The 55,251-nt window shown below is 61.4% G+C and carries 49 protein-coding genes, 1 tRNA gene and 2 pseudogenes; 20 read left to right on the forward strand and 32 right to left on the reverse strand.

Annotated features, from left to right (window positions below):
- The 3 genes from JWR14_RS08045 to JWR14_RS08055 all read right to left on the reverse strand — a co-directional run.
- Positions 1–502: phosphoadenylyl-sulfate reductase (locus JWR14_RS08045; RefSeq protein WP_299704187.1), on the reverse strand; the 502-nt coding region annotated here is incomplete at its 3' end.
- Complete coding sequence (locus JWR14_RS08050) at positions 499–1,038, reverse strand: DUF934 domain-containing protein (protein WP_299704190.1); 540 nt, start codon at positions 1,036–1,038, stop codon at positions 499–501. The genes JWR14_RS08045 and JWR14_RS08050, both read right to left, overlap by 4 nt.
- 31 nt (positions 1,039–1,069) lie before the next feature.
- The gene (locus JWR14_RS08055; RefSeq protein WP_299704193.1) at positions 1,070–2,749 is read right to left on the reverse strand and encodes a nitrite/sulfite reductase; all 1,680 of its coding nucleotides are present in this window, start codon (positions 2,747–2,749) and stop codon (positions 1,070–1,072) included.
- A gap of 220 nt (positions 2,750–2,969) precedes the next feature.
- Here JWR14_RS08055 and JWR14_RS08060 point away from each other — a divergent pair, with 220 nt between their 5' ends.
- The 4 genes and pseudogenes from JWR14_RS08060 to JWR14_RS08075 all read left to right on the forward strand — a co-directional run.
- The gene (locus JWR14_RS08060) at positions 2,970–3,911 is read left to right on the forward strand and encodes a CysB family HTH-type transcriptional regulator (protein ID WP_031359892.1); all 942 of its coding nucleotides are present in this window, start codon (positions 2,970–2,972) and stop codon (positions 3,909–3,911) included.
- Positions 3,912–4,043: 132 nt separating this feature from the next.
- Positions 4,044–5,186: an ABC transporter substrate-binding protein gene (locus tag JWR14_RS08065; RefSeq protein WP_299704332.1), complete on the forward strand. Its 1,143-nt coding sequence runs from the start codon at positions 4,044–4,046 to the stop codon at positions 5,184–5,186.
- A gap of 134 nt (positions 5,187–5,320) precedes the next feature.
- Positions 5,321–5,405, forward strand: a tRNA-Leu gene (locus JWR14_RS08070).
- 171 nt (positions 5,406–5,576) lie between these two features.
- Positions 5,577–5,921: pseudogene (locus JWR14_RS08075) on the forward strand (Arm DNA-binding domain-containing protein); the annotation flags it as partial.
- A gap of 641 nt (positions 5,922–6,562) precedes the next feature.
- Here JWR14_RS08075 and JWR14_RS08080 read toward each other — a convergent pair.
- From JWR14_RS08080 to urtA, 4 genes are all read right to left on the reverse strand, one after another.
- Positions 6,563–9,742, reverse strand: a complete 3,180-nt coding sequence (locus JWR14_RS08080) for an EAL domain-containing protein (RefSeq protein ID WP_299704200.1) — start codon at positions 9,740–9,742, stop codon at positions 6,563–6,565.
- Positions 9,743–10,036: 294 nt separating this feature from the next.
- Positions 10,037–10,435, reverse strand: coding sequence for a GNAT family N-acetyltransferase (locus tag JWR14_RS08085; RefSeq protein WP_299704203.1), 399 nt, complete (start codon positions 10,433–10,435; stop codon positions 10,037–10,039).
- A 235-nt stretch (positions 10,436–10,670) separates the two neighbouring features.
- Positions 10,671–11,573 carry an urea ABC transporter permease subunit UrtB gene (gene urtB, locus JWR14_RS08090; RefSeq protein WP_299704206.1) on the reverse strand — a complete coding sequence of 301 codons (903 nt, stop codon included), beginning with the start codon at positions 11,571–11,573 and terminating at the stop codon, positions 10,671–10,673.
- Between the two features lie 69 nt (positions 11,574–11,642).
- On the reverse strand, positions 11,643–12,836 hold the full coding sequence (gene urtA, locus JWR14_RS08095; RefSeq protein ID WP_299704209.1) for an urea ABC transporter substrate-binding protein: 1,194 nt from the start codon (positions 12,834–12,836) through the stop codon (positions 11,643–11,645).
- A 420-nt stretch (positions 12,837–13,256) separates the two neighbouring features.
- On the opposite strand from urtA, the gene JWR14_RS08100 reads away from it, so the two are divergent.
- The 7 genes from JWR14_RS08100 (at position 13,257) to JWR14_RS08130 (ending at position 20,336) form a co-directional block, all read left to right on the forward strand.
- Complete coding sequence (locus tag JWR14_RS08100) at positions 13,257–14,438, forward strand: transporter substrate-binding domain-containing protein (protein ID WP_299704212.1); 1,182 nt, start codon at positions 13,257–13,259, stop codon at positions 14,436–14,438.
- Positions 14,438–15,037 (forward strand): ANTAR domain-containing protein, encoded by a 600-nt coding sequence (locus JWR14_RS08105; RefSeq protein WP_299704215.1) that lies wholly within the window; start codon positions 14,438–14,440, stop codon positions 15,035–15,037. The genes JWR14_RS08100 and JWR14_RS08105 overlap by 1 nt, the downstream gene beginning before the upstream one ends.
- Positions 15,038–15,490: 453 nt before the next feature.
- A complete protein-coding gene (locus JWR14_RS08110; protein WP_299704218.1) occupies positions 15,491–15,931 on the forward strand; it encodes a hypothetical protein in 441 nt (146 codons plus the stop codon).
- Between the two features lie 83 nt (positions 15,932–16,014).
- A complete protein-coding gene (locus tag JWR14_RS08115; RefSeq protein ID WP_299704221.1) occupies positions 16,015–18,411 on the forward strand; it encodes a N,N-dimethylformamidase beta subunit family domain-containing protein in 2,397 nt (798 codons plus the stop codon).
- Positions 18,412–18,429: 18 nt separating this feature from the next.
- A complete protein-coding gene (locus tag JWR14_RS08120) occupies positions 18,430–19,338 on the forward strand; it encodes a hypothetical protein (protein WP_299704224.1) in 909 nt (302 codons plus the stop codon).
- The gene (locus JWR14_RS08125; RefSeq protein WP_299704227.1) at positions 19,335–20,018 is read left to right on the forward strand and encodes a tetratricopeptide repeat protein; all 684 of its coding nucleotides are present in this window, start codon (positions 19,335–19,337) and stop codon (positions 20,016–20,018) included. Before JWR14_RS08120 ends, JWR14_RS08125 begins: the two co-directional genes overlap by 4 nt.
- A gap of 15 nt (positions 20,019–20,033) precedes the next feature.
- On the forward strand, positions 20,034–20,336 hold the full coding sequence (locus JWR14_RS08130; protein WP_299704230.1) for a hypothetical protein: 303 nt from the start codon (positions 20,034–20,036) through the stop codon (positions 20,334–20,336).
- On the opposite strand, the gene JWR14_RS08135 is transcribed toward JWR14_RS08130, so the two are convergent.
- The 13 genes from JWR14_RS08135 to JWR14_RS08195 form a co-directional block, all read right to left on the reverse strand.
- On the reverse strand, positions 20,337–22,064 hold the full coding sequence (locus tag JWR14_RS08135) for a hypothetical protein (RefSeq protein ID WP_299704233.1): 1,728 nt from the start codon (positions 22,062–22,064) through the stop codon (positions 20,337–20,339).
- Positions 22,065–22,073: 9 nt separating this feature from the next.
- Complete coding sequence (locus JWR14_RS08140; protein ID WP_299704236.1) at positions 22,074–22,904, reverse strand: CbbQ/NirQ/NorQ/GpvN family protein; 831 nt, start codon at positions 22,902–22,904, stop codon at positions 22,074–22,076.
- A 36-nt stretch (positions 22,905–22,940) separates the two neighbouring features.
- Positions 22,941–23,759: an urease accessory protein UreD gene (locus tag JWR14_RS08145; RefSeq protein WP_299704238.1), complete on the reverse strand. Its 819-nt coding sequence runs from the start codon at positions 23,757–23,759 to the stop codon at positions 22,941–22,943.
- Positions 23,749–24,411 carry an urease accessory protein UreG gene (ureG, locus tag JWR14_RS08150; RefSeq protein WP_366144513.1) on the reverse strand — a complete coding sequence of 221 codons (663 nt, stop codon included), beginning with the start codon at positions 24,409–24,411 and terminating at the stop codon, positions 23,749–23,751. The genes JWR14_RS08145 and ureG overlap by 11 nt, the downstream gene beginning before the upstream one ends.
- 19 nt (positions 24,412–24,430) lie before the next feature.
- The gene (ureC, locus tag JWR14_RS08155) at positions 24,431–26,134 is read right to left on the reverse strand and encodes an urease subunit alpha (RefSeq protein ID WP_366144514.1); all 1,704 of its coding nucleotides are present in this window, start codon (positions 26,132–26,134) and stop codon (positions 24,431–24,433) included.
- Between the two features lie 9 nt (positions 26,135–26,143).
- Complete coding sequence (gene ureB / locus JWR14_RS08160) at positions 26,144–26,842, reverse strand: urease subunit beta (RefSeq protein ID WP_299704243.1); 699 nt, start codon at positions 26,840–26,842, stop codon at positions 26,144–26,146.
- Positions 26,843–26,860: 18 nt separating this feature from the next.
- On the reverse strand, positions 26,861–27,580 hold the full coding sequence (locus tag JWR14_RS08165) for an urease accessory UreF family protein (protein WP_299704247.1): 720 nt from the start codon (positions 27,578–27,580) through the stop codon (positions 26,861–26,863).
- On the reverse strand, positions 27,531–27,983 hold the full coding sequence (gene ureE, locus JWR14_RS08170) for an urease accessory protein UreE (RefSeq protein WP_299704250.1): 453 nt from the start codon (positions 27,981–27,983) through the stop codon (positions 27,531–27,533). Before ureE ends, JWR14_RS08165 begins: the two co-directional genes overlap by 50 nt.
- Before the next feature lie 51 nt (positions 27,984–28,034).
- Positions 28,035–29,075, reverse strand: coding sequence for an aliphatic amidase (locus JWR14_RS08175; protein ID WP_213764196.1), 1,041 nt, complete (start codon positions 29,073–29,075; stop codon positions 28,035–28,037).
- A 59-nt stretch (positions 29,076–29,134) separates the two neighbouring features.
- Positions 29,135–29,824: an urea ABC transporter ATP-binding subunit UrtE gene (urtE, locus tag JWR14_RS08180; RefSeq protein WP_213764197.1), complete on the reverse strand. Its 690-nt coding sequence runs from the start codon at positions 29,822–29,824 to the stop codon at positions 29,135–29,137.
- A 2-nt stretch (positions 29,825–29,826) separates the two neighbouring features.
- Entirely contained in the window at positions 29,827–30,564 is a 738-nt protein-coding gene (urtD, locus tag JWR14_RS08185) for an urea ABC transporter ATP-binding protein UrtD (protein ID WP_299704263.1), read from the reverse strand.
- On the reverse strand, positions 30,561–31,724 hold the full coding sequence (urtC, locus tag JWR14_RS08190) for an urea ABC transporter permease subunit UrtC (RefSeq protein WP_299704266.1): 1,164 nt from the start codon (positions 31,722–31,724) through the stop codon (positions 30,561–30,563). Before urtC ends, urtD begins: the two co-directional genes overlap by 4 nt.
- A gap of 430 nt (positions 31,725–32,154) precedes the next feature.
- Positions 32,155–32,763 carry an ANTAR domain-containing protein gene (locus JWR14_RS08195; protein WP_299704269.1) on the reverse strand — a complete coding sequence of 203 codons (609 nt, stop codon included), beginning with the start codon at positions 32,761–32,763 and terminating at the stop codon, positions 32,155–32,157.
- A 998-nt stretch (positions 32,764–33,761) separates the two neighbouring features.
- Between JWR14_RS08195 and JWR14_RS08200 the strand changes: the two genes are divergently transcribed.
- Entirely contained in the window at positions 33,762–35,399 is a 1,638-nt protein-coding gene (locus JWR14_RS08200; protein WP_277042478.1) for an NYN domain-containing protein, read from the forward strand.
- A 126-nt stretch (positions 35,400–35,525) separates the two neighbouring features.
- Here the strand turns inward: JWR14_RS08200 and JWR14_RS08205 are convergent, their stop codons facing one another.
- Genes JWR14_RS08205 through JWR14_RS08215 form a run of 3 tightly spaced genes read right to left on the reverse strand, consistent with a single transcriptional unit; the run spans position 35,526 to position 38,538 of the window.
- Entirely contained in the window at positions 35,526–35,834 is a 309-nt protein-coding gene (locus tag JWR14_RS08205; RefSeq protein ID WP_299704276.1) for a hypothetical protein, read from the reverse strand.
- Between the two features lies 1 nt (position 35,835).
- Entirely contained in the window at positions 35,836–37,206 is a 1,371-nt protein-coding gene (locus JWR14_RS08210) for an acyclic terpene utilization AtuA family protein (RefSeq protein ID WP_299704279.1), read from the reverse strand.
- 27 nt (positions 37,207–37,233) lie between these two features.
- Positions 37,234–38,538 carry a citrate:proton symporter gene (locus JWR14_RS08215; RefSeq protein ID WP_299704282.1) on the reverse strand — a complete coding sequence of 435 codons (1,305 nt, stop codon included), beginning with the start codon at positions 38,536–38,538 and terminating at the stop codon, positions 37,234–37,236.
- Positions 38,539–38,660: 122 nt separating this feature from the next.
- Here JWR14_RS08215 and JWR14_RS08220 point away from each other — a divergent pair, with 122 nt between their 5' ends.
- Positions 38,661–39,560 (forward strand): LysR family transcriptional regulator, encoded by a 900-nt coding sequence (locus tag JWR14_RS08220; protein ID WP_299704285.1) that lies wholly within the window; start codon positions 38,661–38,663, stop codon positions 39,558–39,560.
- Between the two features lie 2 nt (positions 39,561–39,562).
- Here JWR14_RS08220 and JWR14_RS08225 read toward each other — a convergent pair whose 3' ends face one another.
- The 5 genes from JWR14_RS08225 to JWR14_RS08245 are packed head-to-tail and all read right to left on the reverse strand — an operon-like array spanning position 39,563 to position 45,344.
- Entirely contained in the window at positions 39,563–40,918 is a 1,356-nt protein-coding gene (locus JWR14_RS08225; RefSeq protein WP_299704289.1) for a 2-hydroxycarboxylate transporter family protein, read from the reverse strand.
- 29 nt (positions 40,919–40,947) lie between these two features.
- Positions 40,948–42,318: a TIGR00366 family protein gene (locus tag JWR14_RS08230; RefSeq protein ID WP_299704293.1), complete on the reverse strand. Its 1,371-nt coding sequence runs from the start codon at positions 42,316–42,318 to the stop codon at positions 40,948–40,950.
- Positions 42,319–42,378: 60 nt separating this feature from the next.
- Positions 42,379–43,203 (reverse strand): amidohydrolase family protein, encoded by an 825-nt coding sequence (locus tag JWR14_RS08235; protein ID WP_299704296.1) that lies wholly within the window; start codon positions 43,201–43,203, stop codon positions 42,379–42,381.
- A 33-nt stretch (positions 43,204–43,236) separates the two neighbouring features.
- Positions 43,237–44,439 (reverse strand): CoA transferase, encoded by a 1,203-nt coding sequence (locus JWR14_RS08240; protein WP_299704299.1) that lies wholly within the window; start codon positions 44,437–44,439, stop codon positions 43,237–43,239.
- Positions 44,436–45,344: a CoA ester lyase gene (locus JWR14_RS08245; RefSeq protein ID WP_299704302.1), complete on the reverse strand. Its 909-nt coding sequence runs from the start codon at positions 45,342–45,344 to the stop codon at positions 44,436–44,438. The genes JWR14_RS08240 and JWR14_RS08245 overlap by 4 nt, the downstream gene beginning before the upstream one ends.
- Before the next feature lie 75 nt (positions 45,345–45,419).
- On the opposite strand from JWR14_RS08245, the gene JWR14_RS08250 reads away from it, so the two are divergent.
- Positions 45,420–46,292 (forward strand): LysR substrate-binding domain-containing protein, encoded by an 873-nt coding sequence (locus JWR14_RS08250; protein WP_299704305.1) that lies wholly within the window; start codon positions 45,420–45,422, stop codon positions 46,290–46,292.
- A 125-nt stretch (positions 46,293–46,417) separates the two neighbouring features.
- On the opposite strand, the gene JWR14_RS08255 is transcribed toward JWR14_RS08250, so the two are convergent.
- Together JWR14_RS08255 and poxB are read right to left on the reverse strand one after the other, a co-directional pair.
- On the reverse strand, positions 46,418–46,711 hold the full coding sequence (locus JWR14_RS08255; protein ID WP_299704308.1) for a hypothetical protein: 294 nt from the start codon (positions 46,709–46,711) through the stop codon (positions 46,418–46,420).
- 85 nt (positions 46,712–46,796) lie between these two features.
- Positions 46,797–48,518, reverse strand: a complete 1,722-nt coding sequence (gene poxB, locus JWR14_RS08260) for a ubiquinone-dependent pyruvate dehydrogenase (protein WP_299704311.1) — start codon at positions 48,516–48,518, stop codon at positions 46,797–46,799.
- Positions 48,519–48,886: 368 nt separating this feature from the next.
- Between poxB and JWR14_RS08265 the strand changes: the two genes are divergently transcribed.
- From JWR14_RS08265 to JWR14_RS08275, 3 genes are all read left to right on the forward strand, one after another.
- Positions 48,887–49,600, forward strand: coding sequence for a 16S rRNA pseudouridine(516) synthase (locus JWR14_RS08265; protein WP_299704314.1), 714 nt, complete (start codon positions 48,887–48,889; stop codon positions 49,598–49,600).
- 159 nt (positions 49,601–49,759) lie between these two features.
- On the forward strand, positions 49,760–50,629 hold the full coding sequence (locus tag JWR14_RS08270; protein WP_299704317.1) for an alpha/beta hydrolase: 870 nt from the start codon (positions 49,760–49,762) through the stop codon (positions 50,627–50,629).
- Positions 50,630–50,762: 133 nt separating this feature from the next.
- Entirely contained in the window at positions 50,763–50,939 is a 177-nt protein-coding gene (locus JWR14_RS08275; protein ID WP_031359874.1) for a hypothetical protein, read from the forward strand.
- Here the strand turns inward: JWR14_RS08275 and JWR14_RS08280 are convergent.
- Complete coding sequence (locus tag JWR14_RS08280; RefSeq protein WP_299704322.1) at positions 50,905–52,029, reverse strand: NAD-dependent epimerase/dehydratase family protein; 1,125 nt, start codon at positions 52,027–52,029, stop codon at positions 50,905–50,907. The genes JWR14_RS08275 and JWR14_RS08280 overlap by 35 nt on opposite strands.
- A gap of 59 nt (positions 52,030–52,088) precedes the next feature.
- Here JWR14_RS08280 and JWR14_RS08285 point away from each other — a divergent pair, with 59 nt between their 5' ends.
- The 3 genes from JWR14_RS08285 to JWR14_RS08295 all read left to right on the forward strand — a co-directional run bounded on the left by JWR14_RS08285 (position 52,089) and on the right by JWR14_RS08295 (position 55,032).
- Positions 52,089–53,120 (forward strand): CDP-6-deoxy-delta-3,4-glucoseen reductase, encoded by a 1,032-nt coding sequence (locus JWR14_RS08285; protein WP_299704325.1) that lies wholly within the window; start codon positions 52,089–52,091, stop codon positions 53,118–53,120.
- A gap of 308 nt (positions 53,121–53,428) precedes the next feature.
- Complete coding sequence (locus JWR14_RS08290; RefSeq protein ID WP_299704327.1) at positions 53,429–54,613, forward strand: acetylornithine transaminase; 1,185 nt, start codon at positions 53,429–53,431, stop codon at positions 54,611–54,613.
- Positions 54,610–55,032 carry a GNAT family acetyltransferase gene (locus tag JWR14_RS08295; RefSeq protein ID WP_299704330.1) on the forward strand — a complete coding sequence of 141 codons (423 nt, stop codon included), beginning with the start codon at positions 54,610–54,612 and terminating at the stop codon, positions 55,030–55,032. Before JWR14_RS08290 ends, JWR14_RS08295 begins: the two co-directional genes overlap by 4 nt.
- A 67-nt stretch (positions 55,033–55,099) precedes the next feature.
- On the opposite strand, the pseudogene JWR14_RS08300 reads toward JWR14_RS08295, so the two are convergent.
- A pseudogene (locus JWR14_RS08300) lies at positions 55,100–55,251 on the reverse strand (ABC transporter ATP-binding protein); the annotation flags it as partial.

Consider the following 55,251-nt stretch of genomic DNA (forward strand, 5'->3'; position numbering starts at 1 on the left):
CTTCGGTCCAGTCCGCGAGCGGATTGAACTTCGCAATGCCACGCGGCGCGTCGTGCTCTTCTTCATGCAACTCTACGCGCGTTACGGATTGCTCGCGTCGCTGTCCCGTGACCCACGCGCTCACGTCTTTCAGCGCGCGATTCAGCGGTTCAACTTTACGAATGCCGCAACAGCTTTTACGCAGATCGACGCTCTCATAAAACGCGTTCAGACCGTGATCCCGAACATACTCCTCAACCGCTTGCGGCTGCGGATGAAACTGTTCGATGTCGTAGCCATAACGCTCTTTCACGCGATCAATCATGCCCAGCGTTTCAGCATGCAGACGACCGGTGTTCAGCGAGAAGATGCCGATCTTTACACCGCGCGAAAGAATGGCGTGCGTGAGCAACATGTCTTCGGCGGCGAGACTGCTGGCTAGCTTGACGTTCGCATGACGTTGCGCGATGGAATCGAGCAGAGAGTCAAGACGTTCGACTTTGGCTTGCAGTTCGGCATTCATGCAGACACTCCGGTGGCAGCCGCGCCACGACGGCGAAACAGCGGCTCCGGATTGTCGACTGCACCCTGATACGGGATGCTCAATTCAGCGAACGCATTCAACGCGTCGTGAATGTCTTTATCGGCGCGAACGGCGAACGCGTCGAAACCGCAACGTGCGTGAAAACGCAACTGATCGCGCAGTACGTCGCCGATAGCCCGCAACTCGCCCTTCCACTGATAACGCTCGCGCAGCAGACGGCCGATGCTGAAACCACGGCCATCGCTGAACTTCGGGAAATCGACGGCGATCAGCGCGATCTTGTCGAAGTCCTCGACCAGTTCGGCGGGTTCATCGTCGGGAGCGAGCCACACGCCGATCGGTTCTTTCTTGTGCGCCGATGTCAACGCGTTCTTGTGCTCTTTCCACCACGTGAAAGGCACGATCACCTTGCCGGGCAACAATGCATCGACTGCGGGCAGCGTGCCATCTTCAGCTGCACGCACCACCGTCCAGTCGTCTTCCACCACTTCGCGATTCTTGATAATCAAAGCCATGTGCTGATCCTTTGCGACTCAACCTACAGATTCAAGCATGCGCCGGCTGGCGCGACGCGTACACGCGTTCCTTGAACGGTGCGATGCCGATACGGCCATACGTCTCGATGAACCGCTCGCCTTCAATGCGGTTCTCAACGAACGTATCGATCACTTGCGACACCACGTCGGGCATCTCTTCCGCCGAGAACGACGGGCCGATCACGCGGCCAAGATGCGCGCCCGTCGCGCCCGAGCTTTGCTCGCCGCCGAGCGTGACCTGATACCACTCCGAGCCGTCCTTATCGACACCCAGCACACCGATGTTCCCGATGTGATGATGACCGCACGCGTTGATACAACCCGAGATGTTAAGCGTCAGGTCGCCAAGGTCGTACACGTAGTCGAGGTCGCTGAAACGTTCCTGAATAGCTTGTGCAATCGGGATCGACTTCGCATTCGCGAGCGAGCAGAAATCGCCGCCCGGGCACGCAATGATGTCGGTCAGCAAACCAATATTCGATGTCGCGAAACCCAGCGCCTTCGCGCGTTCCCACACCGTATGCAAATCGCGCTTCTTCACGTTCGCGAGGATCAGGTTCTGCTCGTGCGAGACGCGGATTTCACCGAACGAGAATTCATCGGCGAGATCGGCGACGGCTTCCATCTGCTTGTCCGTTGCATCGCCCGGGGCAATGCCCGTGGGCTTCAGCGACAACGTCACCGACGCATAACCCGGCACCTTGTGCGGACGCACGTTGCGTTCAATCCAGCGCGCGAACGGCTTGCTATCGATGAGATGCTTTTCGTACGACGCATCCGTATCCGGCAGCTTTTCATATGCTGGCGGTGCGAAGAACTGCGACACGCGGTCGAGCTCTTCTTGCGTAAGCGTGGAAGGACCGTCCTTCAAATGCGCCCACTCTTCTTCCACTTGCTGCGCGAACTTCTCGGGGCTCAGCGCCTTCACGAGAATCTTGATCCGCGCCTTATAGATATTGTCGCGACGGCCGTAGCGGTTATAGACACGCAACACGGCTTCGCAATAGGTCAGCAGATGCTGCCAGGGCAGATCTTCCTTGATGATCGCGCCAACAATAGGCGTACGGCCCAAACCGCCGCCCGCGAGGATGCTCGCGACCACTTCGCCGTCAGCGTTCTTCTTCAGATAGACGCCCAGATCGTGCACTTGCACGGCCGCGCGATCTTCCACCGAACCGTTCACCGCGATCTTGAACTTGCGCGGCAGCCATGCGAACTCGGGGTGAAAAGTCGACCATTGACGCAGGATTTCGGCCCACGGACGCGGATCGACGATTTCATCGGGCGCGACGCCAGCGAATTGATCGGCGGTGATATTGCGGATGCAATTGCCTGACGTTTGAATACCGTGCATTTGCACCGATGCCAGCTTGCGCAGGATCTCCGGCGTCTCCTCGAGCTCGATCCAGTTGAACTGAATGTTGGTCCGCGTCGAAAAGTGGCCGTAGCCGCGGTCGTGTTCACGCGCGATGGTGCCGAGCATGCGCATTTGGTCGCTGCGCAAGTTGCCGTACGGAATCGCGATGCGATGCATGTACGCGTGACGCTGCATATAGAGACCGTTCTGCAGGCGCAGCGGCCGGAATTCTTCTTCGCTCAACTCGCCGGACAAACGGCGGCGCACCTGGTCGCTGTATTGAGCGACGCGTTCGTCGACGATTTTCTGGTCGATCTGATCGTATTGATACATTCGGGGGCCCCAGTTTTTAGTAGTTCCATCAGTACGGCGTCCTAGCCACGCCGCACATCGTCATAAGTAGAGTCATTGCCTGGAACGCCGTTCGGACGGTGTGTTCATTTGCTTATGACAAATACAGATATCGATATTGGAAAAATTGGCTCGATGGTAATAAACTTCCTATATATTGCAAACGACTGATAAATTACTTTGATATGCGGATGGGTTATATATGAATCTGCACCAGTTCCGTTTCGTGCGCGAAGCCGTCCGGCAGAACTACAACCTCACCGAAGCCGCTAAAGCGCTGTTTACGTCGCAGCCGGGGGTATCGAAGGCGATCATCGAGCTGGAGGATGAACTCGGGGTCGAGATCTTCACACGTCACGGCAAACGGGTTCGTTCGCTGACGGAGCCGGGGCGAATTATCCTGGCATCGGTGGAAAAAATCTTGCAGGAAGTGGAAAGCCTGAAGCGCGTCGGTAAAGATTACGCCGCGCAGGATCAGGGCAATCTCGTGATTGCGGCCACCCATACGCAGGCGCGGTATTCGCTGCCGAACGCCATTGCGGAATTCAAGAAGCGCTTTCCGAAGGTGCACCTTTCAATTCTGCAAGGCAGCCCGACGCAGGTCGCGGAAATGGTCATACATGATCAGGCGGATATTGCCATCGCCACGGAAGCGATCGCCAACTATAAGGAACTGGTCTCGCTGCCTTGTTTCCAGTGGCACCACGTGGCCGTGGTGCAGCCGGACCATCCGCTGCTCGAGCGCAAGCTGCTGACGCTCGACGACCTCGCGCAATACCCGATCATCACCTACGACAACGCGTTCGCTGGCCGCTCGAAAATCAACCAGGCGTTCGCGCTGCGTCACCTGACGCCGGACATTGTGCTGGAAGCCATTGATGCCGACGTGATCAAGACCTACGTCGAGCTGGGTCTCGGCGTGGGCATCCTGGCCGATATCGCGTTTAACCCCGAGCGCGATAAACACCTTCGCGCGATGCCCGTCGGGCATCTGTTCGGCACGAATGTCACGCGGCTGGCTTTGAAACAAGGCGCATATTTGCGCAGCTATGTGTACACGCTGGTCGAACTGCTCTCGCCTTCCATGAATCGGAAGCTGATCGAGCAGGCGCTGTCGGGCGAGCACGAAACTTACGAGCTTTAGTTGACTGCTTTGATCACGACGCGGGCAACGCTCGCGTCGAAACTCGCGCCGCGCGATTTTTGTCATCCCACACTTCAGCATTTTTAAACCACACCTCTTCGCGGAGACTTTCCAATGAAGTTGTCGAAGTTCATGCGCCCGGCGTTGATGTTCAGCGCACTCGCATTTTTCTGCGCAGCGGCCAGCGCGCAACTGAAAGTCGGTATCGATTTGTCGAGTACGGGTCCGGCGGCCGCTATCGGCATCACGAGCAAGAACGCCATGCTGATGTGGCCGAAGACTATTGCGGGTCAACAAGCGGAATACATCATTCTCGACGATGGCTCCGACCCGGGCGCGGCCGTGCGCAATATCCGCAAGCTGATTACAGAAGACAAGGTCGATGTGATCGTCGGACCGAACATCACGCCGGCAGCGCTCGCGGCACTTGATCCGGTGGCCGAATACCAGACGCCGATGATTACGCTGATCGGCTCGGCATCGGTTGTCGAACCGCAGGAAGGCAAGAAGGTGTGGGCGTTCAAGATGGCCCAGACCGACCGCGCCATGGCCGACGTGATGACGCGCACGATGGTCAGCCGGAACGTGAAGACGGTCGGTTTTATCGGTTTCGCCGATAGTTATGGCGATAGCTGGTTCAACGAATTCTCGAAGTTCGCCGAATTGCGCCATATCAAGGTGGTCGCGAGCGAGCGCTTTAATCGCACCGACGCAAGCGTGACCGGGCAGATTCTCAAGCTGATGGCCGCGAAGCCGGACGCGGTGCTGATTGCGGGCGCGGGAACGCCGACGGTGTTGCCGGAACGCACGTTGATCGAGCGCGGTTATAAAGGCGCGATTTATCAGACGCACGGCATTGCGACGCCGGAGTTCATCAAGCTCGGCGGCAAGGACGTGGAAGGCACGCTGTTCCCGACCCAGCCGGTGGTGGTCGCGCGGACGTTGCCTGCGGATCATCCCTCGAAGAAAGCGGCGCTGGTTTTTGTTGATGCTTACGAAGCCAAGTATGGCAAGGGTACGGTCACGCAATTTGCCGGCGATGCGGCCGGGGTCTATCCGCGGCTGCAGGATGCGGTGGGACGTGCGCTGAAGGCCGGGCAGCCGGGGACGGTGGCGTTTCGGGTGGCCTTGCGCTCGGAGCTGGAACACGCGCATGAACTGGTTGTGCCTAACGGCGTGGTCAACACCAGCGCGACAGATCACGTCGGGTTGGATCAGCGCGCCAGCGTGATGGGCATCATCAAGAACGGCCAGTTCACGTATTTGAGCCAGTGAATGGACCGATGAACGCGGTTGTCTGCTGCGGGTGTACAAGGGCTTGCCCGCGGAAACGATTTTCGGCATAATCGCTGACTTGCCGGTTGGCGTCGTATTTTTCCGCCTCCAGTCGGCTGGTTCAAATGCTGTTTGCCCGGGTGGTGAAATTGGTAGACGCAGGGGACTCAAAATCCCCCGCCGCAAGGCGTGCCGGTTCGATTCCGGCCCCGGGCACCACAAAATATTCCGGTAAGTTCCAGAGAAGTATAGAAACCCGCGCCAGCTCAAGGCTTCGCGGGTTTTTTGTCTTAGCTGAGCGGAGATGTTCCGTGGACATCTGTTGGTATCGGGTGGCACTTTTGTTGGTATCGACCTCGCAAACGCACTTCTCCGCTTCGAGATACCAACATGCCGCTCACCGACATCCAGATTAGGAACGCACGCTACAACTTCGACGGAACCGGTAACCGCCTGTCAGATGGTGGCGGCATGTACCTTCAGCTCGATAAGTCCGGCGGGAAGTTCTGGCGGATGAACTATCGGTTCGTCGGCAAACAAAAAACGCTCGCGCTCGGCGCGTATCCAGCTGTGTCGCTAGCGGCAGCTAGCAAGAAACGCGAAAACGCGCGCGAAAAGCTTGCGGTGGGAATAGACCCTGGCGAGGCGAAGAAAGCAGAAAAACGCGCTGTGCGTATCGCGGCAGCCAATTCATTTGAAGTCGTCGCCAATGGCTGGATGGAAGAACGCAAGACGGTGCGGAATCCGACAGTCAACCTCGCAAACTAAGTGGATCAACTTCGCGAAAAACGCACAAGTTCTAAGCCGAAATACGACATTGAAAAAGCGATGGCAGGATAGGCTGCCGCCGGGTTTGGGCGCCATTGTCACGGTTGCCACTTTGCGTGCGCTAGTCTGTATCCGCGATGGCGTACCAGAGACGGCAGCAGATCATGGATACGATAGCGAACAACGAAAGACGTTGATCGGCCGGATGTCCCGGTTCGACCTCATATTGGACGTCCGACCCAATGGGCATGTTGTTCGGGTCAACTACTGCCCACCGCGTGGGACGACATTCTGCCATTTGAGACGTTCAACGCCGACACGCAGAGTGTTGTCAATCTCTATCGCCAGACTTCAATGCGCAAACAGCCACTTTCCCAGCAGTCAATACGAACGTTGCGATCATTGAATGGCCCTCGGTGCTAGGCTCTCGATCACTTCATTCAAAAGCCGACTTCGCTCGAATTACTGGGACGATTGATACATGGCGTTGCCAAATATGTCCATCAGATTCCGTTACGTATCGTTCATCGACTCTCCAACCGCTACCCGCGGATCGTAACCGCGATTCTCGCGAGTCAGTACGGCGGCCGCGACGCGGGGCGAGCCGTTCACGCCACCTTGCGCGCGTTTGTCCAGGACCACAAATCGGCAGGCGACAATGCCTTCGAGAACAGGAAGCCTTGCAGCTCGTCGCAACCGATCGTACGTAAGATGCGGGCCTGATGCTCGTTCTCGACACCCTCGGCGACCACGCGCAGACCCAGTTCGTGACCGAGTTCGATGATCGCGCGGATGATTGCGAGGTCCGCCGGGGCATCAAGCATGTCGAGCACGAACGCACGATCGATCTTGAGCCGGTCAAGCGGAAAGCGGTTCAGATAGCTGAGGCTTGAGTAACCGGTGCCGAAATCGTCGAGCGATAGCTTGACCCCGAGCGCGCGGATCGCGTTGATCGTGGCGAGATAGTTCTCCGCGTTGTCCATCAGGACGGTCTCGGTGATCTCGAGTTCGAGACGCCACGGGTCGACGCGATGCCGCGCGAGACTGTCAGCGAGCGTCCCGATCAAGTCCCGCCCACTCAGCTGGATCGCTGACAGGTTGATCGAGACGCGCACTGGCATCAGTCCTTCTGCATCCCACGCGGCGATCTGCTGGCATGCTTCGTCTATCACCCACGCGCCGATCGGAATGATGAGCCGCGTATCTTCCGCGACCGGAATGAACTGCGCGGGTGACACTATGCCGATCTGCGGGCTGTTCCAGCGAAGCAACCCTTCGACGGCCACCAGTGTGCCCGTGTGCGCATCGACGCACGGCTGGTACTCGAGCCGGAACTCCTGCGTTCCGATTGCAGTGCGCAGGCACGCTTCGAGCGTCAACCGGTAGCGCGCGCGCTCGGCCATGTCGGGCGCAAAGAACTTGACAAGATTGCGTCCCGCCCCCTTCGCTTGGTACATCGCGGTGTCGGCGTTCTGCATCAGCGTCTCGATGTCCTCGCCGTCGTCGGGGAAAAGCGCCACGCCGACACTGCACGACACTTGTAGAGTGTGGCCGCCGAGTTCGTGCGGCTGGCGCACCAGCGGCAGCAAACGCTCATCGATTGTGCGCATGACGTCAGCCGCGTTGCTGACGCCGTTCAGGATCACGGTGAATTCGTCGCCTCCGAGGCGGCTAACCGTGTCTCGGCTGCGCACGGCCTGCAACAGGCGGCGCGAGACTGAGCGCAGAAGGTTGTCGCCGATGTGATGGCCCAGCGAATCGTTGACGTTCTTGAAGCGGTCGAGATCAATGAACAGCACCGCGATGCGCCGCCCCGTGCGGCGCGCGTTGCCGAGCGCGACGTCAAGGCGCTTCACGAACAGCCCGCGGTTCGGCAGCTCCGTCAGCACGTCGTGCTCGGCAAGGAACTGGATGCGCGCCTCGCTCTTCTTGCGGTCCGTGATGTCGATCAGCGTACAGATGTAGTGGGACACGTTCGCGCGTCGATCGCGCACCGCGCTCAGCATCAGCCACGCCGGATAGTCGCTGCCCGCGCGCCGACGCACGTGCGCTTCGCCATGCCATGCGCTCAAGCGATCGACCGAATCAATAACGGTCGGGAAAATGTCGTCATGCTCCTGCGCGCCGAAGAGAAAAGCGGGTTCCCGGCCCGCCACTTCGTCGGGACGATACCCCGTCGCACGATAGAACGACGCGTTGGCAGTCACGAGCCGTCGCTGCGCATCGAGAATCAGGATCGCTTCGGATGACGCCTCGAAGACCTTGCCCCACAGCTCGAGGCGTTGCTCCATCAGTTTAATCTGGTTGATCGGCGTGAATGCGGTCAACACGGCGTCACGCCCCTGGAAGTTGAAGCGCCGCGCTGACAACATGGCCCAAGTGGGTTCGCTGGCGGCTTTCCAGTGCACCTCGAATTCGTCGACTGCCTCGCGGTCGGAGAGTTGCTGGAAGAAACGCGCGCGAACCTCCGAGTCGAGACCGAAGGCCCACGGGTCGACCGTGCAGCCATTCAGCCAGTAAAGTGCGGGCTTGTTCACGTGCAGCACCTCGTGCCCCGGGATCGCTGTGACGACCATCGGCACTGGGGTCGCCTCGACGAGCGCATGCTGCGCGGCCGACGCGCGCGCTGTCGCCGCGAGTTCCTTCTGCACATCGCGCTCGCGGTCGAGCTGAGCGAGCATGTCGTTGAAGCCTCGCACGAGCTGGCCGATCTCGTCCTGGCTATGCCAACTGGCACGCAGCGAATGGTCGCCCGTGCGCCGCACCGTGTCCATCACGCGCGCGAGCTGGCGCAGTGGCCGCGAGATCTGCTGTGCGACGAAGTACACCATGCTCAGGATCGCGCACAGCAGAAATAGCGCTGTGCCGAGATGCAGCCACATCCGCTCAAAGAGGCCGCGCACACGCTCACTCAGCAGTCTTTCGAGCTGATTGCCGGTCACACTCCACGCGTCGCTCACGCTCGCCACCACGCGCTGCTGCGCGCCATCGAGCGCGGTAAGCGTGTCCACAGTCGAGCCGGCATCGACCGCGGCGCCGGCCACACGGCGATACGCGTCGATCGCGGCGAGCATGCGCCCGACCGGTGGACCGATCGTACCTGCCAGCGGGGCGTTCGCGGCTGAAGCTTCCGCGTAGTCGGAACGCAGCCCCTGCAATACTGCGTCGAGCTGCCCTTCCAGCACGAGGTAGCGGGTGCGCATCTCGTCACGACTCATCGGTGTGGCGCGACGACTCGTGCCGGCATCGTGCAGGTGGCGGCCGATCCGGTTGACGTCATCGAGCAGCTCTGGATAGCGCAGGATCGACAGCGACATCGAATAGTAGCTGTCGAGGTCTGGATCCAGAATCAGATTCGACTGGTTGCCGACCCGCGTCACCAGTTCGCGTGTCGCCTTGAGTCCACCGTCCACTGTCGCGGCGCTGGCTTGCGGCATTGCACTGGCCGCGAGCACGGCGAGCACGCGCGCATTGATTTCAGCACTCTGCATGTTCGCGCCATAGCGGCCCTCTGCGTCGACGAGCCGGTTCGCCGTGCGCTGCAATTGGGCCGCTGTCCGCGGCTGCCCAGCCCCCGCGAGTGCAAAGTCGATGAGCGCGTCATGCGCGGCGGCGACGTAGGCATTGCCGATCAGCTCCTTGTCAGAGAAGTCAATCGCGATGTACTTCTCGTGGATCAGGATGCCGCTGATGTACAGCACCGCGCTCAGGTCGAGCAGATAGATCAGCAACAGCTTGCGGCCGACACGAAGGCGCGCGAGAAATCGGAATAACAGGTTGCGTTTCATGGGCGCTGCCGCTCGACTGCGAAGCGTTCGCCCCGCGCGCCGTAAACCAGACGTTTCACTGCGTTTCTCCGTGCGGGAACCTCGGACCCAGGTCAGGTTTGAAGTCGGCCCCCAATCATGCTATCGACCAGTTGAAGAAGTTCTTTAGCCAACGCTTAAAACTCCCCAACACGGTGCCGGAAACGCGGCATTATGGTGCGTAACATACCTGTCACGGATTTGCGTAGGGTCGTTCGCGTAACGGTATGACCACAGTCAACTGAGCCGGCGAGCGGTCATTACACAGATTTCGCATCAGGATTGAGCGGCCTCTGTCAACGAGCCACGCTTGCCGACAACGCGCTGAACCGATGGACGCCCGCTGATTGTCGAGACGGCGGCGAAGAATCCGACCGCTGTTTCGTCCTCGCGCCTGATGTGAAACCCCAGTTCCCTATGGAAAACCATCGATAGGTGCTTTGTCTTATAAACGTTGCTTCGCAGTTCAACTATCCCTTTTCGGCCGGCAAGCTCGGCAAGTTTGGAAAGCAGTTCAGACATTACTGCCGGCGTTCGAGATAGCGGATGCGTGCTTAATCCGCTCACGAACCAGCAGGTTTCCGATTCCTGGTGGAGCATTGCGTATGCAACCAGTTCACCCGCGTTGCGCACCGAACAAACTGCGCAGACCTCCAGCGACGCTTGCAAGCGCACGCGATGCTGATCGGCATCGAGGATGTCGCCGGCGCGCTAGGTATGTTCGCGCAGCGTGAGCAAATCAAGCGCAAGGATTTCGTTGATCGTTGCCATCTTGCTGAATACTTTACTTGGCAATCCCAAGCTCGATACGATAGCGGAAAGCCTCGGCGAATCCATACCCGGCCGGTTTAGCCGCCCGGTCCGGCCCAGGTCGTCGCGTTACCCTTCTCCCTTCGCGCACCGCGACCCGTCATCGTCGCAACTTCAGCGCGAATAGCCCTTGCGGCCTGAAATACAGCGCGACAATCACGAGGAGCAGGATGCTCGCCTTGGCCATCGAGCCGCTCAGGAGGAGTTCGAACATCGACTGAAGCTGGCCAATCGCGAATGCTGAAAGGAAGGTTCCCAGCAAGCTTTCGATCCCGCCGAATACGACCACGATGAACGTGTCCACAATGTACTGCTGCCCTGTCGCGGGACCCGTCGATGCCAGCATGGTCAGCGCACTGCCGGCGATCCCGGCAAGCCCGCAGCCCACTGCGAACGTCACGGCGTCGACCCGTTCGGTATCGATGCCGGCCGCGCCCGCCATCGCGCGATTTTGCATCACCGAACGAATGCGCAGCCCCCATCGGCTACGGAAAAGGAAGAGGTAAACCACGAGCGCCACCGCGAACGTCAGGAACAAAATGAAGATGCGGCTGAGCGGCAGCGCAATGTTCGGCGTCACGTTCCAGGCACCCTGCAGCCAGCTCACCGTAGGGACGCTGACATCGATCGGCCCGAATGTCTGGCGATACACCTGCTGGAGCACCAGTGAGAGCCCCCAGGTTGCCAGCATGGTGTCGAGGGGACGATGATAGAGACGGCGGATCATGACCCGTTCGAGCACGAAACCCACAGCCGCGGTCACGGTGAAGGCAATCACGATTCCCACCAGGAAATAGGCGCCCATCAGCGAGGGAAGCCAGCGCTGGAATATCACCGCGGTCATATAGGTCATATACGCGCCCAGCGCCATGAGTTCGCCGTGCGCCATGTTGATCACGCCCATCAACCCGAAGACGATGGCAAGGCCCACCGCCATCAAGGCAAGGACCGTGAATAGCGATAAGCCGTTGAATACCTGGACGAGAAAGGTGTCAAGAGACATGGGGCGACCCTGTAAGCGAACATCGGGAGCGCCAGGAAACAGGGCTCTCGATGTTCTTCATCAAGCGACTTAACCGAGCTTCGGGAAGGGGTTCGGTTCGATCAGCGGCGATTCGTAAATGATGTCGACCTGGCCGTCGGGTTTGAACATCCCGATGAGGGAATGCTTCCATAAGTGATGGTTGCTGACATGAAAATGCACGTCCCCTTCGGGCGCGCTCCAGCCGAGTCCGGATGACGCGGCCACCACCTTGGCGACGTCGGTGCTCTGCGCTTTCTCGACGCCCAGCTTCCACAAATAGACCGCCGTATAGGCCGCTTCGAGCGTGTCGCCAAGCACACGGTCCTGTCCATATTTCGCCTTGAAGGCCTTCACGAATTTTTCGTTCTGAGGGTTCTTCTCGCTCTGGAAATAGCCCATGCACGAATAGACTCCCACCAGATTGTCCGTGCCGATACCGATCGCTTCTTCCTCGGTCACGGCGAGCGCCATGATTGCCTGGTTCTTGCCCGTGATGCCTACCGAGTTGAGCTGCTTGTAGAAAGCAACGTTCGAACCACCAACAATCGTCGAGAGAATCACGTCCGGCTTGGCCGCCTTGATCTTGCTGATGACCGACGAGAACTCGGTTGCGCCCAGCGGGAAATAGTCTTCTCCAAGCACCGTGCCGCCGGCCTTGGCAATTGCCGCCTTGGCAATGCGGTTGGTCGTCCGCGGCCAGATGTAGTCGGAGCCGATCAGGTAGAACTTCTTGCCCTTGTTCTTCGCCAGCCAGTTGACCGCGGGAATGGTTTGCTGCGTGGCTTCCTGCCCGGTGTACATGATGTTCTTCGACATCTCCAGCCCTTCGTAATACGTCGGGTAATAGAGCAGGCCGTTATAGCGTTCGAACACCGGCAGCACCGCCTTGCGCGAGGCTGAGGTATAGCAGCCGAACACGGCCGCCACCTTGTCGCTCTCGACGAGCTTCTGCGCCTTTTCCGCGAAGGTCGGCCAGTCGCTGGCTCCGTCTTCGACAATCGGCGAAATCGGCCGGCCCATGACACCGCCGGCGGCGTTGATCTCGTCGATAGCGAGTTTTTCGGCATCCACCACATGGGCTTCGGCGATCGCGATCGTGCCGGTCAGCGAATGCAGGATGCCCACCTTGATCGGGTCCGCGGCGTTTGCCGCGCGTGCGCCCAGCATGAGCGCTCCCGGGATCGCACTGGCGGCAGTCGCGGCGGCGGCGGTCTTCAAAAAGTCGCGGCGAGAATTCTTCATGGTGCCTTCATCGAGAAAAGGTAAACGAAAAAAAGCCCGCAACTAAGGATGACTTAGTTGTCGGGCTTTTTGGCCATTGCCGCAAATGACACCTTTGTCACATGCGGCGGAATTCACTATGATCGGTCTGCAGGACTGGCGTGCTGCTCCAGATCACGAACGTTAGTCAGCAAGGTTCATGCCAAAAATGGCCGCATCCGGATTCGATTCGGCCACCCGCTTGGCACCGCCTTATACATTGAATGAACGACGACGCGGCAAGCTCATGAAGTCTCTTTTTTTGTCTGGCCGTGCCTGCATTCGGCACGCCAATTTGTGGCAGACGCGCACTTCAACTGTGCGCATCACGGTCCCTGCGCACAAGTTTGGGCGAATCGAGGCAATAACGAAAAGGCGCGTCGGCGCAACAGGAAGCTCACTATGTCTTCGCCCATGTATGAACCCGTGAAAATCGGTGTGGTGTATTCGACCACGGGGGTAACCGGTCTTATCGAATCCACGCAGCAGAGCGCCACCCTCTTCGCGGCCGACGAGATCAACCAGGCCGGCGGTATCAACGGTCGGCAGATCCAGTTGTATCTGCGCGATCCGGGTTCCATTGCCGCGAACTATGCTTCCATGCTGGAACAACTGATCGTGGAGGACGGCGTGCGGCTCTTCATGGGCTGCTATATGTCCAGTGGCCGCAAGGCCGTGATTCCGGTGGTCGAGCGGCACAATGCGCTGCTCTTCTACCCCACGCTTTACGAAGGCTTCGAATACAGCCGCAATGTCTTTTGCACGGGCACGCTGCCCAACCAGACCTGCGTGCCGCTCGCGGACTACATGCTGGAGAACTTCGGTTCGCGCGTGTTCATGCTCGGCTCGGATTACATTTACCCGTACGAGACGAATCGCATCATGAAGGACTTCGTGTTCGAGCGCGGCGGCGAAACGGTCGATGAAATCTACGTGCCGCTCGACGCGAGCGAGGACAGTTACCGGACCATCACCGACCGCATTGCCGCGCTTTCGCCGGACTTCGTTTTCTCGACGGTGGTCGGCGTAGGTGTCGAGCGCCTGTACCGCAGCTTCGCAAAAAGCGGCCTCGACCCGAACGCAATTCCCATTGCCAGCGTGACGACATCGGAAGCGGAAATCGCCGCAATGGGCGCGCACCTCGGCGAAGGCCATTTCACCTCGGCCTCCTACTTCCAGTCTGTCGATACCCCTACCAACCGCGCCTGCATCGACAATTACCGTCGCTTCATGGGCGGCGACGCCGTCACCAACATGTGCTGGGAGGCGGCTTACTTCCAGATGCACGTGCTCGCTAATGCCATGCGCAGCATGGGGTCATCCGGCAGCGACAACCCGGTGTCGCTGTTGCGCGTTTTACCGGGCATGGAGTTCGATGCGCCGCAAGGACGCATCCGCATGGACGAGGAAAACCACCACGCCTATCTGCATACGCGTATTGGCCGATGCAACGCTTCAGGCCAATTCGACATCGTCGCCGCGATGCCCGCTCGCGTGCGCGCCGATCCCTTCGTGATCGCGCACAAGCCGGCCGAGGGCGGTCAATTCGAAGGCCTCGCCCCCACGGTCGCCGGGAGCCGCTGATGACGCGCAGCCAGCCCACGCTGCAGTCCTTGCAGGACATACGTTCGCTGCGCATAGCGGTCGTGCACCCGCCCGACCAGGACCGGGATGAACTGCTCGGGCACCTGAAGCGGATCGGCTGCAAGGTCCAGGTGTGCTGGCCAAACCTGGACGCGGAACTCCACGATGTCGACCTGGTGATCATGGCGGTGAATCCGCAGACTGCGGCATGTCATTTCGAGTGGCTCGGCCAGGAAGGCGCGCCGCCCATCATTCCGGTGGTCACCTATGAGAACCCCGTGGTGATCCAGGCGGTCATGCAACTGAATGCGTTCAGCGTAATTCCGTCGCCGGTGCGTTCGTTTGGCATACTGACCGCGATTGCGGTGACGCTCGCGCAGCACAAGACGCAAAAAACACTTGAGAAAAACATCAGGCGGGTGGAAGAAAAATCCGCCAAGCAACGGACGATCGAACTCGCGAAGTCGATTCTCATGAAGACCCAACAGATCTCCGATAAAGACGCATACCTTCTCCTTCAAACGCAGGCGCGCGTGAATCACTTGCACATAGAATCGGTAGCCGACGAAATCGTGAGAGCGGCAGCTGTCAGGACTTAAGACTTCACGCATGCAGTGCGATGCGCACCAAACCAATCCGAAGACGCACCTCGATTGCGCATATGATCCAGGCGCGAATTTGATGCACAAGAGACCGCACTACACGCAGCATCAGTCAGCACAAGCGCCAGAAGTGAAATCGCCATGACCCGAAAATGTGGGCATGCTTGTTGCATTAAGATCGACGCACCACGTATTCGTTTCTGTTGATCGAAGCGGAACGGAAGCAACAAAGCGCACCCTCTTGATGCCGGACGAGACAAAGACGTCTCGGGCGGTAACGGCCAAAAAGCCCGATTTGCCAGTGTTCCTGGCGATCGGGCTTTTTGCGTTTTGACGCGTGTCACATGTCGGTTCGGTCTGGTAAAGCGGATGCCGGACCGATCGACTTGCATTGGCGCTCCGACATTAATAATTCGTAATCCTTCCAAATTTCCTGAAGAGGATGAACCCATGATACCGATTCCGAAGAAAGGAACGCCGGAACGCGATCGGCTGATCGCGCTTCACAAGGAATGCACCGAGTCCATGCATGGCGTGGCGGGCTTTTCGGTCCTCAGGTGCGGCACGCCCGGCGACACCACCGTCGTCACCGGCGGCACGCACGAACACGCCGATCTCAGGCGCGTGCTGCTGCGCATGCGCGGGGCATCGCCGAAAAACAAACTGGTGATCATCTGCACGAAGGTCGATGCCGAATGGCGCATCGGCCGCCTGTCAGGCATTCGCGGCGTCCCGCCCGTGTTCGCCACAGACGAAATATACGCAAGCGAACAGGACATCCAGCACACGATCTTCCTGATGCGTCTGGACGAGATGCCCGAGACCGACGGCATGCCGGAACACTATACGCAGGGCTACAAGCGTCGGGACGACAACTGGCCGGTGACCTGATTCGCGCGTAGCAACGTCTCTTTCGATGCTGTATCCCTACGACCACCGCTCGATGAGCGGCATGAAGGCAGGAGCCAATTACCATGTGTGCGATGCGACTCACCGGCTACGCGGACAAATTCAGCGTGCATCCGGGCGACACGATCAAGTTCTATGTCAACTGTGACGGCCCGGCGCAGTATCGCGCGTCGATCGTTCAAATGATCAACGGCGACACCAACCCGCGAGGCCCGGGCTTTGTTGAAAAAGCCGTCATGGCGGACTGCGAAGCCACCTACGATGGCCGTGCGCAAGCGGTCTACGGCGGCTCTTACGCCTATGTGGAAGACGCGCCGCAACTACGGGTCGAGAGCTTTACGCTGCAATGCTGGATCTGGCCGACAACACCTTGCACCGACGCGCGCTACTGGAAGCACGGCGCGCAAGGGCTCATCACCAAATGGTCCGACGATGCGGGCTACGGCCTGTTCATCAACGAACAAGGCTGCGCGGAGTTGCGCATCAACGGCAGGACCTTCACGACGGGTGCGCGCCTGCGCGATCACGCCTGGCACTTCCTCGCCGCCACATTCGACGCAAATACCGGCGCGGTCATGCTGTATCACGAACCGCAGATCGTCTATGCGCTTGATCCGGTGATTGCGCCGGTCGAAGCACAATTTGCCGATGCCATTGCGCATGCCGACTACCCGCTCGTCATTGCGGGCTATGTCAAAGGCCTGGAAAGCGGCCCGATCGGCCGCTCGTCGCTACCGCAAGGCGTGTTGATCGGCGGCCATTACAACGGCAAGATCGACAGCCCGCGCCTGTGCAATCGCGCGCTCACGCGTGCCGAGATAGAGACCATGAAGGCAGGCGTTCAGCCGGGTCTCACCGAGCGCCGGAATTCCGGCCCGACCGGACCGCTTTCGGAATGCATTGTCGCTGCGTGGGATTTCTCGGATGGCATCGATACGATCGTTTGCCGCGATCAGGGTCCCTACAAGTTCAATGCATCCCTGGTGAATTGTCCGACCCGCGCGCTCACCGGCTACAACTGGGCCGGTCGCAACTTCGACTGGAAGCATGCGCAAAAGGAGTATGGCGCGATCCACTTTCACGACGACGATCTCGACAACGCGCGCTGGGATGTCAGCTTCGAATGGACCGTGCCGGAGGACATCAAAAGCCGCTTCTACGCGGCGAAACTGACCACGTCCGAAGGCGACGAGGATTACATCCCCTTCTGGATCGTGCCGAAGCTCGGCGCGAAGAAGTCGAAGATCGCGGTGATGGTGCCGACCATCAGCTACATGGCGTACGCGAATGAACACGTGGCCTGCAACGCGGGCGGGGCGGAACTGTTCGTGTACCGCGTGCCGATCATGCAGCAGCAGAACATGTTCCTGTCCGAGCATCGCGAATATGGCGGATCGATCTACGATACCCACACCGACGGCAGCGGCATCTGCCTCTCCACGCGGCTGCGTCCGATCCTCAGCATCCGGCCGAAGTACGACCACTTCCTCGCCCAGGCGCCCTGGCAATATCCGGCGGACCTGCATCTGGTGTACTGGCTCGAGACGCTCGGTTACGAGTACGACGTCTTCACCGACGAAGACCTGACCTACGACGGACTCGCGCGGCTCGAGGACTACAACGTCATCATCACGGGCTCCCACCCCGAGCACAATTCCGGCGCGCAACTCGACGCGTTGCACGACTACACGCAGCGCGGCGGCCGGATCATGTACATGGGCGCGGACGGCTGGTATTGGGTCCATTCGTATCACCCCGCCTACGAGGACGTCGGTCGCGGCGTCGTGACGGAAATGCGCCGCTGCGAGTCGGGCATCCGCACATGGCGCGCGGATCCGGGCGAGTACTACCATCAGGGCACGGGCGAGCTCGGCGGGATGTGGCGCTATCGGGGACGCTATCTCCATTCGGTTGCGGGCACCGGCATGTCATCGGAAGGGTTCGATATCTCCAGCTATTTTTCGCGCACGCCGGAGAGTCTGGACGATCGCGTCGGCTGGGCGTTCGAAGGCATCGAATATGACGAAAAGCTCGGCAACTTCGGTCTGGTCGGTGGCGGCGCGGCGGGACTGGAACTGGATATTGTCGATACCATGCTCGGCTCGCCGCCGCATATCCTGACGGTTGCGACTTCGGCCGGACGGCACACTGAAGCGTACCTGCTCGTCATGGAAGACTTCGGCTTCAACCAGCAAGGCCTCGACGGCACGGTGCATCCGCGTGTGCGCGCCGACATCACCTTCCATGAGACCCCGAACGGCGGCGGCTGCTTTGCGTTCAGCTCGATTGCCTATTGCGGGTCGCTGCCCTGGAACAACTGCGACAACAACATTTCGCGGCTCACCCGAAACGTACTCGACCGCTTCAGCGCCGATGGTCCGCTGCCCGCCGCACCGGACAGCGCGATCAAGCATCGGGGACGCGCGGATTATGAGTCGCCGGCCGTCGTCACAACGAGCTGATCTTCCGGGAGACCCACCATGAGTGCAATCGTTGCCCCGCGAATGCACGCCGATGCCTACCATTCGCTGGCGTTCGCCAGGATCGAGGATGAAACGATCTGGACCCGCGAATGGCTCTGCATCGGAGTCGACGAGGATATTGCCGGCGCGGGCGACTTGTTGCCCTTCACCGCCGGCGATCACGCCGTGCATGTTCAGCGCCTCGCCAGCGGCCGCCTCGCGGGACGCTTTAATCTCGCGCAGCACGGCGGCTGCCGCGTCGTACCTTTGCAGTGCAGGCAGGGCGCGAAGACGTCGTGTTCGTTCACGTCATGCGGGCACAGTCGCGATCGTCCGCCCTTGCTGGCGGACGCTGCCAGCCAGCCCAGTGCGCAGATGCACCAGTATCTCGGGCTGCGGCCTGAGCGTCTCCTCGGGGTACGAACAGCCGTGGCGGGGGCCCTGCTGTTCGTTCATCTGGACCCGGCCGGAAGCGCGTTCCAGGCGACCTCCGCCCCGACCTTTTCTCATCATGCGCCGTCCCGGCAGGGGCACACGTGGCTGGAAATCGAGGGCAACTGGAAACACGTCGGCCAACGTATCGCAGCAGGAAAGATCGCGCCGGGCGACACGGATCGATGCGCGTCCTTTCATCGCGTCGACAGTACGGTCAACGCATCGTGGTTCTTCCCTAACCTGATCGTCCTCACGCATGCGGGGAGTACCTGTGTCGTCGTGCTTCAACCCATCGCGTTGCAGCGTACGGTGTGCCGCCTCAGCGTATATGGCGCCGATTCGCTGCCTCTGTGGCGCGACCGGCTACTGCACGCCTGCATCCCGCCCTATTCCCAAGCCGATGAATCCGATTCGCGCCGCTGGTTCGAGACCCTGCTGGAGGCGCGCATCGCTCAGCGCATGGACCTTACCTTTAATGGAGACGACATATGAACCCTGTCAAGGAAGGCAGTCTGGCCGATGCCGTGACGCACTACACGAAGGGCCGCTTCAACGAAGCCTTCGTATTGTTCGAGGCCCTCGCTCACGCCGGCGATCAACACGCGCAAGCGTGGCTCGCCGCGTTGTACGCGAACGGCGAAGGCGTCCCGGCCGATCTGCCGCGGGCGATCGAGTGGTACAAAAGGGCCGCGATCCAGGGCCATACGCAGGCGCAAACCAATCTCGGCGCGATGATGTTGTCGGCACACGAGGCCTTGCAGAACGAGGTCGAGGGCGTGCGCTGGATCACGATTGCGGCCGAGAACGGGGACCCCTTCGCGCAGGCGAATCTCGCGGGCCTCTACACAAAGGGGCGCGGCGTGGCCCAGGACGATGCCGCTGCGGCGAGCTGGTACCGGCGGGCGGCGGAACAAGGGCATTACCCTTCGCAGGCGCGACTGGGTTTCAGTTACGCGACCGGACGCGGTGTGGAACGCGACCGGGTGCAGGCGTTCGCGTGGCTGTCTCTTGCCGCGCAGCACGGTGTCGGGACAGCACTCAACGCGCTCGAAAACGTTTTGACGGACATGTCGGTTGAAGAGAAGCGCGCTGGGGCCACGCTTTTCGATCAATGGCGCTCGCGCACGGCAAGCGGCGCGTCACCCGCACGCCTGATGCCTTTGCCAGGCTAGCCACAGGAGACGACGATGAACTACAGCGTGCAACAGATCAAGTTCGAGTGCTTCAGCTATATCAAGGAATTCGGCGCCCGCATGGAAGACTGGGTGATCGGCGCGGCCAGCGATCCGGACAGCTCGCTGTTCGGGGAACTCGCGCTTGATCGCACTGACGATATCTGGATGTGGAAGCCAGCGTTGTCGCCGGCAGCGGCCCGCGCGGTTATTGAATTCATGACGTCGCGGTACCGGCTGGAACGCGCGTGGCCGACTATCGGCGATACCCCCGCGCGCTTCGTGTTCATGTACAGGAAGCGTACGGTCAACGCCTGATCATGTCACGCGTCCGAGTGCGTTCGCGAGTCCGGCGGGTTCGGTCAGCAACGCAAGGCGATTGCGGCCGAACATGGCGGCCGCCACATCGAGCGAGGCAACATCAGGCGACAGGCACGCGCAGCGAATCCCCTGCTCTGCCAGTTCGCCGATCGCGCGGCGCATGTCATCGCGCAGATAGCGGGGGTCGAAGCTGTCGATGTCATAGGGCACGCCATCCGACACAACACATACCGAGGCCGGTAAGCCTGTCGTCATCTGCGGCCGGAGTTGCTCGCCCATATGCCGGAGCGCTGCGCCAAAACGCGTCGAGAGGCCCGGTGTCGCGTGCATCAATCGCTGTTCGACGGCGGGATTCCAGGCATCGTCGAAATCCTTGAAAAGATGAATCAGCACGCGCTCACGGCCATCGGAATGGAAGCCGTACAGCGCGAAGCGGCGCCCGCTCGCGGCGAGCGCGCGTCCGAGCACGCAACTCGATGCCAGTGCGCCCTGCATGCGCCCCGCCGTTCCCGACGATGCGGACAGGTCGAGCAGCACCGCCAGCGGCCCGCTCTCCGGGCGCATTCGCCGGGTGACAAACGCCTTGAAGTCGTCGGCTGCGCCGCGTCGCGCATCGACGCGGCCTGCGATGCAGGCATCGAGATCGAGCACGTCTCCTTCGTGCGCACGCGTCCTTCCCGCCACCACGCGATGCCGTGCCGCCCGCAACATCGCGCGCACGCGGCGCCCGGCGGCGTCATCTGGCTGCGGGGCTACGATCGTCGCATCGGGTGGCTCGGCGCGCCGCATCTCGACGCGGCACCAGTTCGCCCGATAGCGCCGGATCACGTAGTCCCATTCGCGATACCGCGCGACCGACACGACAGTGAACGGCGTCTCGTCGTCGCGCCCATCCGGGCCCGACGCGTGAACTTCACCGGGGCTATCGGCAACTTTTTGGGGCGGCGCGGCATCGTCGGCCTGCAGGTTGCGCAGGTCCCGCGATGCCTGCATCGATGCGTTGCGCTCAGCCGGTGCATCGTCGGGCGCAGGCGCAATCGGCGTCGGCTCCGCGTGCCAGACGAGGCTGTTGTCGTCGCGATACGGCGCTTCCTGCGCATAGGTCTTCGCATTGAACTGCACCCGCATCTGGCCCAGATCGTTGCCAAGCAGGTTGCCGAGTTCGCGCGATATCAAGGGGTCCAAACCATTGGTGTCGCGAAACGCGCCGTCGAACAGCGTGCGGCCTTTATTCACCCAGCCGTCATCGTCGGCATAGAGCGGATCGAGCAAGGCGCGCGACAGACGTGCCATCAGCGCCGTCGCCGTCTTCACGCTGCCCGGGCCGGTCTGGTGAAACGGCAGCCACCAGCTGCGCAGCCCGGGATAGCGCTGCATAGCCAGCCGCTCGACCCGCGCGTCCTCGATCGCACCGACCAGCGCCACCTGGAGCGGCCGGAGCTTGCCGCGCTCGTAACGCACGGTCGACCACGTCAGGTGAGCGGCCGCGTGGGCGGTACTGGCAAGATAGAAGCGCCGTTCGTCGACCCCGCCATCGCACGCGAGGTGTGCGTCGGGCAGAAACAGGACCGCATCGGTCAGCACCGGGCGATCCGCGCGCAGCTCGCCATCTTCCCGCGCGGCCATCAATGGCTGAACCTGCGCCGCGACGTTCCAGGCCGCCTTGAGGTAGAAGCCCAGCACGCGCGTCGCGGCATCCACAGAACCTTGTTCGGCGAGTTTCATCTTCGTCACCTAGCCGACTATGCCGGCGGCCACGGCGATCAGCGCGGCGCTCAGGTCCGGGTCGTCGGTCAGCGGCTGGATCACGCCGATACGGCATGCCGACGCCGCGTCCATCCCGCCCGCGATCAGCGTTGCGGCGTAGATCAGCATGCGCGTGGAGGCGCCTTCAGGCAGAGAAGCGTCATCGAGCGCGCGCGTGCGGCTGGCGAGCGTCACGAGTTGCCGGGCGACGTCCACGCTCACGCCAGTTTCGTGCGCCACGATCCCGGCCTCCACGTCCGCTTCCGGCCAGTGCATGTCGATGGCGACAAAGCGTTGCCGCGTGGAGGGCTTCAGGTCCTTCGATACATGCTGGTAGTGCGGATTAAACGAAATCACGAGGGCAAAGTCGGGATGCGCCGCGATCACTTCGCCGCATTTATCGACGGGCAGGATGCGACGCGAATCGGTCAGCGGATGGATGACCACGGTCGTGTCAGTGCGCGCTTCGACGACTTCATCCAGATAACAGATCGCACCATGCCGCACGGCTTGCGTGAGCGGACCGTCCTGCCAGTAAGTCCCGTTGCCGTCGAGCAGATAGCGTCCTACCAGATCGCCCGCGGTCATGTCCTCGTGGCACGCGATCGTGACGAGCGGACGCCCGAGTTGCCACGCCATGTATTCCACGAGTCGCGTCTTGCCGCAGCCGGTCGGCCCTTTCAGCATGATCGGCAGCCGGGCGTGATAAGCCGCCGTGAACCACTCGGTTTCCCGATGCACGGGGCAATACCACGGCTCCCGCGAAAGCCGCCATGCGTCGAGCGGTTCGGTAGCGGACGCCGGGTGAGGTCGGGTCATGGACGCTCCTTGAGTTGAATGCGGGCGGACATGCCGTCAGGACGGCAACACGTGGCGCGCCGCATCGATCGCGCGCGCCAGCGTTGCGCGCAAGGACTGGCTGTCGGTCGCGAGGATGCGCGCGAACGCGCCGCAATGATTGGGCAGCAGGCCCGCGCCCGCGTAGAACGCATCTTGCATGGCGCGTTCTAGCGCGTCGGCGACGGCGGCGGCCTCGGTTTTGTCGAAGGTCAGCACCATCAGGCCGCCGTGCGCGGTAAAGACCTGACGCACGCCGCCAAGGGGCCGGTCCGACGCGCCATCGAGAAAAAAACGGTCGCGTGCCAGCAGGCGACCCGCGCCGTTGCGCACGGACACTGCGGCATCGAGAGAACCGAACGCCCGCGCGCACCCGCCCGGATCGTGCGACGTGTAGCAGTCGGCCACCAGGATGCGCGCGCCCGGATGCAGGTTCACATCGATATGACTGGCCAGTCTCGCCCCCGGAAAGAGGATCGACGGATGCGGCAACCAGTCGAGACGCGCGCCGTCGTGCGCCTCGATAACGACGCGCGAAATCGCGCGGCCCCGCGTCATGCTATGAACGATGGTCGCCGCCGCCGTTTCCACCCGGGCATGTGCACCGGGGGCGGCCACGAGATGCTGGTGAACGTCGTCGTCCTCGAACAGGCCGCCTGAGGACGACTGCACGATTACGCGCGCGCCACCCTCGGCCGTCAGCACCCGTCCCACGTGAAAGGGGTACCCCGCGCGCTGCCGCGACAGATACGTCGTCCCGGACGGCGCGCGCGAGAAGCACAGGTCGAGTTGCGGGCGAGAGAGGCCGAGCGCGGCCGGCGGCGCTTCAAGTCGCATCGAAGAGCACGTTCGCCACGATCGCATCGACGACCGCATCCACACCCACGCCGGTCGAGCAGTTGGTGAGCGATACCGCGCGCTGGCCCCGCACCTCGCGCGCCTCCTTCACCATGCGCTCGAGGTCGACGCCCACATAGGGCGCGAGGTCGAACTTGTTGATCACGAGCAGATCGCACGACACGACGCCGAGACCGCGCTTGCGGGGGATATCGTCGCCGGCGGCGACATCGATCACGAAGATCCAGTAGTCCACCAGGTCGAGCGAGAACGACGACGCGAGGTTATCGCCACCCGACTCGATCAGCACGAGTTGCAGGCCGGCAAACTGCGCGTCGAGTTCATCGGCGGCCTGCAGGTTGAGCGTCGGATCCTCGCGGATCGCGGTATGCGGACACGCACCGGTCTCGACCGCGAGCACGCGCGCCGGATCGATCAGGCCGCTGCGACGCACGCGCTCGGCGTCCTCGCGCGTCACGAGATCGTTGGTGATCACGGCAAGGTCGATACCGCGCGCCGCGAAACGCGGGATCAATTGTTCGAGCAAGCGCGTCTTGCCGGAGCCCACCGGGCCGCCGATACCCACCCTCGCCGCCCGTCCCGCAGGCAGAGTGGTTTGCTCAATCCCGAATGTTTCCATTTCACCTGGCATCAAATGTCTCCCTGGTCCTTCAGCGCAACATGTAGCGCCGTGACAGCGGCACTTCGTGCGCCGGGTCGCATCGAATGATCTGCCCGTCGATCATCACGTCGAACGTCTGCGGATTGACCGTGAGGTTCGGGCAGGCGTCGTTGTGCAGCATGTCGCGCTTCGTGAGCTTCCGCGTACCATGGGCGCCGACCAGTTGGCGCGCAAGCCCGAGCTTGCCGGCAGCGCCCGCATCGAGCGCGAGTGGACTGACGAAATTGACCGCCAGCGAAGACGGCGCCCGGCCGAACGCGCCCCATTGCGGACGCATGGCGAGCGGTTCGCAGGTCATCAGCGAGGCCGCCGAATCGCCCATCGCGCCCCACGCGATGAACCCGCCCTTGATCACGACCTCCGGCTTGATGCCGAAGAACGCCGGTCGCCACAACACGATGTCAGCGAGCTTGCCGTCTTCGAGCGAGCCCACCGTATCCGCGATGCCGAACGTGCGCGCCGCGTTGATCGTGTACTTCGCGATATACCGCTTGATGCGCTCGTTGTCGCCTCGCGCCGTGCGCTCGCTGGACAGACGTCCGCGCTGGTCCTTCATCTTCGACGCAAGCTGCCAGGTCCGGCAGATCACTTCATTGATGCGCCCCATGCCCTGGCTGTCCGAGCCGAGCATCGAGATCGCGCCCAGGTCGTGCAGCACGTCCTCGGCGGAGATGGTCTGCGCGCGCACCCGCGACTCTGCGAACGCGACGTCCTCGGGCACCGCCGGGTTCAGGTGATGGCACACCATGATCATGTCGAGATGTTCATCGAATGTATTGATGGTGTACGGGTTGGTCGGATTGGTGGACGACGGCAGGCAGTTCATGCGTCCCGCCACCGCAATGATGTCCGGCGCATGGCCGCCCCCCGCGCCTTCCGTGTGATACATGTGGATGGTGCGGTCCTTCATGGCCGCGATGGTATCTTCGAGAAAGCCCGATTCGTTGAGCGTGTCCGAGTGCAACTGGACCTGGAAGTCGTATTCATCGGCCACGGTGAGACAGGTGTCGATGACAGCCGGCATCGCGCCCCAGTCCTCGTGAATCTTGAGCCCCAGGCAACCGCCGCGCAGCTGGTCGACAAGCGAGCCCGGCTTGCTCGAATTGCCGCGTCCCAGGAAGCCGAAGTTGATCGGCCAGTGCTCGGAGGCCTGCATCATGCGTCCGACGTTCCACGCCCCGCCACAGTCGATACCCACGGTGATGGGCCCGAGCGATCCGCCGATCAGCGTGGTCAATCCCGATGCCAGCGCGTGCTCGCATAGCTGGGCCGAGTCGAAATGCACATGCACATCTATGCCGCCTGGAGTCGCGATCAATCCTTCGGCATCCTTGACAGTTGTCGCCACGCCGCACACGAGCTTCGGGTGCACGCCATCCATGACCTGCGGATTGCCGGCCTTGCCGATGGCGACAATGCGCCCTTCCTTGATACCGATATCGCCCTTGATCACCCCGAGCACCGGATCGATGATCGTCGCGTTGCAGATCAGCATGTCGAGCGCGCCGTCAGCGCTGTCATGTCCCGCTTTCAGGCCCATGCCGTCGCGCAGGGTCTTGCCGCCGCCGTGCAGGCATTCATCGCCGGGCACCGCGAAGTCGTGCTCGATCTCGGCGAGGAGCGAGGTATCGCCGAGACGCACGGCATCGCCCGTTGTCGGACCGAACATCTCGGCGTAGGCCTTGCGTGTCATCGTGACCATTCACGCTCCCTTGAAGCCGCGCGCAGCCGCGCGGCCGATCGCGGCTTCACGCAAGCCCGCTTCGGCGACGGCGCCGTCGGTCAGACCATTGAGGCCGAATATTTCGCGCGAGCCACCGAAGGCAACCAGCGTGACTTCCTTGTTGTCGCCCGGTTCGAAGCGCACCGCGGTCCCGGCGGGAATGTCGAGCCGCATGCCGAACGCGGCCGCGCGATCGAAGCGCAGCGCACGATTCACTTCGAAGAAATGGAAATGACTGCCGACCTGGATCGGCCGGTCGCCGGTGTTCATCGCGGTAAGCACGGCCTTCTCGCGGCCGGCATTCAGTTCGATATCGCCATCGGCGGCCAGCAGTTCGCCCGGCACGAGGGTGTCGGCGACCGGCGGCTGGGTGCCCGCGCGAATGGGCTGGTGCACCGTGACGAGCTTGGTGCCGTCGGGGAACGATCCTTCGACCTGCAGCATCGGCAGCAGGTCGGCGACACCCGGCAGGACATCGTCTTCGGTCAGCAGCGTCGAGCCATAGGCGATCAGGTCCGCCACGCTGCGGCCTTCGCGCGCGCCTTCCAGTATCTCGTCCGCGATGATCGCGACCGCTTCCGGATGATTGAGCTTGAGGCCCTTGTCACGATGACGGCGCGCCAGTTGCGCAGCGGTAAAGAGCGTGAGGCGTTCGTATTCGGTCGGTGTCAGCAACATCCGCGCATTCCTCTCGGTTCAGTTGGCAAAGAGCCGTGCTTCGTGGCGATGGCGCCGCATGACGGCAATGTCGGCGGCGAAGGTGCTCGACCAGAGATCGTCCATGGCGGGCGCCGGTGCTTCCAGCACGCTCGCCAGCGGCTCACGCAGGCGCGTCAGGATCCGCTGCGCATCGAGATGCCCGACGATACCGAGCCGCACCGCCGAGCTCACCGCGCCCGTGCACGCTGCGTGCGCCGACATGGCGCGCGCTTCATCCCGGCTGATGCCGAAACTGCGCCACAGTCGTCCCTGCACGGCCGAAAGATGCCCCGGCGTGCGCCCCGCGATGATCGCGGCGCGCAATTCGGCGGCAACGGACGAGTCGAGCCGGGCGTGGACATCGGCGAGCGTGCGTCCGAGGCGGTGCGCCCCTTTTCGCATCGGTTCGGGCAAGGTCACGGTCTCGGCGAGCGCGTCGACGTCGAGCCAGGCGTCGAAGGAATCGGCCTGCCACGCGGCGCAGACTATGCCCTGATCGAGACTCGCCCAGCGCGCGAGCGCCTGTCCCTCGACAAACACCTGCAACGATCGCGCGTCTTTCACCAGTCCGTCCTGCAGCAACGCTTCGAGACCCCATGAGAAGGCCATCGAACCGCTCGGAAAGAAGCTGTCCGAATGCTGGAAGCTCGCGAGCAGACTCGTGAAGTCACTCATGGGCGTGCGCGTGGTCGTGATGGTGATGAGGGTGCTGCTCATGCTCATGCATCAGCTCGATGATCCGTCCCGCGTCGAGCAGCGGGGCCAGCCGCGAACGATAATCATCGACCGGTCCCTTGAGCGCCACCTCCAGCACGTCGCCGTCGAAACGCACCGCCCAGTGCATGTTGCCCGCGAAGTAACCGAGCTCGAGAGCAGCGGCGTTGTCCCGCGCGCGCAGGCGCAGCCATCGCGTGTTCTCAGTCCGCACGACGAGCGCCCGGTCAGCATCGAGATGCAGCACCGCGCCGTCGAAAAGATGCGTCTGACGATCGAGCGCGATGCCGCATTCGTCGCCGCCTTGCGTGCGCACCCGCAACCGGTGGCGGCGGATATCGTCGGCGGCGAGCGTGACCGTATCCACACCGCCGCGATGCGCGAGCGCATGCAGCAGATCAGCCACACGCGGGTCGGACGCACTGCCTACGATGGACGTATAAGTCCTCATGGCGCGTTACCGGTGCGTGAGGTCTGACGGGTTCGGAATGCCCGGGATCGGACACTCCTCGGTGCCGGGCGTGCTGCGCGTCAGGTCCTCGACCATCTTGCGGGTCGCCTCGGGGTCCGTGATCCACTTCGAATAGAAATCGAACGGACACTCGGCCACGCCATTGGCATCCTCGCGCGAATTGATCTTGCCCGTATAGCCGCGATGCAGGAGCTTGTACAGGTGGTTCTCCGACTGCATGTTCTTGCGCGCGTCGCGGATCAGGCTCTTCGAGAGCGCCGCGTACTGGATGCCCATTTCCTCGGTGCCGCATTCGCCGAGCGTGCGCCCGTCGAAGCCGACAATCGATGAATGGCCGAAGTACGAATACACGCCGTCGAAACCGGCTGCATTCGCCACCGCCACATACACGTTGTTCGCCCACGCCATGGACTTCGCCATGATGATCTGCTGTTCCTTGGCCGGGTACATGTAGCCCTGACAACGGATGATGAGTTCGGCGCCCTTCATTGCGCAGTCGCGCCAGATCTCCGGGTAGTTGCCGTCATCGCAGATGATGAGACTCATCTTCATGCCCTTCGGTCCTTCCGATACATACGTGCAATTGCCCGGATACCAGCCCTCGATCGGCACCCACGGCATGATCTTGCGATACTTCTGCACGATCTCGCCCTGGTCATTCATCAGGATCAACGTGTTGTAAGGCGCCTTGTTCGGGTGCTCCTCATGGCGCTCGCCGGTCAGCGAGAACACGCCCCACACTTTGGCGCTCCGGCACGCCTCCGCAAAGATCGCCGTCTCTTCGCCGGGCACGGCGGCGGCCGTATCGTACATCTCCTGCTGGTCGTACATGATCCCGTGCGTGCTGTACTCCGGAAAGATCACAAGGTCCATGCCGGGGAGACCGGACTTCATGCCCTTGAGCATCTCCGCGATGTTCCGCGCGTTCGCGAGCACCTCCGCTTTCGTATGCAGGCGCGGCATCTTGTAGTTCACGACCGCAACGCCGACCGTATCGAGACTGCTTGAAATATCACCATGCATCATGGCCATCTCCTCGTGGATAGTGGGCGCCTGTCGGGGCGCCTGGAACAGCAAAGGGTCAATCAGATAGTCAGGTAGCGCATGATGCGGTCCGCATCGACGTTCTCGCGCCGGTCGCTGTGCACGAAGCGTCCCTTCTCGATGATCAGGAAACGGTCCGCGATCTCAAGCGTGAAAGTCAGTACCTGCTCGGAGACGATCAACGCAAAGTCGCGCTCCTTTTTCAGGCGGTTCAGCGCCCGTGCGATGTCCTTGATAATCGATGGCTGGATGCCTTCGGTCGGTTCATCGAGGATCAGCACCTTCGGTTCCGAGACCAGCGCGCGCGCAATCGCCAGTTGCTGCTGTTGTCCGCCCGACAGGTTGCCGCCCCGGCGGTGACGCATCTCGTGCAAGACGGGAAACGATTCGAAGATGTACTCGGGAATCACGGGACGCTTAAAGCGATCCATGCCCGAGAGGATGTTTTCTTCCACGCTCAGGTACGGAAAGATCATGCGGCCCTGCGGCACATAGCCGAAGCCCGCGCCCACGCGGTCATAGCTCTTCGCCTTCACGAGGTCGCGCTCGTTGAGCGTGATATGGCCGCTGCGCGAAGGGATCATGCCGATCAGCGCCTTGAGCAGGGTCGTCTTGCCCATGCCATTGCGTCCCATGACCGCGACGGTCTCGCCCGCCGCGAGATCGAAGCTCAGGTCGTGCAGCACATGGCTCTCGCCATAAAAGACATTGAGGTTATCGACAGAAAGCATGGTCAGTGTCCCAAGTAAACTTCAATGACCCGCGGGTCGTTCTGAACCTCTTCCATCCTGCCTTCCGCGAGCTTCTTGCCCTGGTGCAGCACCGTGACCTTATGGGCGACCGATTTCACGAATTCCATGTCGTGTTCGATCACGACCACCGAGCGGCCTTCGGCAATCTTGCGCAGGAGCACGCCCGTGAGTTCGCGTTCCTTCGCGCTCATGCCCGCAACGGGTTCGTCCAGCAGCAATAGTTCGGGATCCTGCATGAGCAGCATCCCGATCTCCAGCCACTGCTTCTGCCCGTGCGACAGCAAGGCAGCTTTGCGATCGAGTTGATCGTCGAGAAAAATCATCGCCGCGATGCGATCGATTTCGTCGCGGACCTCTTCGGTCCGGTTAAAGAAGAGACAGCCGATGACATCGCGTTTCTTCGGATAAGAGATCTCGAGATTCTCCGTGACGGTGAGGTCCTCATAGACCATCGGGTTCTGGAATTTCCGGCCCACCCCCGCGCGCGTAATCTGGTATTCCAGCATCTTTTCGAGGTACAGCCCTTTGAACTCGATCCGGCCGCTGGTTGGCTTCGTCTTGCCGCAGATCATGTCCAGTAACGTGGTCTTGCCTGCGCCGTTCGGTCCGATCACCACGTGCAGTTCGTTCTCTTCCACGTAGAAATTGAGGCTATCCACGGCCTTGAAGCCATCGAAGGAGACGGTAAGGTCTTCCACCGCCAGGATCATCGGCCTCATTGCGCGCCTCCGTGAGTCTTATCCTGACGGATCTGCTCGCGGTTGCGTAACCAGTCGATGGTCCCGGCCAGTCCCTTCGGCAGGAACATCGGCACGAAGATAAACAGCGCGCCGATGAAATACACCCAGAACCCCACGAAATTTTCAGACAGGAAGCTTTTCGCCGCGCCCACGATGACGGTACCGTACACCGCGCCGACGAGCGACAGCCGGCCGCCGACCGCCGCATAGATCACCATCTCGATGGACGGCACGATCCCGCAGACGGACGGCGAGGCAAAGCCGACCTGCAGCGTGAACATCGCGCCGCCGACCGCGGAGAACAGCGCGGCAACCGCAAAGATAAAGCCCTTGAAGAGCGCGGGATCGTAGCCCGAGAAGCGGATGCGGTCTTCCCTGTCGCGAATGGCGATCAACACCTTGCCCAGCCGGCTCCTGAGAATGAAGCGGCCCGCAAGCACCGCGCACAGCAGCAGCACACACGTGACGTAGTACATGATCAGCGTCGCCGTGTTGCTCTGGACGCTGTACCCCATGAAGGTCGGCAGATTGGTGATGCCGTTGACGCCGCCCGTGTACCCCTGCTGGCCGATGATCACGATCGACATGATCGACGCCAGCGCCAGCGTGACGATCGAGAAATACACGCCGCCCACGCGCTTCCTGAAATTGGCGTAGCCGAGCACGAATGCGATGACCGTGGGGATGATCAGGATCGCCGGGAGTGCGAACCATCCGTGCTCAAACGGGGCCCACCACCATGGCAGCTTGTCGATGCTGTTCCACGTCATGAAGTCGGGCACGGGTGGACCGCTGCCCCCGAACACGGCGGCCGCCGGATCGTTCGAACTCGCCTCGAGCTTCATGTACATCGCCATCATGTAGCTGCCGAGCCCGAAGAAGATGCCCTGGCCAAGACTGAGAATGCCGCCATAACCCCAGGTCAGGACGAGTCCGACAGCGCAGAACGCGAAGCTCAGATATTTCGCGAAGAGACCCAGACGGAACGCGCCCGTCAGCGCCGGGATCGCGATCAGCAACAGCAGCGCCAGGATCAGGACCGAATACTTGTCCAGCAAGAGCGCGCCGCGCCAGCCGGCAGGCGTTGCCACTGCGTTCGTTGCGTCCCCGCGTGTCGAAGAGAGAGGAAGATCTTTCATGTTTCTGCGTTGCCTCGATTTCAGTGTGTCCGATGGACCGGAAGTCAAAGCGCCAAAGCTTGCGTACGCCTCTGTATTGCGCTTTGATCGCCTGCGGACGCGGAAAAAAAAGCCCGACAGCCAGGGCTAACCTGGCTGTCGGGCTTTTTGGCCGATGTCATCCGAGACGCCTTTGTCTCGGGTGACGGAATGGATGTGAACGCACGGGTGAAACCGCGACCGGTGCGCTGGGCGCAAGGGGACTATCGGCGGACCGACCGTACACTCACGCGCTTTTTGTTTTGCAAGAGCCGTGCCACCGGCAATCGGCAGTGCTGGCCGGTGTCATCGCTGGAAACGGGTGAAGCGGGATCACCAAGGTGGGGTTTATGCGCACATTAGTCGTGCGCCCTACGCTTCATTCTGCACAAAGAAGGAAAGTCGATACACATCAAAAATGCAAACTCTCATGCGCCTTGATGATGATTTCCGCGGTCGCTTCGAGTGACTGCCGCTGCTCCATCGCGCGCGAACGCAACAGCTCGTAGGCGTCCGGTTCAGTCAGCTTGCGTGAGCTCATCAGGATCGATTTGGCGCGCTGGATTTGACGCTGGTCGGCGAATTTTTCCGCGACGCGTTGCGCATAGCGCTCGAGCGCCTGGCGGCTTTTATGTTGGTGAAGGGATACGGCGATCGCGGTCAGCACGCCAAACGAGCGCACCGGCGACGGCACCGTGCAATAAGCATTCAACTTCATGACGACATCGATGAAGATTGGATTCTCGTAGCTGACGACCGGGATCACGGGCGGCTTATCCGGGCTCTCGAGCCACGTCAACCTGCCCGCAAGCGCCTCCGGGCGGACCGCCATGAAGACAATATCCGTCTCCGCCGGAAGCGTAGCCGGTGCCGGCCAATACCGGCACACGCGGCAGCCGATACGGCGCAGTTGCGCAAGCAACTCCTCGCCGTCCTGGTCGAGCGGATGGATAGCCACGACCTTCAGCGAGCGAATGTCGCGAAGGTCCTGAGGCGTGTTCGGCAAAGGATGGCGTTTCATCGCCGCACCTCCTGACGATTGTCGTCTCGGGCATTGAAGGCGGAAAACTGCGTCGACCAGTCTCTTGCGAGTGACAATGCTTTCATTTGCGTTCGACCCGCAGGGAAGGTTCGGCATGAAATGATGGCGACCGGCTGATACGCCCCGATGAAGCCCGGCGGCGTCGCCAGGAGCCGGGTTGCCCCCATCAGCGAAAGCTGTGCCACCGCCCTCATCCACTGTTCACGGATTGCGATCCAGCGTCGACCTCCGGATCTTTTGCAACGCCGACTCGCTCAAACCGGCCGACTGCTCGCGAAGCCGTAGTATGCACACGGCGTTATTGTCATGCAATATTAATTCCTACCGTGAAACTTCGTAGGATTATTCGACAGGTATTTCTATCTGTGGTCGGCAAACTCCCCGCGGTCAAATGGAAGCACACCGGCGGCGCCAATTCGCTGGAAGCATTGATGCTTCGAACGTGAGTTAGCGAGCATGCGGACCCTTTTATCCTCTGACCTATTGCTAGCTCTGGCGAGTCGGCGTTCCCACATGAACGGACGATTTGGCCTCTGGGCGTCTCAAAGTAGCGTGCCCTGACTGGTGGTATTTTTGGCGGTATGTCTCGAACGTTAAATCCCCGGACCCTTTCCAGTAAAGCGATAGGAGAATTTTTCGATTCCGGCCCCGGCACCATTTCCGAAAAGCCGTTTCTGCGTATGCAGAGACGGCCTTTTCGCACTTGGGTCGGGTTAGCGTTCGCTGGGGCAGTTGATCAAGATTCGCCTCTGCGGGTCAGCGGCGAGGAAACCAGGCATCGCCACCTCGAACATCCCCCCAATTCGGAACACGTCTCTTCCTCGGCATGCGCGTGGCGCGACTCACAACCGAAGGCCGCTGAGCGCCCTTCCCCGCCACGATTGTTTCTCTCCTTTTAAAGCCCGGCGCACAAACAGATATCATGTGCGCTCGTTAATACCTGCCGTGCTTACCCGGCATTCCTGCTGGAGTTTCTTATGGCCTCATCCCCTGATAGCGTCAGCATGGCGTTGTTTTGCGACTTCGAAAACGTCGCCCTCGGCGTGCGCGACGCGAAATACGACAAGTTCGACATCATGCCGGTGCTCGAACGTCTGCTGCTCAAAGGCAGCATCGTGGTGAAAAAGGCTTATTGCGATTGGGATCGCTACAAAGGTTTCAAAGCGGCCATGCACGAAGCCAGCTTCGAGCTGATCGAAATTCCGCACGTGCGTCAGTCAGGCAAGAATTCCGCGGACATCCGCCTCGTCGTCGACGCGCTCGATCTCTGCTACACCAAATCGCACGTCGATACGTTCGTCATCATCAGCGGCGATTCAGACTTCTCGCCGCTCGTCTCGAAGCTGCGCGAAAACGCGAAGAAGGTGATTGGCGTCGGTGTGAAAAACTCGACCTCCGACCTGCTCGTCGCGAACTGCGATGAATTCATTTTCTACGACGATCTCGTCCGCGAGCAGCAACGCAGCATCGCGAAACGTGAAGCGCGCGAGGCCCGTGAAGCACGCGACGCACGAGATGCGAACGCGACGGCATCGTCGGCAAAACGCGCACCTGAGGACGGCCAGCCCAAGCAGGAACTCGAAGCACGCAAGGCCAAGGCCATCGCGATTGCGGTGGAAACGTTCGATGACCTCGCCTCCGAGCGCGGCGAGAGCGGAAAGATCTGGGCATCGGTGCTCAAGAGCGCGATCAAGCGGCGCAAACCCGATTTCAACGAGTCGTACTACGGTTTTCGCGCGTTCGGCAATTTGCTGGAAGAAGCGCAGGTGCGTGGTTTGCTCGAAGTGGGACGGGACGAGAAATCGGGTTCGTTTGTGTTTCGCACGCAATCAGTGGCCGTCACTGAATCAGTGAGGGACATCGAGGCGCCCGTCGCGCCGAAGGAAAATCGGCAGACGGGGAATGCGGGTAACTCGGGTAACTCAGGTAACGACCGGAATCGGAGGAAAGGGCGCAACCCGCGTCAGCAAGTTTCCGAACCCCTCGTCGATGAACCGCGCGATGCCCAATCCGCAACGCCTCCGGAAACGCACTCCGAATCGCGTGACGAGCATGATCGCGGGGACGGACCGAACCAACGATCGCAAGTCGCGGAACCGCTCTTCGACGAACCGCAAACCGCGCAGCAACCTGAGCCGCAACTGGAAGCGCGACCCAGGCAGGGCCGCGACCGCAATCGCCGAAACAATCGGAACCCAAGGCCGCAGGTTCACGAACCGCTGTTCGATGTAGCACAGGAACCGCCATTCGAAGCTCATGTGGAAACTCACGCGGAAGCCGCCGACGAGCGACCATTCTTCACGCTACCGGTGAAAGCTAAGGATGAATTCGTGTTCGTGGAACGCACGGAAGAAACACCTGCGCAACCCAGCGAAGTAAGTGAAGCGCCGTCACCTAAGCCCGGCGTGGCGCGACGTGGACGTCAAGCAGCGGCGAAGAAAGTCGTGGCAAAAACGCAGCCGGAAACGCCGGTTGAGAGCGCCGCTGCAGCCGAAACTGTCGACAGCACGGACAAGCCCGCGGCAAAGAAAACGGCAGCGAAAAAGGCCCCGCGTAAAACGGCGCCGGCTAACCGGCGTCCGCGAAAGACCGCCGCCGCAACGAGCGAAGATTGAACGTTTGAAGACGCGTCATCGCCATGACTTGGTCGTCATGCCGATGACGGTTATACGTCTGGAACACGTTGGTGGCTGAACGTCCGGTTGCCTACGCCGCAGCACTCAACGCAACAACGCATCGCCTCACGGCTCCGGAATCTCCAGATCCATCAGCGCCGAACTCAGCGATTTCCCATGCGCATCGAGCGCAAGCGATCGCGTCACGCCACCGCCCAGCGCACGTCCGAGCACAAAATTAAACGCCGCTATTTCCGGCAATTCGAAGCGCGTCACATCGCCCTTCACCACATCGCTCAGATGCGCTTTCACACGCTCCGGTGTGACATGAGCGAGCAGATGATCGTAGTACCGCGCGTCGTAACAGATCACCGATACATTCAGCGTATTGCCCTTATCGCCGGTTCGGGAGTGAGCAAGTAGACGTAATTTCATCTCAAGCCTCCACCATTTCAAACGATGGCCGCACGAGTTCGCGCGGCAACAAAACCGACTGCACGGCAATCACTTCGCGCGCCGTCTTTGTCACCCCGCCGCCGCCAGCCGGACCATTGGTATAAAGCGTCTCGACTTCATTGCCGATACGAACTGCCTCCTCCATCGAATCGGCACGCCCGGCCACGCGCAAACGAACCTCATACGGCTCCGCGTTACGCTCGCCCAGCGTTGCGCCGTGCAATGAATCGATACCGATCAAATCGAAGCGCAGTTCGCTCGTAGCAACGCCCGTTATCTCCAGCCGTTCGCGCACAATCTCCAGCGCCAGTTTCGCCCGTGCGACCGCGCCCGGACCGCCATACGAAATCTGCCCCTCGCCGATAAACCCATCCACGTAAGCCACGGTCACCTTCAACGTCCCGGTCCGCGATGTCCCACGGCCACCGCTCACCCGTACGCGATCCTGTCCCTCCTCCACCACGCGAACCTGCGTGAAGTCGGCCACTACATCGGGCTGCAGATATCGGCGGGGATCGTGGATCTCGTACAGCAGTTGCTCTTTGCACGTGGCCTCCGTCACACGGCCGCCGGCGTGCGCGACCTTCGTGATCGTGACAGCGCCATCGGCGTCGACCTCGCCTATCGGAAAGCCAAGTCGCGCGAGCATCGGCACGTCCTTGAAACCGGGATCAGCGAAATAACCGCCCGTGATCTGTCCGGCGCATTCCAGCAGATGCCCCACCACGGTCGCCTGACCGAGCGTGTTCCAATCGTCCATGGCCCAGCCGAATGCGTGGATCAGCGCCGCCGTGAATAACGATGGGTCAGCCGCGCGGCCGGTGAGCACGATATCGGCGCCGGCCTTTAACGCATCGACTATCGGCTCCGCGCCCAGATACGCATTCGCCGAAACGAGCCGGCTGTCGTAATCAGCAACGCTATCGCCCGACTCTTCGAACACATACGCCCCTTGCCTCACGACATCGAGTACATCGTCGCCACTCACGGCTGCGATTTTCAAACCGCTCAAGCCCAGCTCACGCGCAATCGATGCCGTCTTGCGTGCCGCCGCGAGCGGATTCGCCGCGCCCATGTTCGAGATAATCCTCACACCGTTACGCACGGCGGCCGGCAAGACGGCGCGCATCCTGGCTTCGAGCAACGGGTCGTAACCCAGATCTGGATTTCCCCGACGCACTTGCTGCGCAAGTGCAATAGTTCGCTCTGCCAAGCACTCGAACACGAGATAATCGAGCGCCCCGTGTTCGACCAGTTCGACGGCAGGCTCGATGCGATCGCCCGAATAACCCGCGCCCGCGCCGATCCGCACGCGGCTAGCTTGGGTCACAGCGTTGAGTGCAGCAGTCATACCCAATTCCTTGCGTTAAAAACGCGCTCAAAGAGGAAAGATGCCCAGCACGACGCACGCGATCGTCATCACGATCGATGCACCGAACAACAGCGGAAACGTGAATTTCTGATGATCGGCGAGATCGATACCAGTCAGGCCGACGACCAGGAATGTCGCGGGCGTGAGCGGGCTGACCGGGAATCCCGTTGTCATCTGGCCGAGTAATGCCGCTTGTCCGACATGCACGGCAGGCACGCCAAGTTGCCCCGCCACTTCCGCGATGACCGGCAGCACGCCGAAGTAAAACGAGTCGGGATCGAAGAGCATGCTGAGTGGCATCGATAGGAAACCAAGTGCGACCGGAATGTGCGTGGCCATCGAAGGCGGCACAAAACCAACTGCAGCCTGCGCCATCGCCTTGAGCATGCCGCTGCCTTGCATGACGCCCGTGAACACGCCCGCTGCGAGCAGGATGCCTGCCATCATCAGCGCGGCGCGTGCGTGGGCATCAATACGCTGGCGCTGCATGTCCACGTTCGGATAGTTGACGAGCAACGCGACGCATAACCCGACCATGAACATGATCGCCGGCGGAATCTTCTCGCCCATCACCACCATCGTGCCGAGCACTATCAGCGTCAGCACGATGTTGAACCAGAAATTCTTCGGCCGACGCAGCGCTTTCTGTTCGTCGGTGAGTTCGCGTTTCGGCATAGGAATCGCGCCGTCGGCGCCCGTGTATCCGAGCCGTTTCTCCTCGCGTCGGCCGAGCCACCAGGCCACGCTGAACACAAACACGAGGCCCACGATCTGCACCGGAATCAACGGATTGAATAACGCCGATATAGGCAGATGCAGCGACGCCGACGCGCGGATCATCGGCCCGGTCCATGGCAGGAAATTGATCCCCGCGGCCATCGATGCCGCCGCGGCCAGCACGCGCCGATCCATCTTGAGACGGTCGTAAAGCGGCAGCATCGCGGGGATGGTGACGAGGAAGCAGACCGCGCCCGAGCCGTCGAGGTGAATCAGCAGCGCGAGCAACGTCGTGCCCATCACAATGCGCGTCGGCCGCGTGCCGACCGTGCGCAAGATGCGGTCGATGATCGGATCAAGCGTGCCGGCGTCGGTGATCGTGCCGAAGTACAGGATCGCGAAGACGAACATGCCGACCACCGGCGCAAGGCTCTTCAGTCCATCAATCACAAACTTGCTGGTCTGCAAGCCAAAGCCGCCGATGAGCGATGCCGCTATCGGCACGATGATCAGCGCCACCAGCGGCGACATCCGTTTTGAAAGGATCGCCGCGAGCAGGACGACGATAGTGGCGAGGCCAAGTAGAGGCAGCAAGGTTTGTCTCCGATCTTTTTAATCGATTGTTTTATGTGTCAACCAAGCGTAGTTTCGGAACGTCGATAAAACAATTGAAATGATTTGATGGCAGTAATCACATTTTGTAATAGACCGAAAACATGGACCTGAATCTCCGCGATATCCGCGCGTTCATCGCCGTGGCGCAGGCGGGCAGTTTCACGCGCGCTGCCGTGCGGCTGCATCTGTCGCAGCCCGCGTTGACGGTGCAGATCCGGCGCCTCGAAGAAACGATCGGCGCACGGCTGCTCGACCGCAATAGCCGCAGCGTCGCATTGACACCGGTCGGACGGGACTTGCTGCCGGTCCTGCAAAAGTCGCTCGGCGACATGGAGCAGGTTCTCCACGACGCCCGCGCGCTCAGCGACGGCTCCGCCGGCACGGTGAGGCTGGCGTGCCTGCCGTCATTCGCGGCTAGCTTGCTGCCCGATCTGATCCAGGATTTCAGGCGCGGGTTGCCGCACGTCTCGTTTCAAATCCGCGATGTGGTCGCGAGCGTCGTCAATACGCTGGTGCGGAACGAGGATGTGGACGTGGGACTGACCGGCGGCGATGTCACCGATGCCTCGCTGGAAGTGCTGCACGCCGGCGAGGACCGGCTGTGCGTCGTGTGTCCGGACGGGCATCCGTTGACGTCGGGCAAGCGAATCGGCCTGGAGGAGATCATCCGCTATCCGCTGGTATTGACGGCGGCGGGAACGAGCGTGCGAGCAGTGGTGGACGCCGCGTTCGAACGCGCCGGCTGCGCACCCGTACCCACCTGCGAGCCGACCTACATGATGACGGCGGTGGCCATGGTTCGCGCTGGGCTCGGCGTGACCATCCTGCCCCGCTCAGCGCGAGAGGTGCGTGCGGAACCGGCCCTGGTGACGCGGGTTATCGATGAACCGGGGTTCGTGCGCCCCATCGCGCTCGTGAAGAAGCGCGGACGTACATTGCCGCCCGTGATGGAGGCGTTTGTCGGCGTGATCGTGAAGGGGCTCGTGGAGCGCCAGGAATAAAACTACCGAATGTAAGCGAACACCCCCAGCGCGGCCATCACCGTGATCGCGCCGCCAATGCGCGTCGCGATCTGCGCGAACGGCATCAGTTCCATGCGGTTGCCGGCCGTCAGGATGGCAACGTCGCCCGTGCCGCCCAAACCGCTGTGCGTGGCGTTCACCATGGCGGCTTCAACCGGATGCATGCCCATCAGGCGGCCCACGGCGAAACCCGTCACCACCAGCGTCAGCACGGTGACCGCGGCGGTCACGATATTCGCCCAATGAAACGCCGTGACAATCTCGCCCCACGGCGTCATCGCAACGCTGATGGCGAACATCAGCGGATACGTGACGGCGGTGGAAAAGAACGAATACATGAATCGCGCACCGCCGCGCACGCGGGGAGAAACCGCTTGCAGCAATTGCGCCGCGACCACTAACAGCAGCATCACGACCGGCGCGGGCCAGCCGAACCATTGATGACTCAACTGCCCCACCAGATACAGCGCGATGGCCGTGGCGCCAGCTGCTGCAACCGAGCTGACATCGAATTCAAACGCCACAGACGTTGGCGACGATGTATCGGCCGGCGAAGGTTCGTTATTGCGCGTGAGTTGGCCGTTGCCGGTCCACGCCGGCTTCTTCGTGCCGACGTAGTTCAGAAAACCCGCGCAGCAAATAGCGGCAATGTTGCCGAGCATGACCGCCGACAATACCTGTGCGAACAGCGGGCCTTGGTTGACACCAAGCGTCTGCGCGTAGCCCATCGACAGCGGCAATGCGCCCTCACCCACACCGCCCGCCATGATCGGTACGACCACGAAAAACAGCGTGTGCTTCGCACCGAGTCCAAGCACTGCACCCACGCCCGTTCCGACCAGCGCTGCCGCCAGAGAACCCGCGCACACCGGCACGAAGATCTTGATGAAGCCTTTGATCAACGTCTGCCGGTCCATGCTGAGCACGCTGCCCACGATAATCGCGGCGATGAAGAGATAGAGAAAGTTGGTGCTCTTCGTGAACGACGTCACCGACTTCACGATACTCACCGGCATCAGGTGGTAGTAAATCAGCGCCGATGGCAGGAAGGCCGCGAAGATCGAGGTTGCGCCAATATGCCTGATCCAGGGAATACGCCGCGCGAGTTCGGCGCAGGTAAAACCACCGACCGCAACCAGCGCGATACCCGTCGGCAGATCGGCGTCGAGTTTGCCGCTGGCAGCCATGGCGCCGAGCACCAGCAGCAACACGATATACACCGGCAAAGGCAACACGCCGATACGGACGTCGAATATCACCCACCAGCGATCTCTCCATACCGTCGCGCTCGAGGGCGCGGCGGCGGCGTGAGCCCTGCGTGTTTCAGACGTCTCCATTCAAGTCTCCGGATTTTTTGAGCGAACGCCTAGATCAGCAACAGCAAGGCCGCGCCATACACCACGGCGCCGAGCAAAAAGGTCATCACGGTGAACCCGAGCACACGCTGCACGCCGACACCCGCCATGGCGACCACCGGCGCGGCCCAGAATGGCTGCAACATGTTGGACACCTGTTCGCCCATGGCGACGGCCATCGTCGCGCCGGGTACGGACGCATGCAGCGCCACCGCCGCCGGCACCACGAACGGGCCCTGCACTGCCCAGTGGCCGCCACCGGACGGCACGAGGAAGGTCACGATCAGCGAACACACGTAACTCCAGAAAGGCAGCGTGTGCGCGTTCGAAATAGCGATGAAAAAGTGCGACAGCACGTCGGGCAAACCGGTCGCCTCCATGATCCCCATGATGCCGCCGTAGAGCGGATATTGCAGCATCATCGAGCCGGTCTGGCGGGCGGCGTTCTTGATGGCATCGGCGTAAGCGAGGGGATAGCCGTGCAGCACCACGCCCGCGATGAACATTACGAAGATCACCGCGTTCACACCGCTGAAGCCGGTCTTGTGCGTCCACGCAATCGCGAGAAACGACACCCCCGCTGCACCGATAAACGCGCTGCCGACCCACGAATATTCGAGCCACTTCGCGGGCGTCAGCTTGCCTGCGGGACGCATCTTGACGGGCGGATCAGGATTCTTGTCGAGATCGAGTACGACGATGTCTTCATCGGCGGGCTTGAGGAGGGCCAGCACGATCGGCGTGGCAATAAGCATGACGATTGTCGGCACCAGGTTGAAGGCCGTGAACACGGTGCTGCTGAACGGCAGCACTTGGCCCGTCAACTTTTCGACGACGTTCATCGCACTGCCGTGCGTCGCCTGCGCGAGTGCGATCGAACTCGAGATGCCACTCGCCCACACGACCCAGCCCGAGAACCCCGCCGCGACAATCCACGCGAAGTCCACCCGCATGCGCTTGGCAACTTCACGCGCAAGCAGCGCCGCGACCACGAGTCCAAAACCCCAGTTTAAAAACGAGGCCACTGCTACCGACACAAACGTAAGCGTCGCAGCCTGCACCGGCGTGCGCGCAAGAGAAACGACCGCGCGAAAAAGCCGCTGCACAGGGGGCGCGTGTGCGAATGCATGACCTGTGACAAGGATCAGCGTGATCTGGAACGCGAACGTCAGGATATCGAAGAAACCCTTGTACCAGCCGCCGACAATCCCCATGAACGACGCATGCGGCGCGAACAACGCAGATACCACCGCGACGAACGCAGTGATCAGGATGGCGAGAACGAACGGGTCGGGGATGACTCGCTCGAAAAGCTCAATGGTCGCGTTGGTGAAGCGCGTTTTACCGCTGCCGCCCGAAGGTGAAGCGCTCGCCGGTTTCATGTCAGTCTCCTTTGTCATTGTTGTTAGATGTCTTAGCGTCAAGCGGTGTCAGAAGTCATTTCAGAAGTCATATAACTTGGCGGGGTTATCGACGAGAATCGCGCGGCGTTGCGCGGGGTTTTCCACCCAATGCGAGAGCAGGTCGAACAGCGCGGTATCGTCGGGCTTGATGGTTTCCGTGGTATGCGGCCAGTCGCTGCCCCACACCAGCCGCTCAGGTGCGGCGTTGACCCATGCATGCGCCGTGGGGTCCATATCGCTGTAGCGTTGCGCTTCGCCCACGCGCGAATCGAGGTACGGACCCGACAACTTCAGCCACGCACGGCCTGTGTCCAACAGCGAGCGCACGATGCCGAACGCGGGATGATCAATACCTTCGGGTAACGACAAACGCGCGAGGTGATCGAAGACGATCTTCGAAGGCAGGCGTCTCAGCAAAGCCTCATGTTCAACGATCTGCGCCGCGGTCCAATGCAACTGGACATGCCAGCCAAGTTCATGCACTCGCTGCGATAGCGACTCCACCATCTCGAAGCCGACCACCGCCTGCACCGGCGTGTACAGCGTGAAGCGAATCCCGCGGATACCGCCCGTATGCAGCGTGACCAGTTCAGCATCGGTCACATCAGGACGCAGCACGGCCACGCCGCGCGTATGGTCGGCACCGAGTTGCTGGATGGCGTCGAGTGTCACGCGGTTGTCGACGCCATAGATACGCGGCGTCACGACCACCGTGCGTGTCGTGCCAATGCGCGCCTGAATCTCACGTCGATAATCATCGGCGGTAGCGCTGTTCACCATCTTGCCGTCGTGCGGAAAGCGGGCATCGTAGACATGCATGTGTGCGTCGCAGGCAAGCGGTGGCGCCGGGGTGATGGCGGGCATGACGTGTCTCCTTCTTGCTGGTTTTATGTGCTTTTATTCAATCACGCGCTTCGCCCGCAGCGCTTCAATGTCCTCGCCCGACATGCCCTGCTCGCTCAGCACTTGCTCTGAATCCTGTCCGAACGTGGGCGCGGCAAACGGTTCGGGACCGGGTGTCCTGCCGAACCGGATCGAACGCTTGAGCCCGCGATATCGCCCCACAACCGGATGCTCATACGTTGCGATCATGTCTTCGGCCAGCACCTGTGGGTCGTCAAACATGTCTTCGACAGTACGCGCCGCCGCGCATGGCACGTCTTCGCCAAACAGCGCTTCCCATTCCAGCGCGCTCTTCACGGCCAATGCCGCGTGAAGCTGCGGCACGATTTCATTCACGTGAAGCGCGCGTTTCCTGACGGTATCGAAACGCGGATCGGCAGCGAGCGCATCGAGGCCCGTCTTGCGGCACAGCGCCTGCCAGAAGTGCGGCGTGTTGGCGGAAATGTAGAGGTACCCATCACGTGTCGGATGAATGCCGGTGATGCCGCCTGAACGCATGTCGCGGCCGACTTCACGGGGTTCGTTGTCGGCCCAGACGAGACGCGCCGACTGCATGGTGAGCGCGCTGCGCAACAGCGACACACCCACGTATTGCCCTTCCCCACTGCGCTCACGCTCGAACAGCGCCGACGCCACGCCACCGGCCACCAGCGCCGCCGCGTAGTAATCCACCACTGATCCGTACAGCACCTCGGGCGGCCCGCCGCTCTTGCCTTGCATCGCGCACATACCGGTCATGGTCTGTAGCACCTGGTCGTAGCCGGCCTTGTCCTTGAGCGGCCCGGTCTCGCCATAACCGGTCACGGCGCAGTAAATGAGCCGTGGATTGAGCGCTTTCAACTGCTCATAATCGATACCCAGCCGCGCCGGCACGCTCGGCCGGAAGTTGTGCACGAGGACATCGGCGTTTGCCACCAGCGTCTTCAGCGCGGCCAGTCCTTCAGGTTGTTTCAGGTCGAGCGCGAGGCCGAGCTTGCTGCGGTTCACGCCGAGAAACGCGCGGCTTTCGCTCTCGAGCGTCGAGGGATATTTGCGCAGGTTATCGCCTGCGGGCGGCTCGATCTTGATGACTTCGGCACCCTGGTCGGCGAGCAGGCTGCACCCATAAGGCCCGGCGATATACGCGCTCAAGTCGAGCACGCGAATGCCGCTCAGCGGTCCGCGTGCGCCTTCGGGTCTGCGGGATGACGTGCTCATGGCTGCGGCTCCCGGTCTTGCGTTGAAGCCACGCCAGAGGCCACATTCAACGCCGCCTGTGCCACGATCGCCCGAGCCCGCGCGACGAATGGACCGTCGATCATCTTGCCGTCGACCACATACGCGCCCCGGCCGGCCGCATCGGCTTCTGCCGCCGCCTCGACCACCCGTCGCGCGTGGGCGATCTCATCGGGCGTCGGCTGGAATACTTCATTGGCGAGCGCGACCTGACTCGGATGAATGCAGCTCTTGCCGATAAAACCAAGACTGCGGGCGAGCTGCGCTTCCGTCTGGAAACCGGCCTGATCGCGGATATCGGCGAACGCGGAGTCGTAGGCGAACACGCCCGCTTCGCCCGCCGCCATGCTCAACGCGAACATGGCTTGCTGGATGGCAGCGATTTCCCGTCGCGCGATGCCCAACGGCTCGAACAAGTCGCCCAGCCCAAGCTGCAAACCCTTCACACGAGGATGCGCTGTGGCCAGTTCAAACGCGCGCCGCAATGCACCCGGCGATTCGATATTCAGCAGCAAGCCAATCGGCTCCGTCACGCCGTTCGCGCGTTCGGCGGCATCGAGCGCGTTCGCGGCGGCCCGTACGTCGTCGGCGTGGCGCGGTTTCGGCAAGTTGATCAGATGCACGCCCGCCCGCACGACAGCGGCGAGATCGGCTTCGAAATGCGGTGAATCGATGGCGTTCACACGCACGATGATCGTCTTGCCGCCGAACCGGTCCACACCTGGCGAAGCTCGCGCAAGGAAATCGCGAAGATGCTCACGCGCTTCGGCCTTGCGCGCCTCCGACACTGAGTCTTCGAGATCAAAGGAAAGGGCGTCTGCCTGGCTCGCCAGCGCTTTGGCGAACAGTTCGGGCCGTGAGCCCGGAACAAATAATTTGCTTTTCATGCCGCCAGTCTAGACATCGGCACAATGAAGATAAAGCGATAGAATGTGCCTTCAAAATCAACTAAAAGTATCTTCATGGAGACCTCGTTCCTGACCAGCTTCCTGCTGGTCGTCGATACCGGTTCAATGGCCGAAGCCGCACGCCGCCTCGATTTGACGCCCGCTGCGGTGGCGCAGCAGATCCGCACGCTCGAGCGCGAATTCGGTGCGCCACTGCTTGCGCGCGCTGGCCGGACGGTGTCGGTCACGCCTGCCGGCAGCCGGATAGTCGCGCAGTCGCGGGGTTTGCTGCGTGAACTCGCCGACCTGAAGATCCTCGCCAACGACGAATACGCGACCGGTGAACTCAGGCTCGGCACGATCAATACGGCGTTGCATAGCCTGCTGCCGGATATCCTCGCGCGGTTTGTCAGCGCTCATCCGCATGTGAAAGTGTTTATCCAGTCGGGGACATCGAACGAATTGTATGAAGCATTGCGGCAAGGCGATGTCGATGCAGCCGTCTGCACGCATCCCGCCTTCGCGATGCCGAAAACCTTCGTGTGGGAACTGCTGCGTGAGGAACCGCTGGTGGTGATTGCGCCGCAGGGCCTGGCGAAGCGGGATGCGCATGATCTCCTCGCGCATGAGCCGCTGATCCGATACGACCGGTCGCTAGCGGGCGGTAAGGAAGCGGAGCGTTACCTGAGGCGCGTGGGCATTGTGCCGAACGAGCGCTTCGAACTAAGCTCGCTGGCGGCCATCGCGATGATGGTGGATCGCGGACTCGGTGTATCGCTTGCGCCCGATGTCGCCTCGCCGATGACCAGCGCCCTGAACATCGCGCGGATCAGCTTGCCGATGGAGTCGGAGCCGCGCCGCTTTGGTGTGCTCTGGAAACGGGCGTCGGTGCGTGACCGGCTGATTCGCGGCCTGGTGGACTGCGCACTGCAATGCGTGCGCGGCTGAATGGGTTGAACGTATCGGGGTTGCTTAAGCCACCCAAAAACAATACGGCGGCAAGCTTGCGCGTGCCGCCGTATGTAGCGCTTGAAACATGCAGTCCCCAAGCGCCGCACTCCAGACCTTGCCGCTTACTGCGGTTGGCCCTTGTCGTTGGTACCCATGGCCGAAGCGGCTGCAGCAGCCGATGCGCCCTTCAGGTGCGATGCCTTGTCTTGCTGATGCAACGTCGTACCGCCTACGCCAGACGCAGCCTTCTTATGCTTGAAGTGCGGCAGATGCGGTTTGGGTTCTTTCGGGCTGACAGGCGGCTTGCTTTCGTCCGTTTTCGGACCGCCGCCGCCACCAGCACCCTGAGCCATTGCCGCACCTGCGAACGCGAAAGCGAGCGCACCAACCATTGCAATTTGCGAGAACTTCTTCATTACCAATCTCCCTGGAGTTGTGAATCGATTGCAGCATCGCATTGTTGTTCGAAATGCATGGAATTTCAACGAATTCAGAATATTCCTAGCGAAAATTGGTCTTGGCGAGCTCCACGATTTCGTCGCCGCGGCCGTTCAGGATCGCTCGCAACATATAGAGGCTGAAGCCTTTCGCCTGCGCCAATTCCACTTTGGGCGGCATCGCCAGCTCGTGCTTTGACGTCACCACGTCGACGAGCGCCGGCCCGGGATAAGCGAAAGCCTTCTGCAGAGCCTCTGCGATGTCCTCGGACTCCTCCACCCGGATGCTGAAAATGCCCGCCCCCTGGGCAATGGCCGCGAAGTCGGTTTTGGCCAGATCGACGTTGGTATCCAGGTAACCGGCGGCCTTGAGCTCCATCGAAACGAAGCCGAGCAGACTGTTGTTATAAACCACCACTTTGATCGGCAGATCGAGTTGGCGGGCGCTGAGCAAGTCGCCGAGCAGCATCGATAAACCGCCGTCGCCCGAAAGCGAGATCACTTGCCGGCCCGGATTCGCGCCCTGTGCGCCGAGCGCCTGGGGCATCGCGTTTGCCATGGAACCGTGGTTGAACGAGCCGTGAAGCTGGCGTTTGCCGTTCATCGTGAGGTAACGCGCCGCCCAGACGGTCGGCGTACCGACATCGGCGGTAAAAATGGCGTTTTCGTCGGCGGCTTCGTTAACGAGTTTCGTCAGATACTGCGGATGGATCGGCTTGCCCGGGCCTGACGGCGTGGCGAGTTCATCGAGCCCCTTTCTCGCCTCTGCATAGTGCTTGCGGGCGGTATCGATGAACTTCCGGTCGGCCTTGCGCGTGAGCTTCGGCAGCACTGCCGCTATCGTCTCCTTGACCGTGCCGACCAGCCCGAGCGCGAGCGGCGCCCGCGCGCCGAGCTTCGAGCCGCGCCAGTCGACCTGGATGATCTTGGCGTCGGTGGGATAAAACGGCCGGTAGGGGAAATCGCAGCCGAGCAGCAGCAGCGTGTCGCACGACATCATCGCGTGGTAGCCGGAGCTGAAACCGATCAGCCCGGTCATGCCGACGTCGTACGGGTTATCCCATTCGATGAACTGCTTGCCGCGCATCGCGTGGACGACCGGTGCGCCGAGCGCGTCCGCGAGCGCGACCACTTCGTCGTGCGCGCCCGCGGTGCCGCTGCCGCACATCAGCGTCACTGCGTCCGAACTGTTCAGCATGGCCGCGAGCCTGTCGATATCGATCTCCGAGGGCAGGATGGTCGACGGTCCCGTGGCGGACCAAGTTGGCTTTTCCGCGGGCGCGTCGCTCAGCGCGACATCGCCGGGCAGCACGATCACCGCGACGCCGCGCTCTTCGATCGCCGTGCGCATCGCGCGGGCGAGCACGCGGGGAAATTGCGCGGCGCTCGACACCAGTTCGACGTAGTGGCTGCATTCCTTGAACAGCGCGGTTGGATGAGTCTCCTGGAAATAGCCCAGCCCGATTTCCGTCGACGGAATATGCGCGGCAATCGCCAGCACCGGCTGCTGGTTACGGTGGCAGTCGTATAAGCCATTGATCAGGTGCAGGTTGCCCGGGCCGCAACTGCCGGCGCAAACGGCAAGCTTGCCCGTCGATGCCGCATCGGCGCCTGCCGCGAACGCGGCTACTTCCTCGTGGCGCGTGTGCATCCAGCGGATGGAGCCGACCTGGTCGAGGCTATAGGCAAGCCCGTTCAGGCTGTCGCCAGTAACCCCCCAGATGCGCTCGACGCCCGCTGCCGCCAGCGTCCTGGCCAAATATTCCGCAACCGTGTTTCTTGCCATGTCCTGCTCCTTGGGTGGAAAGAGGAATCGGAGTGATCGATCGGAGGCCAGGCCATCAGCATCCTTTCGTCATACGCGTGAAACCGCAAAACCAGGCTCAAAGCGAAAAGCATAAACGTCATGGAGCGGATCAAATATGAAAAAACCTTAATCGACCCGCTTTACGAGTGTTACGAATGGCTGACGACAGGCCGACGCCAGCGGCCGAGGGTCGATGCGTCGGCCTGCAACGCAGCCACGGCGGCTTTCGTTCATGACGGCCTCAACGTAAAGCCCGGTGCTGCTCGGGCAGTCGTTGCAGGGGATAGAAGCATGCTGGTTGCTAGAATGTCCGTCCCCTCTTCCCGCCTGAGCCAAGAACCGCCCTGATGGATCTCGAACGCATTCTCTTCACACAGGGCTTCGGCTCGCGCCGCCAATGCCGAGCGCTCGTAGCGGACGGCCGCGTGTCCATCGCTGGCTTGCCCTGCACGAATGCCGCCACCGACATCGCGTCTGACGCGCTCCCCTCGTTCGAGTTTCAAGTCGATGGCACTGAATGGCGGTATCGGGAAAAGGCGTATCTGGCGCTGAACAAACCACCGGGCTACGAGTGTTCGCGTGAGCCACAGCACCACCTGAGCGTCTTTCACCTTATACCGCCGCAATTAACGGAGCGTGGCGTGCAATGCGTGGGACGTCTGGACCAGGACACGACCGGCCTTCTGCTCCTCTCCGATGACGGCGCGTTCGTGCATGCGTTCACATCGCCGAAACGCAAGGTGCCGAAGGTGTATCTCGCGACCACGCGCCATCCGCTGGACGATGCTCAACTCTCGGCTCTTCGCAACGGCGTCTTTCTGCATGGCGAATCACAACCCGTTGCAGCAGTCAGCGCTGAACAGCGCGACGAGCGGCAGCTCGAGCTCTCGGTGCTCGAAGGCAAATACCACCAGGTGAAGCGGATGGTTGCAGCGGCGGGAAACCGTGTGGAGAACTTGCATCGGGAGCGTATTGGCGGCTTGGCTCTCTCCGATGAGCTGGCCGAAGGCCAATGGCGCTGGCTTGACGATGCAGACCTCGCAATGCTCCGGCAAGGCTGACGCGCGTCGTGTGTCATATTCGTGCGACAGCGCGCTGAGTCGCGATCGCGGCCGGTTTAACCTCTCCCGCAGGCCGACTCGGCGCGCTGCATCCATCCGGGTGTTGCGAGCGTAGAAGTGGTATCCCCCGACGTGGCATCCCCTTGCTTTTCGACATTTATGCCCGCACAACAAAAACGCCGCATCGTGACATTCGGTCTTGCCAGTCTTGGCGCTGCGGCGCTCGCCGCGTGTAGTCCCGTCAAACTTTTGAACGCGACCATTCCGTCGAGTGGCTACAGGAAATCATCAGGTATTGCGTACGGAAGCGATCCGCGTCAGGTACTCGATGTCTACGTACCCGCCGCCGCGGCAAGTACTCAACCGCGCCCGGTCGTCGTGTTTTTCTACGGCGGGAGCTGGCAGACCGGCGATCGTGCGAATTATCTGTTTGTCGCACAGGCCTTGACGTCGCGCGGCTACGTGGCGGTACTGCCGGACTACCGCACCTATCCGGAAACAGCGTTTCCTGGTTTTGTTAACGATGCTGCGGCCGCGGCGCGCTGGACTCGCGATCACGCGCATGAATTCGGCGGCGATCCGTCGCGGCTTTTTGTAATGGGTCATTCAGCAGGCGCTCATCTTGCCGCGCTGATCGCGACCGATCCGCGATATCTCGCTTCGCAATCGATGTCGAAAGCCGACTTGCGCGGGGTGATCGGCCTGGCTGGACCTTACGATTTCCTGCCGCTCACGGATCGCACGCTATTCGATGTCTTTCCGGCAGGCACGCGCGCCGAGAGCCAGCCGATCAATTACGTCACGGGCCACGAGCCGCCGATGTTCCTCGCGGCCGGCACGAACGACACCGTTGTCGATCCCGGCAACACCGACCGTCTGGCGGTCATGTTGCGCAAACATGGCGACTCGGTGGAAGTGAAACATTACGACGGTTTCGGCCATATTCGTATTGTCTCGGCGCTAGCGTTGCCGTTGCGGGGAAGCTCGACGGTGCTCGCGGATCTATCGTCGTTTATTGACTCGCGATAAGCGAGTTTTCAGGCTGAATGCACCTATTCAATAGGTGTTAACACAATACGCTGGCGCCGCACTGCAGCATGCCTTTCTTACGACGGAAATCTATACTGATTTCACGACTATTAAAAGAAGCAGGAGGGCCACCATGGCCGCTCACATGACCATTGCAATGATTGCGTTCGTGGCGATCAGCGTGTTGTTTATCGTCGGATTGCTGGTGACGATGCATCTGCGCCATCGCTATCAGCCCAACCTGATTGGTGCGCTGATCGGGGCCTTGCTGTGCTTCATCCTGCTGGAGACGCTACCGGTTCTGATGTGACGTCCGGACGAACGTCCTCCTTGCGCGAAAAGTCGCGCAGGAAGTCGTCGATGCTCGGATAACGCAGCGCGTAACGCATTTCGTCTCGCAGCCGGGTGTTCTGCAGACGTCGCGATTCACGCATGAACGAGAGCATCATCGGCTCGAGTTGCGCCTCTGCCTGCTCGCGCGAAACACGGGGAGCGCGCGGCAAGCCGAGCTTATCGGCAACCAGGTCGAAATAATCGCCCATGCGCAAGTCGCTATCGTCCGAGGCATGCACCACGCGCTGCGGCCGCGCCCGCCGGATCGCGAGCACGAGAATGGCGGCCAGATCGTCGGCGTGGATATGGTTGGTGTAGACATCGTCGGCCGGCGCCAGTGCCGGCGTCCCCTTCTGCAGCCGTGCCAACGGCAGGCGGTTGCCGGCGTAGATCCCGGGAATTCGCATGATCGATGCACTCAGCACACCGCGTCGCGTGGCGGCTCGCAATTGCGTTTCCGCCGATACCCTTCGTTTCGCTCGCGCGTTGTCCGGCCTGACCGGGCGAGTCTCATCGATCCGCGCCCCGCCACAATCGCCGTAAACCCCGGACGTGCTCGCATAAATCAGGCGGATCCGCGCCCGGCGCGCGGCGGCGCCCCAAACCCGGTCGGGTACAATAGACGCACTTTTTATGGGCTTGGCGTGCATTTTGATGGCCGCTGCCATGCTGCTTTTGAAGGTTGCGCGAAACCATCCGCGCCACGCTCGCTGACGGGCCACAGCGCTGGTCGCTTCGCGCGCAACGGACCGTCGCGGCGCACTCAACGCGGCAATCAGCGCGCGGGTCCTGCTGTCGTCGTCGCCGGTTTTCTGGGGGGGCGCAAGATGCAGCACCGTGGACGCAAGACCGGCCAGCCGTCGCAGGCTGCGGCGCTCGTCCAGGTTGCCGATCAACGGTGTTGTGCCGGCTGCGCGCAGTTCGGCGGCGCGCGCCGGTTGACTTGAAAGTGCGATCACGCGAGGCGCGGCAGCACGGCGTACGAGAAGCGGCACGCAACGCAGGCCGACATCGCCGCAACCGGCAATCAGCACACGCGCGCGGCGTAGTTTTCGAGTGGCGATCATGCTGTCGATTGTAGCCGCGACAGCTTTTGCATTTGTTTCATTCAACTCATCCAGGATCTATGGCTTTCAACGTTACGCTCCGGCAAAGCGGCCGGCAGTTTCAGGTAGAACCCGACGAAGCGGTGCTGCTCGCCGCCCTGCGTCAGGGCATTGGTCTTCCCTACGGCTGCAAGAACGGAGCCTGTGGTTCATGCAAGGGCACGGTCGTCTCCGGCGAAGTCGAGCAGGCGCCGCATTCGTCGTCGGCGTTGTCCAACGACGAAAAAACCCGCGGCATGGCACTGCTGTGCTGCGCAACCGCGAAGGGCGACCTGACGGTCGACATACGCGAAGTGGCAGGAGTAGGCGACATCCAGGTCAAGAAGCTGCCTTGTCGCGTGAACGCGCTGGACCGCAAAGCAGCCGACGTCATTGAACTGAAGCTGCAATTGCCGGCCAACGAACGGCTGCAATACCTGGCCGGCCAGTACATCGAATTCATCCTGAAGGACGGCAAGCGCCGCAGCTATTCGATGGCGAGCCCGCCGCACCACGAAGGCCCGATCGAACTGCACGTTCGCCATATGCCCGGCGGCACCTTCACGGACCACGTGTTCGGCCCCATGAAAGAGCGCGACATCCTGCGCTTCGAAGGCCCCCTCGGCACGTTCTTCCTGCGTGAGGATTCAGAGAAGCCCATCGTGCTGCTCGCTTCCGGCACGGGCTTCGCACCCATCAAGGCGATCATTGAACATGCTGTGTTCAAAAATTTGAACCGGCCGATGACGCTCTACTGGGGCGGCCGCCGCAAGCAGGACCTGTACATGATGGACATGGCTGAACAGTGGGCGAAGGACGTGCCTAACTTTTCGTTCGTGCCGGTGCTGTCAGAACCCGATGCGACCGACGCCTGGACCGGCCGCACGGGCTTCGTTCATCGTGCTGTCATTGAAGATCTGCCAGACTTGAGCGCGTATCAGGTGTACGCGTGTGGCGCACCGGTGATGGTGGAATCCGCGCAGCGTGATTTCACGAGTCATCACCGTTTGCCTGAGGACGAGTTCTACGCCGATTCGTTCACCAGCGCGGCGGATCTCGCCAATCCGGTTTAAGCTCGCCGGTTTAGCCGCACTAAAGCCTGCGAGTGTGGCGGCTCGACAAAAAATCGGACCGCCATGGTTTACACGCAGGAACTTCGTATCGTATTCTTCGCGAATGCTCAAAATTTACGCCACTCTTCGACGCCGCTCGCCGCTCCCTTAGGGATGCCGCTGGCTCGTCACGGATTGGCGCTTGAGTTTTCGAACCAGCGCACACTTCGCCACTATGAAGCCACGGAATTCCGTGGCTTTTTGCATTGTTGGTTCGGTTTTTTATCTCGCCACTTTTTTTACTTGCTGTTTTCGTGGAGCCCGCCGTCATGAATTTCCAAGAGTATCCCGTCGAATCGCTGATGTTCATCACGAACCGTCCTGAGATCGTGTTCACGCACGGCAAGGGTTCCTGGCTCTACGACAACAACGAGAAGCGATACCTCGACTTCATCCAGGGCTGGGCGGTGAATAGTCTGGGTCATTGCAACGACGGCATGATCGAAGCCATGGACAAACAGGCTCGCACGCTGATCAACCCGTCGCCGGCGTTCTACAACGCGCCGATGGCTCAGCTCGCCGGCTTGCTGACCGCGAACAGTTGCTTCGACAAGGTGTTCTTCGCCAACAGCGGCGCCGAAGCCAACGAAGGCGCGATCAAGCTCGCGCGCAAGTGGGGCAAGAAGTTCAAGGGCGGCGCGTACGAGATCATCACCTTCGACCACAGCTTCCACGGCCGGACTCTGGCGACCATGTCGGCCAGCGGGAAGCCGGGCTGGGACACCATCTATGCACCGCAAGTGCCGGGCTTCCCGAAAGCGGATCTGAACGACATCGCATCGGTGGAAAAACTCATCACCGATAAAACCGTCGGCGTCATGCTCGAACCTATCCAGGGCGAAGGCGGCGTGATCCCGGCCACGCGCGAGTTCATGCAGGCTTTGCGCGCGCTGACGAAGAAACACAACCTGCTGATGATCGTCGATGAAGTACAAAGCGGTTGCGGTCGGGCCGGGACTTTGTTCGCGTATGAATTGTCGGGCGTGGAGCCGGACATCATGACGCTCGGCAAGGGCATTGGCGGCGGCGTGCCGCTGGCCGCGCTGCTCTCGACGAAGGAAGTAGCGTGCTTCGAACCCGGTGACCAGGGCGGCACGTACAACGGTAATCCGTTGATGACGGCCGCGGGTTTTTCGGTGATTTCGCAACTGACCGCGCCGGGTTTTCTCGAAGGCGTGCGCGAGCGTGGCGAGTACCTGAAGGCGCAGTTGTTGCAGCTGTCGGAAGAGCGCGGTTTTAACGGTGAACGTGGCGAAGGTCTGCTGCGCGCGTTGCTGCTCAATAACGACAACGGTCCGAAAATTGTCGACATGGCGCGCGACATGGGACCGGACGGCTTGCTTCTGAATGCAGCGCGGCCGAACCTGCTGCGCTTCATGCCTGCGCTGAACGTGACGAAGGACGAGATCGACCAGATGATGTCGATGCTGCGGTCCGTGCTGGACGCGCTGTGATTATCCGGGTCTTCGATGAGCGCGACACGCAGGACGTGCTCGCGCTCTGGGCACAAGCATTTCCGGAATACGCCGCGCCCGGCAAACCGCAGCGTGATCCGCGGTTATCGATTCGAAACAAGCTCGCCATGCAGCCGGAGTTTTTCTTCGTCGGCTTGCTGGAAGAGCGTCTGATCGGAACGGTGATGGTGGGTTACGACGGGCATCGCGGATGGATGTATTCGCTCGCCGTCGCCGAGGATCAACGCGGTAACGGTTATGCCCGCGCGCTGGTCGAGCACGCGGAACGCGCGCTTGCTGCTATCGGATGTCCGAAGCTGAATTTGCAAATCATGGCGAACAAGCCTGAGACGCAGGCGTTTTACGCGAAGCTCGGTTATCAGATGGATGAAGTAGTGAGCTTCGGCAAGCGGCTTTGATCATGCGTTAAAAAAGCCGCATGCCCTTCTTCAAAGGCACGCGGCTTCTTCATTCAACAATCCACAATTACTCACCCAGGTAAGCGGCCCTGACCTTCGGATCATCCAGCATGGTCTTCGCGTCACCCGACATGGTGACCAGACCCGAATCCATCACATACCCGCGATTCGCCGCCTGCAACGCCAGCCGCGCGTTCTGCTCAACCAGCAGCACCGTCA

Origin of the sequence: Caballeronia sp. (assembly GCF_028292365.1) — a bacterium.
GTDB lineage: Bacteria > Pseudomonadota > Gammaproteobacteria > Burkholderiales > Burkholderiaceae > Caballeronia.

What these genes read in the sequence shown, in the direction of transcription:
- ureG (WP_366144513.1), bottom strand. Translation starts at nt 24,411, where the DNA reads ATGCCAGGTGAAATGGAAACATTCGGGATTGAGCAAACCACTCTGCCT.
- JWR14_RS08130 (WP_299704230.1), top strand. Translation starts at nt 20,034, where the DNA reads ATGAACTACAGCGTGCAACAGATCAAGTTCGAGTGCTTCAGCTATATC.
- JWR14_RS08200 (WP_277042478.1), top strand. Translation starts at nt 33,762, where the DNA reads ATGGCCTCATCCCCTGATAGCGTCAGCATGGCGTTGTTTTGCGACTTC.
- urtD (WP_299704263.1), bottom strand. Translation starts at nt 30,564, where the DNA reads ATGAGGCCGATGATCCTGGCGGTGGAAGACCTTACCGTCTCCTTCGAT.
- JWR14_RS08230 (WP_299704293.1), bottom strand. Translation starts at nt 42,318, where the DNA reads ATGAAACCGGCGAGCGCTTCACCTTCGGGCGGCAGCGGTAAAACGCGC.
- JWR14_RS08285 (WP_299704325.1), top strand. Translation starts at nt 52,089, where the DNA reads ATGGCTTTCAACGTTACGCTCCGGCAAAGCGGCCGGCAGTTTCAGGTA.
- JWR14_RS08080 (WP_299704200.1), bottom strand. Translation starts at nt 9,742, where the DNA reads ATGAAACGCAACCTGTTATTCCGATTTCTCGCGCGCCTTCGTGTCGGC.
- poxB (WP_299704311.1), bottom strand. Translation starts at nt 48,518, where the DNA reads ATGGCAAGAAACACGGTTGCGGAATATTTGGCCAGGACGCTGGCGGCA.
- JWR14_RS08110 (WP_299704218.1), top strand. Translation starts at nt 15,491, where the DNA reads ATGATACCGATTCCGAAGAAAGGAACGCCGGAACGCGATCGGCTGATC.
- JWR14_RS08140 (WP_299704236.1), bottom strand. Translation starts at nt 22,904, where the DNA reads ATGACCCGACCTCACCCGGCGTCCGCTACCGAACCGCTCGACGCATGG.
- JWR14_RS08050 (WP_299704190.1), bottom strand. Translation starts at nt 1,038, where the DNA reads ATGGCTTTGATTATCAAGAATCGCGAAGTGGTGGAAGACGACTGGACG.
- JWR14_RS08265 (WP_299704314.1), top strand. Translation starts at nt 48,887, where the DNA reads ATGGATCTCGAACGCATTCTCTTCACACAGGGCTTCGGCTCGCGCCGC.
- JWR14_RS08205 (WP_299704276.1), bottom strand. Translation starts at nt 35,834, where the DNA reads ATGAAATTACGTCTACTTGCTCACTCCCGAACCGGCGATAAGGGCAAT.
- JWR14_RS08100 (WP_299704212.1), top strand. Translation starts at nt 13,257, where the DNA reads ATGTCTTCGCCCATGTATGAACCCGTGAAAATCGGTGTGGTGTATTCG.
- JWR14_RS08105 (WP_299704215.1), top strand. Translation starts at nt 14,438, where the DNA reads ATGACGCGCAGCCAGCCCACGCTGCAGTCCTTGCAGGACATACGTTCG.
- urtB (WP_299704206.1), bottom strand. Translation starts at nt 11,573, where the DNA reads ATGTCTCTTGACACCTTTCTCGTCCAGGTATTCAACGGCTTATCGCTA.
- JWR14_RS08220 (WP_299704285.1), top strand. Translation starts at nt 38,661, where the DNA reads ATGGACCTGAATCTCCGCGATATCCGCGCGTTCATCGCCGTGGCGCAG.
- JWR14_RS08275 (WP_031359874.1), top strand. Translation starts at nt 50,763, where the DNA reads ATGGCCGCTCACATGACCATTGCAATGATTGCGTTCGTGGCGATCAGC.
- JWR14_RS08115 (WP_299704221.1), top strand. Translation starts at nt 16,015, where the DNA reads ATGTGTGCGATGCGACTCACCGGCTACGCGGACAAATTCAGCGTGCAT.
- JWR14_RS08060 (WP_031359892.1), top strand. Translation starts at nt 2,970, where the DNA reads ATGAATCTGCACCAGTTCCGTTTCGTGCGCGAAGCCGTCCGGCAGAAC.
- JWR14_RS08240 (WP_299704299.1), bottom strand. Translation starts at nt 44,439, where the DNA reads ATGAGCACGTCATCCCGCAGACCCGAAGGCGCACGCGGACCGCTGAGC.
- JWR14_RS08165 (WP_299704247.1), bottom strand. Translation starts at nt 27,580, where the DNA reads ATGAGCAGCACCCTCATCACCATCACGACCACGCGCACGCCCATGAGT.
- JWR14_RS08145 (WP_299704238.1), bottom strand. Translation starts at nt 23,759, where the DNA reads ATGCGACTTGAAGCGCCGCCGGCCGCGCTCGGCCTCTCTCGCCCGCAA.
- JWR14_RS08270 (WP_299704317.1), top strand. Translation starts at nt 49,760, where the DNA reads ATGCCCGCACAACAAAAACGCCGCATCGTGACATTCGGTCTTGCCAGT.
- JWR14_RS08235 (WP_299704296.1), bottom strand. Translation starts at nt 43,203, where the DNA reads ATGCCCGCCATCACCCCGGCGCCACCGCTTGCCTGCGACGCACACATG.
- JWR14_RS08175 (WP_213764196.1), bottom strand. Translation starts at nt 29,075, where the DNA reads ATGATGCATGGTGATATTTCAAGCAGTCTCGATACGGTCGGCGTTGCG.
- JWR14_RS08250 (WP_299704305.1), top strand. Translation starts at nt 45,420, where the DNA reads ATGGAGACCTCGTTCCTGACCAGCTTCCTGCTGGTCGTCGATACCGGT.
- ureC (WP_366144514.1), bottom strand. Translation starts at nt 26,134, where the DNA reads ATGACACGCAAGGCCTACGCCGAGATGTTCGGTCCGACAACGGGCGAT.
- JWR14_RS08225 (WP_299704289.1), bottom strand. Translation starts at nt 40,918, where the DNA reads ATGGAGACGTCTGAAACACGCAGGGCTCACGCCGCCGCCGCGCCCTCG.
- JWR14_RS08280 (WP_299704322.1), bottom strand. Translation starts at nt 52,029, where the DNA reads ATGATCGCCACTCGAAAACTACGCCGCGCGCGTGTGCTGATTGCCGGT.
- JWR14_RS08210 (WP_299704279.1), bottom strand. Translation starts at nt 37,206, where the DNA reads ATGACTGCTGCACTCAACGCTGTGACCCAAGCTAGCCGCGTGCGGATC.
- JWR14_RS08255 (WP_299704308.1), bottom strand. Translation starts at nt 46,711, where the DNA reads ATGAAGAAGTTCTCGCAAATTGCAATGGTTGGTGCGCTCGCTTTCGCG.
- JWR14_RS08055 (WP_299704193.1), bottom strand. Translation starts at nt 2,749, where the DNA reads ATGTATCAATACGATCAGATCGACCAGAAAATCGTCGACGAACGCGTC.
- JWR14_RS08135 (WP_299704233.1), bottom strand. Translation starts at nt 22,064, where the DNA reads ATGAAACTCGCCGAACAAGGTTCTGTGGATGCCGCGACGCGCGTGCTG.
- JWR14_RS08120 (WP_299704224.1), top strand. Translation starts at nt 18,430, where the DNA reads ATGAGTGCAATCGTTGCCCCGCGAATGCACGCCGATGCCTACCATTCG.
- urtA (WP_299704209.1), bottom strand. Translation starts at nt 12,836, where the DNA reads ATGAAGAATTCTCGCCGCGACTTTTTGAAGACCGCCGCCGCCGCGACT.
- JWR14_RS08065 (WP_299704332.1), top strand. Translation starts at nt 4,044, where the DNA reads ATGCGCCCGGCGTTGATGTTCAGCGCACTCGCATTTTTCTGCGCAGCG.
- urtE (WP_213764197.1), bottom strand. Translation starts at nt 29,824, where the DNA reads ATGCTTTCTGTCGATAACCTCAATGTCTTTTATGGCGAGAGCCATGTG.
- JWR14_RS08195 (WP_299704269.1), bottom strand. Translation starts at nt 32,763, where the DNA reads ATGAAACGCCATCCTTTGCCGAACACGCCTCAGGACCTTCGCGACATT.
- JWR14_RS08290 (WP_299704327.1), top strand. Translation starts at nt 53,429, where the DNA reads ATGAATTTCCAAGAGTATCCCGTCGAATCGCTGATGTTCATCACGAAC.
- JWR14_RS08245 (WP_299704302.1), bottom strand. Translation starts at nt 45,344, where the DNA reads ATGAAAAGCAAATTATTTGTTCCGGGCTCACGGCCCGAACTGTTCGCC.
- urtC (WP_299704266.1), bottom strand. Translation starts at nt 31,724, where the DNA reads ATGAAAGATCTTCCTCTCTCTTCGACACGCGGGGACGCAACGAACGCA.
- JWR14_RS08125 (WP_299704227.1), top strand. Translation starts at nt 19,335, where the DNA reads ATGAACCCTGTCAAGGAAGGCAGTCTGGCCGATGCCGTGACGCACTAC.
- ureB (WP_299704243.1), bottom strand. Translation starts at nt 26,842, where the DNA reads ATGTTGCTGACACCGACCGAATACGAACGCCTCACGCTCTTTACCGCT.